The organism is Pedobacter sp. N36a (assembly GCF_014472395.1).
Lineage (GTDB): Bacteria > Bacteroidota > Bacteroidia > Sphingobacteriales > Sphingobacteriaceae > Pedobacter.
Map to the genome: position 1 here is coordinate 115,344 of NZ_JACSZW010000011.1, position 57,671 is coordinate 173,014.

Genomic DNA, 57,671 nt, shown 5'->3' on the forward strand with positions numbered 1-57,671 from the left:
TTACTTTAACCGCAGCTTCATTGAGCACCACACTGTTTGAATCCACAAAGCTTCTTGAAAAGTCCCTTCCACCCAGCATACTTCCACCCAGTGTAGCTGCAAAATCATCATAGGCAAACCTAAAGTTAAACAGGACATTTTCATTCGGATTTTTACCGGACCAGGCGATAGAAGTGGTATTATTTCCTCCCTCAGTTAAACTCCGGCTAAAAGTACTGACATGGCTAACTACACCAGCTTTTAACAGCCTATCGCGAAATAACATCGCTTTTGAAGCCTCTTTCAAAACTCCTTCTATGGGAATTTCAATCAAACCATCTCTTTGATATCCAATTGGTTTATCCTTGATAAACATCAGCTGCTGATAAATCACAGCGGTACAAATGATCAGACAGGAAGCAAATACAAATTGAAATACCACCAATACCTTCCTGATGGATAAAGAAGTTCCACCACTTCTGCTGAATCCCTTTAATACCTTCACCGGTTCAAAAGAAGACAGATAAAAAGCGGGGTAACTACCGGCAATAAAACCAGTAAAAAATGTCAATGCAAATAATACTGACCAAAATTTCCAATCGGAATAATTGATCGTTAAAGTCACATGCAGCAGGTTATTGAAATAAGGAAGACTAACTTCTATGAGTATAAAGGCAACGATCATCCCCAGGAAGGCCAGTAACATTGATTCCAGAATAAACTGGCCAATCAATGATTTTCTTGCTGCGCCGATGGCCTTTCTCACCCCTACTTCTTTTGCTCTCTTCTCAGACCTTGCCGTAGAGAGATTCATGAAATTAATACAGGCGATCAAGAGAATACAAAAAGCAAGAATAAAGAAAATCCTAAGCATATCAATTTTACCTCCAATAGATTTCCCCTGCTCAAAATGATCATACAAATGCCATTTAGCAATGGGGTGAATAATAGCATCATTGTCATTATCTTGTTGGTTTCTGCCATACACACCATAGATCGCCTTGCTTACTTTTTCAAAAGCACTATTGTCGCGTAATTGCAGCAAGGTTAAGCAGTGATTGCTGCCCCAACCAGCCCTTTTCACCCAAGGATTCAATTTTTGATAAAGTTCCCAGGAAAGCAGATAATCAAACTGAATACTGCTGGTTACGGGTACATCTTGGATCACCCCTTCCACAGTCAGCAATTCTACACCGGAAAACTTCAGCGTTTTATTCAAAGGATCTTCCGCTCCAAATAAAATTTTGGCCAGCCGCTCGCTGAGAATGATCCCATTTGGAGATTTCAATGCCTGATCCTTGTTTCCCTTCACAAACTTATAGTCAAAGATTTTAAGAAAGGCAGGATCAGTGAATATCCCCTTCTTCTTGTAGGATTTGTCCTGGTTACTAATTAGGAACTCAGCAGGATAAGTGGAATGGGAGGCATAAGCAAGCTCTGGTACCGTTTCTTTCAAAGTTTCTGCCATCACACCAGGTGTCCAGGCATAACTTACAATGCCATCGGCATTCTTCTGATTACTATATACTACATAAGTACGATCGTAACCCGATGTGTGTTTATCGTAACTCCATTCGTAAGCGACATACAATAACAAAAGCATACAGCTCGCCAAGCCAATAGCCAGGCCACCTACATTGATGAGGGTATAGCCTTTGTTTTTCCAAAGGTTACGCAGGGCGATTTTAAAGTTTAGTCTGAACATATCGTTTTATCTGAGTAGTTTATTCGTATTTAAGTGCATCTACCGGTTTCGCATTGGCGGTTTTATACGTCTGCAGGCTGACCGTTAACACCGTCACCAATACCGAAACGAACGTTGCGGCAAGGAATGGCCAAATGGTGATGGTACTGCGATAGGCAAATCCCGACAACCAGGTACTGGCTAAAATATAAGCGATCGGAATCGCAATTAGATTGGCGACCAGCACCAGGATCAGGAAAGTGCTATTGATCATTTTCAGGATATCAGAGGTTTCTGCACCCAGCACTTTTCTTACGCCAATTTCTTTGGTTCGTTCCTGCACAGTAAAGGAGGCCAGTGCAAATAAGCCTAATATGGCAAGCGCTAATGTGACGTAGGTGAATACATTGAAAATCTTATCAAGCCTGATGTACTGCATATATACATTGGCAAAACTCTGGTCTAGCCAAGTATATTGAAATGGGAAAGGCTCTACAGATTGCCAAATGTTTTTAATTCCGTTTATCGTTTCTTGTGTATGCTTTCCATTCACTTTCACAACGACCTGATCAGCCGCATTTGAATTTTTAGTCTCCACCATAAAAACCGTAGGTTCAGCAGCAAACTCCATCCCTCTTTGAACATGATCTTTTAGAACCCCCACAATGACCTGATCATTGATCCATTTTTTTCCGATCAGTTCCTTCAATCCATATTTCTTAACCGAAGCCTCATTGACCATCACGGCAGTACTATCTGTCTTAAATTTACTGGAAATCAACCTTCCTGCTATCGCAGGCATCCCCATGACGTCAAAATAATCAAAATCAGTAGTCACCACGCTTAGGTTATCTACGTACTGACCGTTGAACTCACGCCCAATGACCTGGATCGCTTTAACGCCCGGATAATAATTTACCCTGCTTACCCCAGTTACCCCATCAATTTTCAATAAGCGATCTTTTACTTGCTGAAAATTACTCCTGGTTTCTCCTTTTCTAATCTTAAATACCAATACATGGTCTTTTTTAAAACCAACATCCTGATTTTTAATATAATTGACCTGCTGCTTAATAATCATCAATGACACAATAAATACGATGGCCACTATAAATTGTACAGAGATCAATGCCTTACGCATCCACATGCTTCCATTCCCTCTGGAAAAATTCCCTTTCAGCACTTTTACAGGCTCGTAGCTGGATAGGAAGAAGGCTGCATATCCTCCAGAAAGGACAATCACCAATAACATCACTGATCCTAATTGAAGGCCCAACCGCCAAGGATTACTATAGGTTAATAAAGACAAATTCAGATCCATCAAGCGATTCATGACGGGTAGCGCTACTTCTGCAAACACTAGGGCCAACAGCAGCGCTACTAAACACTGAATCGTGGTTTCTGTTAAAAAGTAGCTGATCAGGTGACGTTTTGCAGCGCCTAATACTTTACGAATTCCGGTTTCCTTCGCTCTTTTTACCGATTGAGCGATCGCTAGATTCGTAAAATTGATGCAGGCAATAATGAGTAATAAAGAAGAGAATAATACCAAAATAGTGACCATTGCTGGATTTCCTCTTTTAACAGGGTCCTGCAGACTTGTGGCATGCAGATAAACATCAGTGACTGGCAGCGTGATCAATTGAACCTTCTGCATATTCGTATCTTTTCTTACCATCGGTAATTTCTGAAATGCGGCATTTAGCTTTTGACTCAATATTTTTCCGTCTGTTCCAGGTTTAGCTTTTAGGTAGGTATAAAAATTACCATTGCCCCAACCGTCTCCTTTTGAAGATTTCTTTATAAAGCCCTCTACTTCTATATGTTCGGGTGTATTTGGCAATTCATAAACGCCGCTTACCGTATAACGCTTATCGGCATTGACTACTAAAGATTGTCCTACAGGATTCGTTTTCCCAAAGAACTTTTCACTTACCGGCTGGCTCAGGACAATCTGATTATTCGATAAGATGGAGGATTTTGCATCTCCGTAAATGAATTTATAAGGGAATAGGTTAAACCAGTTACTGTCTACCCCAAGAATATGGTCTACGTACATTTCTCTAGAACCAGCAGTCAGCAATCGCTGATAACTATCCCACACATAATAGCGGCCATAATCCTCAATCTCTGGAATCACTTCCTTTAACGCTGGTGCTAACTCTGCCGGACTTGAAGCATATTCGTCCTGATCCGGTCCGCCTTTAATAGAAACACGGTATACATTTTTTGCCTCCGGATTCCAGGTATCATAACTCCTTTCCAGATTTGCATATAATAGGATAATGATAAATCCTGCAAGACCAATCGATAGCCCGAAGATATTCAACAAGGTGTAGCCTTTGGTTTTCCAGAGGTTGCGCATGGCGATTTTGAGGTTGAGTCGGAACATCAGGACGAGGTATTTTAAATTAATTCTTCAGTACGGGTCTTGTTAATTTTCTCAGAGATCACATGACCATCTTTTAAATTGATGATGCGGTTAGAGAAACTGGCGTCATGAGAAGAGTGGGTCACCATGACAATTGTGGTTCCTGTTTCGTTGAGTTCACAAAGCAATTCCATCACTTCATTACCATGAGAACTGTCCAGGTTACCAGTAGGCTCATCGGCAAGTACCAATTTGGGTTTAGTCACCAACGCTCTGGCTACTGCCACACGCTGCTGCTGTCCACCGGAAAGCTGCTGAGGAAAATGTCCACTCCTATTCACGATATTCATCCTTTCGATGATTTCATTTACCAGTCGCTTGCGCTCTGGAGCGGCTACTTTATTATAAATCAAAGGCAGCTCAATGTTTTCAAAAACAGTCAGTTCATCAATCAGGTTGAAGTTCTGAAACACAAAGCCCATGTTGCGTTTTCTGAAGTTAGAACGTTCTTTATCGTTCATTGTCAGCAGTTCCGTGTCTATAAATTTATAGCTACCGCTTTCTGGTTTATCCAGTAAGCCCATCACATTTAAAAGGGTAGATTTACCGCATCCTGATGGGCCCATAATCGAGACAAATTCCCCTTCTTTCACATGAAGGTTAATTCCATTTAAAGCGGTAGTTTCAATTTCTTCGGTTTTGTAAACTTTCTCCAGGTTTTCAATTTTTATCATGGCTATATTTTTTCTTTCAGGGTTTCTTTTTAGTAGGTAAGCGCCCGGGTCAACGCAAACCACGGGCTAACTAACCTAAATTTATCTTATTTACTCACTTCTACAATATCATATTGATTGAACTGATCATAAGAAGAAGTAATCACATCCTCTCCTTTTTGCAGGCCTTCCAATACTTCATAATATTTATGGTTCTTACGACCAATTTTCACATTTCTTTTAGTTGCTTTACCATCTTTCAGGACAAATACCCAGGTACCTCCTGTACTTTGGAAAAACTGTCCCTGAGCAATCAGTAAGGATTTACTATTGTCAGACAAGGTCAGTTTCACCTGCATAGACAAACCTCTTCTCAGGTCTTCCGGTGCTTTGCCTTCAAACACAAGTTCGACCTGAAACTGTCCGGCAGTTACCTCAGGGATGACTTTCCTAACCACTAACTTATAGGTATTCCCGTTGAACTCCACACTGGCAGTTTGCCCTTCCTTCACTCTGTTCACATAGTATTCGTCTACACTGGCCTGCAATTTATAACCTTGCATGACATCAATCTTGCCCAACATTTCATTAGGGGAGTAAGACTTACCTATAACCGGATCGTAAGAGGAGAGACGACCGGCTACAGGCGCCTTAATAGTCATGTTTTCTATATTTTGTCGGATGGTTTCCAGACTTTCATTCATTCTTCCGATAGAAATGTCAATCTGTTTCAATTGCATTACCCTACCTTCGTTTTCCTGTTTGATCGCTTGCCTTAAAATTCCCCTTCTGCCTTGATAATATTCGTAATCCTGACTGGAAGTATTAAACTCCTCACGGGTAATCACACTTTTCTTGAACAAGGCGCTGTCAATTTTATATTTACGGGTTGCAGTTCTCAAACTGTTTTCGATATCCATCATATCTTGTCCCATTACCCTTTGGTTTTGCTCCAGATCTAATCTTAATTTTCTCAATTGATTGATCTGCTCGGTAATACTGGTTTCGCTGGACGTATAATTAGATAAAGCATTTGGATTGGTGATTCTCAATAGCGGCGTTCCTTTTACTACGGATGCTCCGTTTTCTGTAAAGATCTCCGCAACCGTTCCACCCTCCGGCGAACTCACAATCACAGAAGTCAGCGGAACAACACTGGCATTCAATAATACGACATCCTCGAAATCACCAAAAGTCACCTGGTTGATGGTTATTTTCTCTGCATCTGCTTTGTACACCTTATTTAAGGACAAGCTATATCCGTAAGCCACCAGGCCCACTAAAACAACAGCGCCTACAATAGTTAATATCGTTTTTTTGTTGAACCGTTTCTTCTGTATAATCTTATCCATTTTTATCTTAAGCTTATTGCTGAGCCCTAAGCCAAGGCTGTGCCAATTCCAATAAACACATTTATCCTACTGTATTTCAATAACTTAAATCAACAACATCCAAAAAATCGTTCATAATCGGACAGTAGCTGTACAGCATCGAACAGTTTCTTTTATTTTTGGTTTAAATTCATACCATAATGATAGATGCAAATGTTTTAGTAATTGATGATGATGATGACATCCTACTAAGTGCACGCTTATTCCTGAAGCAGCACTTCAGTCAGGTCATCACCTGTAAATCCCCTAAGGAGATCAATGTATTATTGAGTCACAATGAAGTAGACCTCATATTACTGGACATGAACTATCAAAAAGGGGCTAGTGATGGCCGTGAAGGATTGTACTGGCTAGAGCATATCTTATCTATTGATAAAGACTATGTGGTGATCCTCATGACTGCTTATGGAAATGTGGAGCTGGCCGTCCAGGCGATCAAAAAGGGTGCGACAGACTTTATCCTGAAACCCTGGGAAAATGAAAAATTGTTTGCTACGCTGTCTTCCGCCTCTCGTTTAAGGCAATCCAACAAAAAGGTGAAGAAATTGGAAAAGATTCATTCTTCTCTGCAAAAGGATCAGGCTAGACAATTTGATCATATTGTTGGAAACTCCGAACCGATCAAACATTTACAGAACACACTGATAAAAGTGGCTCCAACCGATGCCAATGTCTTGATATTGGGTGAAAACGGAACAGGAAAACAGGTATTTGCCTACGAATTACACAAGCATTCCCTAAGAAAAAATGCCATCTTCATGCACGTTGATTTGGGTTCCCTCAACGAAAACCTTTTTGAAAGTGAGTTATTTGGTTATGCGAAAGGTGCCTTTACGGATGCAAAAGAAGATAAACCCGGCAGGTTCGAACTGGCTGAGGGCGGAACGATTTTTCTGGATGAGATCGGCAATTTATCTCAGCCGCTGCAAGCTAAATTACTGAGCGTACTGCAGAATAGAACAGTCACCAGATTGGGCGAGAGCAAAGAAAGAAAAGTAAATATCAGGCTGATCACTGCCACGAACATGCCTTTAAATGAAATGGTTGCAAAAGGTACTTTCCGGCAAGATTTGCTATTCCGCATCAATACTGTGGAACTGCTATTACCGGGATTAGCGCAGCGCGGAGAAGACATTACGCTGCTGGCCAATCACTTTCTGCACAGTTTCAGCACTAAATACCATAAAAACCTATATAAATTTGAAGCAAAAGCAGAAATGCTGCTATTGGGTTACCACTGGCCAGGTAATGTACGCGAATTGCAGCACGTCATTGAGCGTGCCGTGATTATGGCCGATGGCATGGAGATCTCTGCACATGACCTGCAGCTGAGTCCGCAGAAATTCGGAGGAGGTACCGTCATCCAGCCAGAAATGGGACTGGAAGAAATGGAGAAGCTAATGGTGCAGAAAGCAATCGATAAACATAAAGGAAATATTTCCAGAGCTGCATTGGAACTGGGCCTTACCCGTGCCGCGCTCTACCGACGCATAGAAAAGTTTGACCTATGATGTTTTATAAACGATTCACCTTCCAGCTCCTTTGTAGGCTGGTTATCATCAATGTAATAGGGATCCTCTTGTATCATCTGATCAAAAGAACAGAGCTCTGGTTTACCATTTCTGGATTGAGTATTCTTTTGATTGCGGCGCTGACCAATTTATATTATTACATCAACCAGATCAGAGAAGATATTAAGCGCTTCATCCTGGCGGTAAAAACCCGCGACAGCACCTTAAACTTTAGAAACAAAGCCAGCAGCGGAAGTTTTCCAGAACTGTATGAGTCTTTTAACGACATCATACAGACGCAAAAAAACATGCAGCTGGAAAAAGATTCCATGTTTCAATTGATCAAGACCATATTAGAGCAGGTGCCTGTAGGTGTCATCGTGGTAAAAGACAATGAGCAGGATTCGAAACAAGCAGAAATCGTATTTTTCAATCAGGCGGCCACCAGTTTACTAGGGATTCCTGCCTATAAATATTGGCACCGACTCGCGCAGCACAGTCCCGCATTTGCCAAAGAAATTGAAGACATTGGCAAAGGAGGAAAGCGCTTTATGGAGCTCAAAATCCAGGATAAGCAGATCCAGCTCTCTACAGAAGTCATCCCTTTAAACTTGTACCTGACAGATTATACCATCATTTCCTTCCAAAACATCAAAGATGAGATAGAGCAAAAGGAATCTGAAGCCTGGAATAGGTTAATTGGCGTGATCTCCCATGAAATATTAAATTCTATTACCCCAATCAGCTCATTATCCGACACCGTAAACAGTATGATTGCGGATAAACAATCCTTAAACCATGAAGACCTGGAAGATTTAAAACCAGCCATTAAAACGATCAAAAGAAGGTCTGAGGGCCTGCTGGACTTCGTAAAAGATTACCGGCTGATTGCAGAATTACCCACCCCAGATCTGGAATACCATACGATAGGAGAAATCCTGCAGCACATCAAAGTACTGATGCAGCCTTTTGCCAGCGGCCGAAACATCATCCTTAAAGTGGAGCAAACCTCCTCTAAGATCACCATTCAAATTGATCTAAAATTGGTAGAACAGGCCTTAATTAACCTGGTGACGAATAGTATTTATGCATTAGAAGGAGTAGCACACCCGGCCATAGCAATCAATTATCGGATGGATCAGAATAAACTTTACCTGGAGGTGAGTGATAATGGAAAAGGAATCGATACAGAATTGATTGAAAAGATCTTTGTGCCCTTTTTTACCACCAGAAAGAACGGCTCTGGAATCGGGCTAACCATCACCAGAAACATCATGAAAATGCACCATGGGAATCTGGAAGTAAATTCCATTCCTTATGAAAAAACGGTATTCTCTTTGATATTCAGGTACCAATAAAAAAGCAGCTGAGGGCATGGCTCCCTAGCAGCTGCTTTTCACAAGCATTCTTTTTCTATTTATTTAAATAATGCCGCATGAATTATGCAGCACATTTTCATTTGCCTGGCTTTAAATCACCATTCCATCAGGAATAATTGCGCCTTTTTTAACGACTACAATACCATCTTTTACCGTATATAAAGGATGGTCGCTATCCGGAAGCTCAGCGCCTCCATTAATCTGTACGTCATTCCCGATCCTGCAATTTTTATCAAGAATCGCATTGGTAATCGTGCAGTTATCGCCGATCCCGATCCATGGTTTTTTATTTTCCAGATCGATCTCTAAATCTTCTAATGTCTGATATTTATCACTGCCCATAATGTAACAGCTATCTATCGTGGTTCCTTTACCAATTCTTGCGCGGATACCAATCACGGAATGCTTGATACATTTGGCGTGCAAAATACAGCCTTCAGCAATAATGGTTTTATCCAGTGTGGTACCTAATATTTTAGAAGGCGGCAGCATACGTGCGCGGGTAAAAATACTATGCTTACTATCAAAAAGATTGAACTTAGGCAGGTCATCGGTAAGTCCTAAGTTGGCTTCAAAGAAGGAAGAAATATTACCGATATCGGTCCAATATCCTTCATATTGATAGCTCAACACACGGTTCGACTGTAATAACCTTGGGATAATTTCTTTTCCGAAGTCTTTCTCTTCTGCATTTTCCGCAAAAATCTTGATCAGCAATTCTCTGCTGAAGATGTAAATGCCCATTGAGGCCAGGTGCTCACGTCCTTCTGCGCGCATCTCTTCTCCGGTATCAGAAGTCCAGTCCTTCAGTAATTCTGCGGCTGGTTTCTCAATAAATGAGGTAATGATATTGTCGGAATTGGTTTTCAGAATCCCGAAATCAGTAGCATCTTTTGCCGTTACCGGAATAGTGGCCAGCGTCAGGTGTACACCACTTGCAATATGTGCATTGACCATTTCATTGAAATCCATCTGATACAGCTGATCCCCAGATAAGATAAGTACATACTCAAACTCATGGTTCAGCAAATGGTGCATCACCTGTCTAACGGCATCGGCAGTTCCCTGGAACCAAGTCGGGTTATCGGGAGTCTGCTCCGCTGCCAGAATATCTACAAAAGCAGCGCTGAAATGGCTGAAATGATAAGTATTCTTGATGTGCTTATTCAGCGATGCGGAATTAAACTGCGTCAGGACAAACATGCGATGTATGCCTGAATTTAAGCAGTTAGAAATAGGAATATCGACCAATCTGTATTTTCCAGCAATAGGAACAGCAGGCTTGGATCGCGTTTGTGTTAGAGGGGAAAGCCTAGATCCCTGGCCACCGCCCAGGATGACGCCTAATACTTTATCAGTCATAAATATTCAGTTTACATTTGGTACAAATCAATATATTGTTGAGCCGCTCTATCCCATGAGTGGTCTAATTGCATCATATACTTTCGGATTTCCTTTAGCTTCGGCTGATCCTGATATAGTTCATATGCCCTACCTATCGCGTGCCCCACATCCCAAACACTAGTCTGATCATGACAAATACCAAAACCCCCATCTCCAATATCTATCACTGTATCTTTTAATCCTCCAATCCTACGGACAATAGGAACGGTTCCATAACGCAGGGCATACATCTGATTCAGTCCACATGGCTCTACTCTGCTTGGCATCAGCAGAAAGTCGGCCCCAGCATAAATCTGGTGTGACAACTGTTCATTGTAACCAATATACGCATTATAATTTCCTGGAAAAGCCTCTTTCAACTGCATCAATCTACCTTCTACCTGAGGATCTCCAGATCCCAAAACCAATACATTAATCGCGCCATTTCCTTTTGACAAGGCATTATAAAAAATCTCAGGCAACAAATCTGCTCCCTTCTCTCCTACCAATCGCCCGATAAAAGTAAATAACGGCTTTTCAGGATCCAGGTTAAACACGCGACATAAAGCCGCTTTATTCGCCTTTTTACCACTATCCAAAGTACGGATCGCATATTTCTTTTCCAGCATAGGATCATGCTGTGGATCCCATACCTCATTGTCAATCCCATTTAAAATGCCTACAGATTTGGAGCGTTCCTGCGCGAGTAAATCTTCCAGGCCATTGGCTTTAAAACTAATTTCTTCCAAATAACTTGGTGATACCGTAGTGACTCTCCATGCGCATTTAATTGCCGCAGCCAATGGATTTATCGATCCTTTCCAGTCCAACTGTCCAGATTTCCATAAATCAAAGGGTGGTAAATAATGTAATTTATCCCAGCCAAACTGCCCCTGATATTGTGCATTATGAATGGTCAATACAGAAGCTACCTGACTTAACTTTTTAAACTGATGTCCGTACGCCATCATAAAAGGGACTAATCCTGTATGGTGATCATGACAATGGACCACGTCTGGCTTATGTTCCCATTGCGCAATCCAATCCAATACGGCAATTTGAAAAGCCAGAAAACGCGCTGTATCGTCGTCATAACCGTAAACATTTGGTCGGTCCATTAGGCCGGAAATATGCACCAGGTATAAGTCAAAACCCAGCTTATTGGTCAATTCTCTAAAAATTCTGACTGGAAAATCATGAAAGCCCAGCTTCCCCCATCCATCATATACCACCTCAAACTCATTTTCCTGCATAAATTTGGTCTGATAAGCTGGCATGACCACTTTAGCAACGTGGCCAAGCTTATTCTGGTATTTTGGCAAAGCGCCAACAACATCGCCCAGACCACCTACTTTAGCAATAGGATAACATTCTGCACTCAGGTGGATAATCTCCATAATTCTCAAGGGGTTAAAAGTATCATAAAATAGGCAATACAAGCTAAAATGGCAATTATTCCTGCAAATAATTTTAATTAAAAATTTAGCTATTCGAGCATGAAATCTTTTGCGCTGAAGGGCGCAAAGTTTTCCAGGTCTCTCCACAGCCTAAATTTTCACAGCAAAATTAACGCCGAATAGTGGTAGAGGGGAAAGGGGAAGGGAAAAGCAAGTATAATTCCTTACTCAATTGATAAAAAAAAAGAAGCGTTCTAAGGAAAAGGTCTAGAAAATTTTGTGCCCTTCAGCGCAAAAGATTTCAACCTTTTCTTAGTAATGCTTCTTTTTTAATCTTGGTAATACTTTTTTAAAATTTATAGGGTACTAATCTGCAACCGCTCTAAACATCAAAGCAGCAACCGTTAAATTCGTTCTGCTGTCGATCAATATCGCTGCACCATTCGCTTTATTATCTGTATAAAGATCAAAAGCCAGCTCATCAGCTGTTTTAATTAAAATCCTGCCAATATCATTCAATTTGAAGTCGGCAGCATCCTGTTTCTCCAAAGTATTGATGTCTACTTTATAAATGATCTCGCTGATCTTCGCTTTTGTGACCTTGCTATTGTGCTGCAATAAGTAAGTGATGCTTTCGTCAAGCGGGCGACTATCCATCCAGCAAACATCTGTTTCAATCAGTTTCGAGTTTTGCGGTAAATGCGCTGCATTGACTAAAACATCGCCCCTGCTGATGTCAATATTATCCTTCAGGTGAAGCGTAACTGATTGTCCGGCATGCACCTCTTCTGGCCTAAGGTCAAAAATTTCGATCCTATCGATGGTGGAACTGCTTCCTGATGGCAATACCGTTACTTTATCATTCAGTTTAAATGAACCACTTAACACCCTGCCTGCATAACCACGGTAATCATGAAGCGCATCAGTTTGAGGCCTCACTACCCATTGCACTGGCATTCTGGCGAGGTGATAACTTTGTTTATCCTCTACATCTACCGTCTCCAGGAAATGCAGGAGACTGCGTCCCTGATACCAAATCATGTTTTGGGACTCATGAACAATGTTATCACCTTTTAAAGCACTCACGGGGATGAACGTTACCGCTTTGAGCTTCAATTCTTCGGCCAGTGTTTTATACTTTTCAGTGATTGCGTGGAACACTGTTTCGCTGTAATCCACCATATCCATTTTATTAATCGCTACCACCACATGTTCGATTCCTAATAAAGAAACCAGGTACGAATGTCTGATCGTTTGTTCTACTACCCCATTTCTGGCATCAATCAAAATAATGGCCAATTTAGCGGTAGAAGCACCTGTAACCATGTTTCTGGTGTATTGAATATGACCAGGGGTGTCAGCGATAATAAACTTACGCTTTTCCGTCTGAAAATATTTATAGGCCACATCGATGGTGATTCCCTGTTCTCTTTCTGCTCTTAATCCATCTGTTAAAATGGCCAGATCGATGGTACCATCGTCATTTTTACGGTTAGATTGCTGTAAGGCCTCCAGTTGATCCGCTAAAATAGAATCTGTATCGTAAAGCAGTCTTCCAATAAGTGTACTCTTTCCGTCGTCTACACTTCCTGCGGTAAAAAATTTCAATAAATTCATTAAAAATACCCTCCTTTTTTGCGGTCTTCCATAGCAGCTTCTGATACCTTATCGTCCATGCGCGCGCCACGTTCACTAATTTTTGATGCACTGATTTCGCTGATGATGTCTTCGATCTGATCGGCTTCCGATTCTACGGCTGCAGTACAGCTCATATCACCAACGGTACGGAAACGAACCATTTTATTTTCTACGATATCATCTGCATCCATGTTCAGGAATGGCGAAGCGGCCATCAGCTGACCATTTCTGGTGATCACATCTCTGCGGTGTGCGAAATAAATGGAAGGAAGATCAATATTTTCTCTTTTGATATAGTTCCAGACATCCAGTTCCGTCCAGTTACTGATTGGGAAAACACGTACATTTTCTCCTTTATGAATCTTACCATTATAGATGTTCCAAAGTTCCGGACGCTGACGCTTAGGATCCCATTGTCCGAATTCATCCCTTACCGAGAAAATTCTTTCTTTGGCCCTTGCTTTTTCTTCATCGCGGCGTGCGCCACCGATACAGGCATCGAAACCATGTTTGGCAATGGTATCCAGTAAAGTTACCGTTTGCAGGGAATTCCTGCTGGCACTTTTTCCAGTTTGTTCTACTACTTTTCCTTGATCAATAGACTCCTGTACATGACCAACGATGAGTTTTTCGCCCAGGCGCTCCACCATTGTATCACGGTAGGCAATGGTTTCTTCGAAGTTATGTCCAGTATCGATGTGTACGAGTGGGAAAGGAAACTTTCCCGGGCGGAATGCTTTTTCGGCAAGTCGTACCAGGGTGATCGAGTCTTTTCCTCCGGAGAATAGCAATGCTGGCTTTTCAAATTGCCCGGCTACTTCACGTAAAATGTGAATGGCTTCGGCTTCCAGTTCGTCTAAATAATCTAAATTATACTTACTCATTTTCTTATCTTTTACTTAGTGGCATGTAAACCACATTCTTTCTTTGATTGATCTTCCCACCACCAGCGTCCGGCTCTGAAATCCTCCCCTTCTTGCACCGCTCTGGTACAGGGAGCACATCCGATGCTCGGAAAACCTTTATCGTGAAGGGTATTATAAACGATGTTATGTTTCTTGATATAGGCCTTTACTTCTTCCAGCGACCAGTGAAATATAGGGTGGAATTTCAGCAGGTTATTTTGCTCATCCCACTCCAGGTTGGTCATATCTGTACGGTTGAGCGATTGCTCGGAACGGATGCCCGTGATCCAACAATCTTTACCGCTAATCGCTCTCTGCAAAGGCGCTAACTTACGAATATGACAACATTCTTTTCTGTTTTCTACCGATTCATAAAAACTATTTGGCCCTTTGGCATTCACCATTTCCTGCAGCGCTTCTGCTTGCGGATAATAGGCCAGGATCGGCTTTTTATAATTCTCTAATGTTCTGTTCCATACGTAATACGTTTCCGGGAAGAGCCTGCCTGTTTCCAGGGTAAACACTTCAATGGGAATATCATTTGCAAAAATCAGGTGTGTAACCACCTGGTCTTCCCAACCGAAACTGGTGGAGAACACTATTTTCCCCGGATAAGCAGCTGCAAAATAACGCAGGGCCTCTACCGGATCTTTATCTTTTATTTGTTCAGCTATTGCTGTTAAATTTTCTTTCATGACTAAAATTCTTTAAGGATAAAATTGATGATGCTGCGTAAGCTGACCAATACTACCAATACACCTACTGACACCATAATTGTTTTTACAGAGATCTTATTCGATACTCTCGCTGCAATCGGCGATGCCAATGCACTGCCAATCACCAAACCACCTACTGCTTCCCAATGTGCGCCATTTAACATGGTAATAAAAGTCAGGGAGCTCATCAGGGCAATAAAGAATCTGGTAATTTTTACCGTTCCTAAAGAGAACCTTGCGTTTCTTCCTCCTGCGATTAAGCTGGATAAAACAATGGATCCCCAGCCACCGCCACCAACAGCATCGATAAAACCACCAAACAAACCTAAAAGACCGATTTTTTTAATTTTACCTTTCGGGTTTTTCAGCCCGCGGTTAATTTGATAGGCTTTGGAAAGAATTACACCACCAAGGATCAGGGTATACACTGATATGATGGGCTTCGTATAATGGTTATAATGTTCTAATGACGACAACAGGTAGGCACCTACTACAGCGCCCACAATTCCTGGAATCAGCAGCATACGGAACAGCTTCCAGTTGACATTTCCGAAACGGTAATGCATCCAGCCGGCAATACCATTGCTCAGAATTTCCGACAGATGGACACCCATACTCGCTGAGGCAGGGGGAACACCCATCGCCAGAGAAAATGAAGTAGAGGTTACCCCATACGACATCCCAATGGCACCGTCAATCATCGCGAACACAAACCCACCTATCAGGAACCAGTAAAACATGGGATCCAATTGCGTCAGGTAAGCCTGAAATTCAGGTTCCTTATGCCAGAAAGCAGTAATGACGATAGCAAAAGAAAGCACGATTGAGGTCCAGATCAGCCATTTGAAGTTTTTCTTAACCTTATCTACGCTCTTTTCAGGAACCGCATCATTTTCAGCCAGCAGAGTTTCATTTGAAACTACATTCGTTCCCGCCGACTGACTTTCCATAGCATTCCCTGTTTCAATTGAAATGGCCTGATCATTTAAAACCTTACTCACTTTTGAAAATCCATTTTTCGCTGAACCTCTTTCAGCCACTAAAATAGAGGTGACTTCATTCAACCTGGTTACCTTCTCCGCAAAATCCCCGCTTAAAGTACTTCTTAAAGCTTCCATGTTTCCTAAAGTATCAATCAATGCTTCCGGCAGGTTTTCATTCAATACTTCTTTTAAGCGTTTCGCAATCGTTGGTGACTTCCCATTGGTAGAAATCGCTATTTTCAGGTCTCCCTTTTTCACGATCGAACCCAGGTAAAAATTACACAGATCCGGCTTGTCCGCAAAGTTCGCCAGCAGATTTCGCTGATCGGCTTCCAGTCTGATCTGTTGGTTTAATACATTGTTATTTGTTGCGGCGACCACCAGATCGGCATGATCCAGATCTCCGGTCATAAATTCCCTTTGCAGAATGATCACCCCTTCATGAGCGGCAGCCAGTTCCCTAAATTCCGGTAAAACCTCGGTTGCAATTACCCGAATGCGGGCTTCAGGACTATTTGATAATATGGCTGCTAATTTCTCCAGTCCAACCGGACCTGCACCAATCAGCACTGTGCGAATGGTGTTCAATTTAATGAAGACAGGAAATAATTGATTGCCTTCCATATTAATTATTGTTCTTCTTTAAGTGCATTGAAAAATTCTTTGATGGGTTGAAAAGAAGGGTGTAAGGACACCACCTCGCCAAAGATCAGCAATGCTGGTGCTTCAATTCCTTTTTCTTCTACTGATTCGACAATCGTATCTACCACACCAATCGCCAGTTTTTCATTTTGTGTCGAACCGCTTTGAATCGCAGCAACCGGTAGTTTTCCTTTTCCTTCATTTTGGAAAAGCTTCACAATCTCTTTCAGTTTTCCCAATCCCATTAATACGACTACTGTAGCTTTAGATCTTGCCGCTTCATACAAATCATTAGAGATTTTTCCGGAAGCGGTGGTCCCTGTCACCACCCAAAAACTTTCGCTTAATCCCCTATGTGTTACCGGAATTTGCTGTAAACCAGGAACAGATATCGAGCTGGATAAGCCTGGAATTACCGTTACCGGAATGCTATAACCCGCAGCAAAGTCCAATTCTTCGTAGCCTCTCCCAAATACAAAAGGATCACCACCTTTTAAGCGGACCACGTGACCGTAGTTCAGGGCATAATCAATCATGAGCTTATTCACGGCATCCTGCGAATAAGAATGTTCTCCAGAACGTTTACCCACATATACTTTGATGGCTTCAGGGTTGGCATAATCCAATACTCCTTCATTCACTAAAGCATCATACAATACCACATCGGCAGATTTCAAGGCATTTGCACCTCTCATCGTGATCAATTCAGGATCACCAGGGCCGGCACCTACCAAAGTAATCTTTGGTTCTTTGTTGTTTATATTTTTAGTGCTCATTAGATTTGCTCCTCTCTTTTTGCATTGATCTGATTAAAAAAGTCGGTGACATCAGCCAGGTAAGCGGCAGCAAATTCTGCTGTAGGCTCATTCTTATTGATTTGTAACACCAATTCATTGAAAGTACTTTTCAGTTTAAACTCTCCTGTTTCCACATAATGGGTGTCAAATTCACGGATCACACCAATTTGTGTGCTGCTGTTTACTGCTTTATCCAGTAACAGTGCTTTTGCAGCGTTTACGAATACTGCATAAGTATGGTAAATGGCATCAGACCATGCTCCTGCTTCGAAGGAAGCCCTTGCCCAACCTAATTTTTCTTCTGCTTCCAATAGCAAAGTAGCTACTAAATCGATCACCACACCTGCACATTCTCCAACACCAATTGCCGTATTAAAGATCTCTTCATGACCCCAGTCTACATATTCTTCCTCTTTCAAGGTAGTCAGATCTGCCAGTGGTTTTAATAGCTGGTAGAAATAATCTTTCCCTTGTCTGTCGTAATAAGCATGGAAGCTTTCTTCCTCCTGGTGATTCGCACTAAAATCGTTTAATAATGTTCTTAACACATCAGTAGCACGCTTAGAAGGCGCTTTAATCACCCTTTCCGCTACCCTGCCAGCACCATCACCAACGGTACCACCACCTAGCATCACCTGTACTGCAGGAACTACTTTTCCATTTGCTTTCACCGAGCTGCCATGAAATCCGATATGCGCCAGACCATGCTGACCACAAGAATTCATACATCCGCTGATTTTTATTTTAATGTCTTTATCGTAAATCAATTCTGGAAACTCTTCATAGATCACTTCTTCAAGCGCTACAGAAAGCGACATACTATTCGAAATCCCAAGGTTACAAGTATCTGTTCCCGGGCAGGTAGTCACATCACCGATGCTGTCAAATCCAGGAGTCGCAAAATCAACTGCTTTTAAGGCTTCATATAAAGCCGGTAAAGCAGCTGCCCTAACAAACTTTAAAAGTAGTCCCTGGTTTTGAGTGATGCGGATTTCATCAGCCACATGAGGACTGATTCCTTCCACCAATTTACGGGCACGATCGGTTTTAATATCTCCTACCGGCACCTTTACATACACGCCATAAAAGCCTGCTTGTTTCTGAGCTACTACGTTTGTAGCGCGCCAATGCTGGTATTCCAAAGTATTTACAACCTCCAATTCCGGATATTCCAGCAAAGCAGGAGGCTCAGGAGAAAGGACTGCATCTCTATCTATTTTAAAGGACTTTGATTTATTGGCGATTCTTTCTTCATCAATAAGTCTCAATAATTCTTCTAATCCTAATTTTTGTACTAAATATTTAAGACGTGCTTTGTTTCTATTGGTACGTTCTCCGTAACGGTCAAACACCCTTAATACGGATTCCGCATAAGGAATGATCTGATCTTCCGGCAGGAAATTATGTACCAAACTGGCCAGGAAAGGCTGTGCACCTAGTCCACCTCCCAACATCACTTTAAAACCACGTTCTCCTTTTTCATTGATTTTTGGAATAAAACCAAGATCATGGATATAGCTGTATGCCGTATCTTTTTCATCCGAAGAGAAAGAAAATTTGATCTTCCTTCCCATTTCCTGACAAATCGGGTTACGCAGGAAGTAGCTGAAAAACGCATGTGCATAAGGAGAAACATCAAACAATTCGTTTGGATTGATTCCTGAATCCGGCGAAGAGGTGACGTTTCTAACCGTATTCCCACAAGCTTCACGGATCGTGACATCATCGCGTTCCAGTTCCTCCCACAATTGAGGAGTTCTGTCTAAACTCACATAGTGAATCTGAATGTCCTGTCTGGTGGTTAAGTGAAGATTTCCACTGCCATACTCATCAGAAACATCGGCGATGCGTAACAGTTGTTTGAAGGTGACTTTTCCAAAAGGCAATTTAATACGCACCATTTGTACGCCAGGCTGTCTTTGTCCATAAACACCACGGGCAAGGCGCAGGCTTCTAAATTTTTCCTCATGGATTTTTCCTTCGCGAAAGGCGCTGATCTTTTTCTCAAGATCTATAATATCCTTTTCAACAACAGGATTTTCTAACTCTGTTCTAAAACTTTGCATAGTACGTTTGGTCTTATTTGAAAAAAGCTTCTTCTGTCGGGGAGACTGAAGAAGCTTTTAAATATTTTTACTCTTTACAGCCGAAATCATTACCCACACATGCAGTGAGTTAACATTAGATTTCCGTTGTAAATTGTTTGGTTCATAAAGCAAATATATAAAGTATATAGGTTTAGTAGTACATAGGTTTGGTAAAATATTTGTAACCTTCTGTATTTCAATTGATTAATTTACTACCAATCCTATGGGATTAATTACAATAAAACCAATACCATTGATTATAAGCGAATTAAAAAACAACTCTTTAAAGGATTCCTTCCAATTCTTAATCATCGGCAAAATGTCAAATTGATCAGGATCAAAACAAAATCCCTTCTGAACACTTACTTTTATCATACTAAGTCTTTTATGAAAAGAAAAATCAATCTTTTACCCTTCGCCATTATCGCCGCTTTTGTATTTTTACTCAACTGGTACGTTCTTTCTGGCATTGAAACTTTAACAAACAGCAGTTGGCTGAGTCCGGTGTTCTGGGGCTTCCTCATTTTCATTCTCGCCTCTCTTGCCTATTCCATTCAGCGTATGCGCGATAATGGCATGGATATCTTTTTCAAGGTCACTACACATACGTTCTTAGTCTTGATTACCAGTGAACTTGTCTTTGTGATTATTTTAATTCTTGGCGACGGTTACAGGGTAATTACCGGTGGTACAAGAAGCGTGTATTGGGTAGAATTCGGATTGGCTTTATTCGCGGTCACGGTGTTCATTTTCCTGTATGGCATAATTAAAGGTAAATACGCTTACCGCGTGATCAAACACACGTTATTCTTCGACGAATTGCCGGAACAATTTCAGGGTTTCCGCATGACACAGATTTCCGATGTACATGCAGGGAGCTTTAAAAATGCGAAAGCAGTACAGAGAGGCATCGACTTAATCAAGGCACAAAATTCAGATCTTTTTGTATTCACCGGCGACCTGGTTAACAATAAAGCAGAGGAAATCGTCCCATGGATGGGCCATTTCTCACAGATAAAAGCACCTTATGGCCAATTTTCTATCCTTGGAAACCATGATTATGGGGATTACATCAAATGGGAAAATGAGACAGAGAAACAGACCAATTTACAAAGTCTGAAAAGGCACCATGCTGAAATGGGCTACCGGTTACTCCTGGATGAACATGTACGGATTGAAAAAAACGGCCAGCATATTGTCCTTGCAGGAGTAGAAAACTGGGGGATTGGTTTTGGGGAGCGCGGCGACCTAAAAAAAGCATTACAAAATGTAAATCCGGATGATTTTAAGGTTTTACTTTCTCATGATCCTACCCATTGGGAGTCTGAGGTAAAAAACTGGCCTTCAACAATACATTTGACCCTATCTGGCCATACCCATGGGATGCAGTTTGGGATCGAAGCTTTTGGCATTAAATGGAGTCCTGTAAAATACCGCTATGCACACTGGGCAGGTGTCACCAGTGCAAATGGCAGGTACCTGAATATCAACAGAGGTTTTGGCTTCCTCGGTTTTTCAGGAAGAGTGGGCATCTGGCCGGAAATTACCGTCATCGAATTGAAGAAAACAAAAAGATAAGCGCTGTTTCTTTAGTACCTATTTATGCTCAGCAAACCTGCATGGTATCAACAACAGTTCATGCACTACAGGTTTGCTAAGAACAAATTACAGGCAAAGCCGCTTTTTCTGCTCCGGCATAACATTTCGCTAACTTTTCAACAGCATAGTCAATTTCCTCTTCGGTATTGTAGCGGCTAAAAGAAAAACGAACGGTAGACCTCCCAAATGGAGCGCCCAAAGCAATAAGTACAGGAGAGCCTGCACCTGAATGACTATTACAGGCACTGCCACCAGAAACTGAAATCTGCTGCTGATCCAGGTAACTTAAAAGTTCCATTCCATTGTGCGGATCAGGCAGGGATACACTCAGTACGCTATTTAAGCTCAGCGTTGTATTTGCAGAATTTCCGTTGAAGGTCACCTCAGCAATCCTATCTTTCAGCTTATAAATCAGACGTTCCTTTAAACGAACCAAATGCTGCTGAGCAACGTCCTGGTTTCTATAACTGATTTCCAATGCTTTTGCCAATCCAACAATGCCCTTCACATTTTCTGTACCTGCCCGCTGCCGCTGTTCCTGAGCACCTCCGTTTATTAAAGGAAAAAGCGTTTGTCTGGTACTTCTGTATAAAAAGCCCACCCCTTTCGGGCCATGGAATTTATGCGCAGAACCCACCAGAAAATCCGCATTCAAATGACGCGTATCGTATCGGTACTGCCCCATCGACTGCACAGTATCCGAATGAAAAACAGCTCCATATCTTTTACAGAGCTCCCCAATTTCGAAAACATCATTTAGGTTACCGATCTCATTATTTCCATGCATTAAAGAAACAAAGGCCTTTTCATTAGTACTCAACAATTTTTCCAGATGCGGCAAAGAAAGATTGCCCTTTGCATCATGTTCCAGGTAAACTACTTTGATTTCTCCATTTTTCTCTAGGGCCTGTAAAGTATGTAATACGGCATGGTGTTCAAAAACGGAAGTAATGGCCAGTCGGATGCCATTGCTGCGGAGCCCCGAAAGGATGGCGGTATTATCGGCCTCAGAACCTCCTGAGGTAAACACAATCTGATCTGGACTGCTATTGAGCAGATCTGCAATGATTCCCCGGGCATGGGAAATGGCCACTTTCGCTCCCCTGCCATGGTGATGCGAAGAAGATGGATTTCCAAAGTTTTCAAAGAAGTAGGGCTCCATTGCCAGGAATACTTCTCTGTTTAAAGGTGTTGTTGCAGCGTTGTCTAAATAAATTCTCATGTGAATTGCTTTAATAGATTTAAAAAAAATCTACTTAATCAGTTTACAAGAAGAAGGCATGGATGAGTTTACCAGAAAATCCAAATACAGGTTTTCTAACAACTTATCTCTTCCGCCAAATGGCGGACAGGAATTAGCACCTTATTAAAATAACAGGTTGCTAAGACATCACAGGGCCTTTCCCTCAGTCTTTCTGGATAAGTAAATAAATGAATGAACTTTACTGCCAGCAAAGATACAATAAAATCTACTAAACCAGTAGTCTTTAATGGATAAATTATTCTTTTTTGTATTTCGGTCATATAAATGCTAATTAAAGCTAAGAAATAACGGAATTTCCCTTCATTTGAAGTTTCAATTCCATATTTTTGCAGCATATTCTATAAGAGTATAATTACACAACCTGAATGGAAGAAAATAAATTGAGAGTAAAGGCGCATCAAGTAACTGGCGACAATAGCATTTTAAAAAGAATTTTCCAGGACAGAAAAAGAACCAATATTTTAAGCGGTATAGAGCAAAGCACAATTTCCTGGCTGGTCAAACGCATCCCTAGTTTCATCAGTTCAGACATGCTGACATTTATCGGCACTGCTGGTTCCGTAATTGTACTATTAGGTTTTATCCTGGGCACTTACATCAGCAGAGATTACCTGTTATTAGGTCCGCTAGGTTTAGCGATCAACTGGTTTGGTGATTCACTGGATGGAAGAATGGCTTATTATAGAAATACGCCACGTAAATGGTACGGTTTTTCATTAGACATCATTATGGACTGGGCAAGTACCGTTCTCATTGGTTTAGGCTACCTGGTTTATGCCCGCAATGAATATGAATTGATTGCCTTTATATTTGTAGCCTTATACGGTTGGGCGATGATCATTTCTCAGCTGCGTTATAAAATCACTGACATTTACAGCATCGATGCGGGGATTGTAGGTCCAACTGAAATCAGGATCATTCTTGCCATCATCATTATTTTAGAAGTCATCTTTGGACATTTAATTGAATATTTTGCGACTGGTATCTGTTTAGTCTTGTTCATCATCAATTTCCTGGACACCAAAAAACTATTGAAACTGGGCGACATCAGAGATAACGCAGAACGTGAAGCAAAACAACAAAAGGCGCGTTAATGAGCATTAAGAAATCTGTATACGTTTTTGCAAAGGCACAGGTTTCCGCTTTTTCAGGTGGCATCATCGACTACCTGATCATGATCGCCTGTACAGAGTTTCTGCACATTCATTATACCATTTCTATTGCTATTGGTGGCGTCATTGGTGCCATTGTCAACTTCTCTATCAACCGTTACTGGACCTTCAATTCGAATAAATCTACGCCATTGCCTGTCGGTAATCAACTGGTTAAATTCGTATTTGTAGTTGCCGGAAGTATTCTCCTAAAATCTTCAGGAACTTATCTTTTCAGCAATCTATTGCGCCTGGACTATAAAATAACCAGGGTCATGGTAGACATCCTTGTCTCTCTGGGTTTCAATTACACCCTGCAAAAATACTGGGTCTTTAAAAAAAGCACTACCGATTCAAAAATACCACAGCCAGCCGACATAAAAGCCTAATATGGCCAATATCCGCTAAACTTATAAGTTAAGATCAGTAAAAAGTACCATTTTATGGAGAATTAGTACCGCTTAAAAATCCAGCTTAAGCAGTATCTTTGTATATGAAGAATGACATCCCTGTTTATGACATCAGTACTTTTGAAGAATACAAAAATGCGGGTATCCTAGTGAGCAGGTTTGGCCATTATTCTAAGCAGTACTTACATTTACATTCGGCACATCGCCACTCCTTTTACCACATGGTCTGCTTCACAAAAGGAAGCGGCAGTCAGACCATAGATTTCAAAAATTACCCGGTATTACCAGGCATGATCTATTTTATGACTCCCGGACAGGTACACAGCTGGGCTTTTGAATCGGAAGTGGACGGATATATCATCAACTTCTCTGAAAATTACTTCAAGTCGTTTTTATACAATCCGCTATACCTGGAGAATTTCAGCTTCTTTGACGAGCATTCCGGTGATGCAGTGTTGGTATTGCCAGAACTGACGATGGAAAAAGTAGTGTCTATTTTTGAAGAGATTCTCCATGAAGGAAAAGAGGCAAGACCATTCGATGCCGATCTGGTAAAGCTATTGATGCTGAATATTTTTATTCAGGTTTCCAGAGGACTGAGTTTGAAGCAGCAGCCGCAAACCAATTCTTACAACCAGACCCTGCTGAAGAGTTTTAAAAGATTAATTGAAACCAATTTTATAGAATTGAGGTTTCCAAAACAGTATGCAGCACTGTTGTACATCACTCCAAATCATCTGAATGCATTGTGCAATGATCTTTTGGGCATCTCTGCAGGTCAGCTCATCCGGGATCGGGTGATTTTAGAAGCTAAGCGTTTACTCATTAATATGGAGCTTTCTATAGCAGAAATATCAGATAAGCTCGCTTTTAGTGACCCCTCTTATTTCATAAAATTCTTTAAAAAACACGTGGGTTCAACCCCAGATAAATTTAGAAAACAAGATAAATAAAACACAAAGATATGAGCAGTACGGACCAGTTAAATCACACACCGCATGTTTCCCAATGGTATGGTATCACCCATTCTAAATGCCCGAGATGTCGCACAGGTAATGTTTTTACAGGCGCTACCTATGGCTTCAAAGTACAGAAAATGAATGAGTTTTGCCCGCACTGCGGTTTAAAATTTGAGCGCGAACCAGGTTATTTCTATGTATCGATGTTTGTGAGTTATGCGATGAACGTAGCGCAGATGATTTCGATGAGTGTTGCAGCTTATGTTTTAGGATTGCCTTTAACTTATGAAAACCTGTGGTACTATGTGGCCATCCTATTGGTGGGTGTACTTTTATTCTCCCCATTCAATTACAGGTACTCCAGAATGGTGCTTTTATACTGGTTGTCGCCGGGATTACATTACGATCCTTCTAAAGTATAAGCAGCGCTTTATTTCCACACGTTATTAATGCCCCCTTTATATAAAGGCTCACAGTATAACACTGATGAGCCTTTCGTTTCTTAAGCGGCCCACCTATTAGGGCACCATCATTTCATGCGGCCGGAGTCCTAGCACCTGCTGAAAGGTATTACTGAAAGTAGATACGCTATCATAGCCGACTTTCATCGAGACCCCTTTTACCGTTTCTCCAGAAATAGACAGCAATTCTACGGCCTTAATCATTTTATACAATTTAAGATATCCGGCTACGGTGATGCCAATATCTTGTTTAAACAGCCTTTCCATTGTCCTCGCGGAAAGGTTAAAATGAGCAGCCACATCAGGAATTCTAAGCTCATTCACTAAAACCCCTCCATTGTCTACACATTCCGTCAGGTAATCTACCATTTTAGCGATCCTTGGGTCTCTGGGTACCGGAAGTACCAATGGCAAAGCTGCATTAAATGTAAGTGGTAAAATACCAACCAGGGCTTTTATAAAATCTTGCTCCAGGGGATCTTCTTCTTCCAATCTGGACCATTGCTCTGTAAATAGGATCATTTCCCGCAGCACCTTTGAAGTATGAAAAATATTCAGTTCCTTAAAAAAGGGACTATCGCTGGTTTTATTTAAAAAGATACAGCGCAGGTATACCTGACTCACGGGACTGGAAGTCCGGTGTACCCATCCGGGAGGAATCCAGGCGCAATGCTGACTGGGCAATAAATAAGTTCTTTCTGCTGTATGGAGGTATTGAACCCCCTTTTCTACAAAAATTAGCTGTCCCATTTGATGGGCATGCCATTCGTCGGAAAACTTCCAATCTGCTTCGTGCCATACGTAGGCTTCCTTTTTTACCGAATCGACGGTTAAGTGACAAAATCTGGCTCTATTCATGTGTCGCAAAATAACATGTTATTGGCAAATATAGATATTTAAAGACAAGCCCCTTTACCGACCTTTGTATGCTTATTAAATCTTTAAATCAATATTCAATGAATTTTATAAATTCAATACGTGTAAAAACAGGTTTGTTAGTTGGATTATGCCTGTTGAGCATCTTATCTCTAAAAGCCCAACGTAAAATGAACACAAAACCTACAGATCTGAAAGTTCTGGTCCTTTTCAATACAGAAAGCGGCGGAACCTATAAAATGGCCAAAGCGATGGCTGCCGGCATAGAAAAATTTCCAGGTGCTACTGCGGTCTTGAAGCAGGTACCAAGAATCAAAGCTCTGGCTCATGAGGATAAACAAGCATTTGCTCAGGTTCCTTATGCGTCGATTGACGAATTACCGGATTATGATGGTATCGCTTTTGGCTCAGCGGTTCATTTTGGAAATATGTCGGCAGATATGCGGTACTTTCTGGACCAGAGTGTTGGCATCTGGACGGCCCGTAAGCTGGAAGGCAAACCTGCAACGGTATTTATGTCGGCAGGCAGTGGTGCTGGACGCGAGGCTGCGATTTTATCGTTCTGGAGTACACTTGCGGTACACGGAATGGTGATCGTTCCTACCGGTATCATGGGAAATCAGGAAATTGACAAAACTCTCCCGCAGGGAAATACCGCCTTTGGGACTACTTCATTAGCAGGTGCAAATGCAGTGACCAGACCTTCAGAAGGCGAATTACACCTGGCAGCACTTCAAGGTTATGCCTTGGCGAAAGCCGCTAAAGGATACCAGGCGACAAAAGACAGTGCCCCAATGGCTCCGCTAACCGCGGCAAAAACCAATTCTACTACGGGTACCATTGCTGCTGGCAGTAGTACTATTGCAGGAGCAGCAACAAGGAGTAAAATTGAAGCGCGCTTGAAAGCATTGAACATCACCTTACCAGATGCCCCTGCTCCCGTTGGAAATTACAAACCTTTCCGCATCTCTGGAAAGCAGGTTTTCATTAACCAGATTGCATTAAATGCAGGAAAAGTAGATCATCCAGGAATGGTGGGCACTGAGGTTACAGAAGAACAGGCCAAACTGGCGACACGACAAACGCTATTAAACGTCCTTGCAGTGTTGAAACAAGCAGCTGGTGGGAATTTAGACCACATCAAACAAGCGGTGCAATTAACCGGATTCTTTTACACTGCAGCAGGATATACCAAACATGCGGTATTAATGAATGAAGCTTCTAATCTACTCGTAGAAATACTGGGAGAGAATGGGATGCACACCAGGGCTACTGTTGGCGCTTCCTCTCTCCCAATGAATTCAGCTGTAGAAATCCAGGCTATTTTTGAACTGGAATAAATACAGGAAACAATTTATTTGGTCAGCAATCGCCTATGGTAATTGATCTGACCGGTATGATAGGCCAAATGAGCCAACAAATGACACAGCATAAAGTCGTTCGTTTGGCCTTCATATACTTCTTTAACTTCAATTGGATAAGGCGCATCAAGGTCTTTCACTTTTTCAATACTTGTCTTTACATCCGCTTTTAAAGTGTATAGTTCTTTTAGTAATTCTTCGTAACTGAACCTGACCGCTTTAAATTCAGCTTCGCGATCACGTACATAAGAAAAATCACCCATTGGCAGGCAGACAAAGGTTCTTAAATTCCCAATCAGGTGCTGTGCCAGGTGCCCGGCAGTATTACTGATCCCTGGAGCTGTTAACCAAATATCTTCTTGCTGGCCATAAGCCTCCATTTCCGTAATCAATCTTTGAAGATCTCTTTCGTAAACATGGATATAATCTTGTTTTGTCATAACGATGAGGTTGGTGTGTCTTCAAAAATCGTGAAAAGCAGAGGATCTATTCTCATTTTAATGAAATAAAACGGCGGAATTTTAGCCTAAAATCATAATCGCCCAGAGGGAAGCACCAGAAATCGCCAGCCATAAGATCAGCCCTTGCAAAAATGGCTTCATTCCAACCATCCGCAGCACTTTAAAGGACAATCCAGAACCAATCAGAAACAGCGTAAGTGTCAATCCGGCTTTCGCAATACTCACTATATAAGGCGATAATACGCTCATAAAAGGCAGATAGGTATTGGCCAGCATCGCCAGGATAAACAAGCCAATAAAATAAGGCAGCTGCACTTTACAGCGGTCACTCTTAAAGAGAAATGCAGTTCCAAATGCCAGTGGAACGATCCATAGCGCACGGGCTAATTTGACTGTGGTCGCAATTCTTAATGCTTCTTCTCCATATTTACTGGCTGCCCCCACCACTGAACTGGTATCATGAATGGCAATGGCGCACCACATTCCAAACTGGCTTTGCGTTAAATCAAGCGCATGTCCAATCATTGGAAAAAGGAATAAGGCCACCGAATTCAGGATAAAGACAATTCCTAAAGAAACAGAAATGTCTTTTTCTTCTGCCTTCATAACTGGTGACAATGCGGCAATGGCGCTTCCACCACAGATTGCGGTTCCGGCAGAGATCAGGTAAGCGGTTTTACGTTCAATTTTGAAAACTTTGCCCAGGATATAGCCCAGAATCAGCACCCCTGCGATGGAGGCAATGGTAAACAATACCCCTTCTTTTCCAGCTTTCATGGCCGCAAATACGTTCATTCCAAAACCCAGGCCGACCACAGATACTTTCAATAAGAGATTGGTTGCTTTATGGTTGAGCTCCTGATACGGATGTTTCATCAGCTGCGCCATGGCCAAACCTAATAATAGGGCCAATGGGGCAGACATAAATGGCAGCAGACAAAACAATGCTGCTGTGATAAAAATAACCTTCCGTTTTCGCTCGCTCAATTTCATAATTACTCCTTTTTTGTAGTACAAAATTGAGAAGAATGAAAGGGCCGATCAAATTCAAAAGCCTGATCTGATATTACTTTAAGTTATAAACAAATTTAACATGGCGTAAGAATACTTCAGATAAACCATCGAGTTTCCCCTGAAGGTGAATAAAATAGAAATAGCGTTCGATGCTCAAACCGGTCACATCAATTACCGTCAGACTGCCATTCTGCAGCTCTTTACCGAGGGCATGAATAGAGATAAAGGCCAGACAAGAAGAATTCATTAAATAAGATTTCATGCTTTCTGTGCTTCCTAGCTGAATTTCGACTTTCAGGTCGGACATTTTTAAGCCTATAGATTTTAGGGCATGGCTGAGCACTTCTCTGGTTCCAGATCCCTGCTCCCGCAGCACAAAAGCATAATCTTTCAGTGTTTCCGGACTCAGCTGATCTTTCTTTGCCAGGGGATGATCTTTCCCGCAAACCAGCACAATTTCATCTTTGATAAACTCAGTATAACTGATTTCCTGATTTTTAGACTTCCCTTCTACAATGCCCAGATCAATTTCTTTATCAATTAAAGCTTTTTCAATCTGCTCTGTATTGCCATTGATCAGGTTCAGGCGAATGTCGGGAAACTTCTTTCTGAAACCAGCAAGCAGTGGGGCGGCTACATAATGCGCAATTGTGGTACTGGCGCCCAGATTTAAAAGCCCTTCTTTCTTGTCTACCAAGGCATTCATTTCAAAATCAATGTTTCTATAAATCGCAAATAATTTTTCTGCATGCTGCAATAACAATTCACCGGCGGCTGTGAGCTCAATCCGATTCCCCTTACGGACAAATAACTTATTATTATACTGCTGCTCCAATTCATGAATATGTTTTGTCACGGCCGGCTGGGTAATGAATAAGCTTTCTGCGGCTTTTGTAAAGCTAAGACGTTTGGCTACGGTATAGAATACTTCTAGGCGAAAATCTGACATGGAATCCGGGGATCTGTTTGGTTAAACATTCAAACTTAAAAAAAGCGATTCATTATACTTAAAACAGTATCATATTGTTACCCTTTTTTTTACCGTAATCTCCATTTTCTTTAAACACTGATTTCTAAAAATCGCCAAGAAATTGATGATACCATACCTCATCAGACTTCCTTCATCTTACATTTGGTTTATTTGGTATTTCAGCAACTTATTCCAGTAAAGGGCATTCCCTCTCTAAGCGCAAACAAAAAAAGCTGAAGGATGACCTTCAGCTTTTCATAAAATAATTATGATGAGCGTCTCTATTAAGGGAGATTTAACTAAAAATAGCTAATAATCAGCTAATTCTCTCCATTCAATTCATTCATTATATTACTAAAAACTATAAAAATCGATCAAAAACTTCTTAAAACGTCATCAAAATTCCCTGAAACGATTAAAAACCGGCATTTACCTGGAGCTGGTAATGACCTGGTGTCATGCCCACTAGCTTTTTAAATGCCCGTATAAAATAATTTGCGTCACTAAACCCAAGCTCATAACTAACGGCCGCTACTTTCGCTTTCGGATTACTCAACAACTGCTTTGCTTTTGCAATTTTCTCAGAAAGGATAAATTCATTAGGGCTTAATCCAAGTTCGCGCTTAAATAAGCGATAAAACGTGGCTTTACTCATACATGCCTTATCCGACAAACTATTGATATTGATTTTTTCATTCAGATTGGTTTTGATATAATAGAGTACATAAGCCAATGGATTGCGGTTCTGCTCCGATGCATCTGCTCCCAGAATTTTCAAATGCTGTTTTTGCATGATACGTACCAGCAATTCTTTTAAAGTTAAATCAGCCAGAATATCAGTGGCTCCAGAGCGTTCTGAGCAAATTCTGACCACTTTATTAATCAAGCCTGCAATATCTTCGCTGTTCTGAAAATGACATTCTTCAAAATTCAAATGCCATAAACTTGCTCCAGCTTGCTTAGGATAAAATTCATTGAGGTAAGTGATTGTTTTTTTGATCTGATCGGGATCAATCGCCAATGCAATACATTGCGTTGGATTTTCATTTGTTGCTTCGGGGAAATCGATGTTCATGCACAATGCTGGCGGCACAATTACGGTTTGTCCGGGATAATAATCAAATTCAGATTTTCCAGACAAGTGCATCACCTTCTTGCCCCTCAACATACTGGTGATCACCAAATCATTAAATACAAGGGGCACATGATAAGATTCTGTATAGGTCTCAAAGACATTTAACTCGCAGTTCTTCAAGGTGTATGCGGTTCTATTTTCTACAAGTGTCTTTAAACTTTCTGCTCTGCTGAGTCCGAATGGATTTAATTTGTGCTGCATGTCAAAAATATAATTTGGTTAATACAATGAGACCATAGTGCTATAACATGAAACGATTCTCCTACCTCTGCCCGCGCTATTGCCCTAGGTTTGTAATAGCGGGTGCTTGCCCTTTCAAGTTCAATTTACTTTAAAAATCATTAAAAAGACGATATATTCATGGAAAATCTAGTAAAAAGACCGTCATTTAAATCGCATTACGACAATTTCATTGGCGGCAAATTTGTAGCTCCTGTCAAAGGCGTTTATTTTGACAACATCTCTCCGATAGATGGAAAAGTCTTTACAAAGGCTGCCAGGTCGAGTAAAGAAGACGTAGAACTGGCATTGGATGCAGCGCATGAGGCTTTCAAAACCTGGAGCAAAAGTTCGGCAACGTATAGAAGCAATATCTTATTAAAGGTTGCACAAAAAATCGAAGATAATTTAGAATACCTCGCTACCGTAGAAACCATAGACAATGGAAAAGCGATCCGGGAAACACTAGCCGCAGATCTACCTTTGGTAGTAGACCATTTCAGGTATTTTGCCGGAGTGATCAGAGCTGATGAAGGTTCGATTGCAGAACATGACGAGCATACCGTAAGTATTGCCCTTCATGAGCCAATCGGAGTAGTTGCCCAGATCATTCCATGGAACTTCCCGTTATTAATGGCGACCTGGAAAATCGCGCCGGCACTGGCTGCAGGTTGTTGTACGGTAGTGAAACCTGCTGAACAAACCCCGGTTTCTATCATCATTCTGATGGAACTAATTGGTGACATTCTGCCTCCGGGTGTACTAAATATTGTGAACGGATACGGGATTGAAGTGGGTAAACCATTGGCTACCTCATCGAGAATCTCGAAAGTTGCTTTTACCGGCAGTACTACTTCCGGCCGTTTAATCATGCAGTATGCGGCAGAAAACATCATCCCTTCTACAATGGAACTGGGTGGGAAATCGCCGAACATCTTCTTTGAATCGGTCGCAGATAAAGACGATGCCTTTTTTGATAAAGCGGTAGAAGGTGCTGTGATGTTTGCTTTAAACCAGGGAGAGATCTGTACCTGTCCATCGCGCCTGCTGATTCAGGAAAGCATTTACGACAAATTTATCGCCCGAGTGATTGAGCGTACCAAAGCGATCAAGATCAGCCATCCATTGGATAAAACCAGTATGATGGGCGCACAGACTTCAAATGAGCAGTATCAAAAGATCCTTTCTTACCTGAACATTGGTAAAGAAGAAGGTGCAGAACTGCTGATTGGCGGTACAGCGAATAAGCTGGAAGGAGAATTAGAAACTGGTTATTACATCGAGCCTACCATTTTAAAAGGACACAATAAAATGCGCATTTTCCAGGAAGAGATTTTTGGCCCTGTGCTTTGTGTGACCACATTTAAAACAGTAGAAGAAGCGATAGAAATTGCAAACGACACCTTATACGGATTGGGCGCAGGCGTCTGGACCCGTGATGCGCATGAATTATATCAGGTGCCACGCGCGATTCAGGCAGGAAGAATCTGGGTAAACCAGTACCATGCCTACCCTGCACATGCCCCTTTCGGAGGTTATAAAAAATCAGGCTTCGGAAGAGAAAACCATAAAATGATGCTGGATCATTACCGCAGCACCAAAAATATGCTGATCTCTTACGATAAAAACAAATTAGGATTCTTTTAATAGTTGATGATTCAATCCCGGACAGCACGAAGTTTTCCGGGATTTTTTTTTTATTCTCATTTATTCCCCCATATTATGCTCCCTAAAACCATGAAAGCCGCAGTGATTTCTGAATTCGGAAAACCATTGCAGATTGAAGAAGTAGAAGTTAAAAGACCAGGCAGAAATCAGATTCTGGTGAAAGTAATTGCCAGTGGCGTATGCCATACAGATTTACATGCCGTATCTGGAGATTGGCCGGTAAAACCGAAAATGCCTTTAATTCCTGGCCATGAGGGCGTAGGTTATGTAGTAGCCCTTGGCCCTGAGGTGAATAATGTTAAAGAAGGCGACCTGGTAGGCGTACCCTGGCTTTACAGTGCCTGCGGCGGATGCGACCACTGCATTACCGGATGGGAAACCTTATGTGAAAGCCAGCAGAATGGCGGTTACAGTGTAGACGGTAGTTTTGCGGAGTACGTAATTGCTGATGCCCGCTATGTAGGACATTTACCTGCGAATTCCAATTTACTGGAAATGGCGCCAATTTTATGTGCAGGGGTAACCGTCTATAAAGGATTAAAAGAAACAGAAGTAAAACCTGGGGAATGGGTCGCTATTTCTGGAATTGGTGGATTGGGTCATGTTGCCGTCCAGTATGCGAAAGCAATGGGCATGCATGTGGCCGCAATTGATATTGCCGATGATAAGCTGGAGCTGGCCACAAAACTTGGCGCAGATTTAGTAGTAAATGCCATGAAACAGAATCCAGGAGAATTCCTGAAGAAAGAAACTGGCGGAATGCATGGTGCATTGGTTACTGCTGTTTCTCCAATTGCCTTTAAACAGGGATTGGAAACGCTGAGACGAAAAGGAACCATGGCTTTAAACGGACTTCCTCCGGGAAATTTCGACCTTTCTATTTTCGATACTGTATTGAACAGGATCACCATCCGTGGCTCCATTGTAGGTACCCGAAAAGATTTACAGGAAGCCATCGAATTTGCCGCAGAAGGAAAAGTAAAAGCAACAGTAACTGCTGCAAAACTAGAAGACATCAACGAAGTTTTCGATCAGATGAAAGCAGGAAAGATCGATGGAAGGATCGTCTTACAGATTGCGGATCAATAAATCATAAGAAAATGGGAATCAAGAGAATTGAGGCAACAGCAGCAGCCAAAGACGTCATTGCAAAATTAAAGGCAGAATACGGAGAACTCATGTTTCACCAAAGCGGGGGATGCTGCGAAGGCTCCTATCCCCATTGTTTTGAGAAAGGGGGTTTTCTTGTCGGCTCCAATGATGTTTGCATTGGCGAAATTGAAGGCTGTAAATTTTACATGGCCGGAGATCAGTTCGAGTATTGGAAACATACGAAGCTGATACTGGATGTCATCCCTGGAAGAGCAGCAAGCTTTTCTCTTGAATCCACCCTGGACATGGGCTTTTTAATCCATTCCAGGTTATTTAGCGAAGAAGAATTGAAAGACCTGGAACCGGTGATACCTGCGGATTAGTACCGCAGGTATCACCTTCTTTAGTTTTCTATTTGTAAAACTGATGCCAGCTTCCCTGGTAATGCTCATCAAAGTTTTCTTTATTATCAAATACAATCGGTAAGTTCTCCAGATTGAAATAATTAAACTCATCATAAGGTTTCAGCAGTTTCAGGTATTCGGCTCTGATTTCCGACTGAAGTCCGCTGTCTTTACTCTGCAGCATCTGCTCTTTGGTTAAAAAGAAAAAGGTGGTATAGGCACCAAATCGGGAAATCTCCCAAAGGCTTTGATCCGCATACTTTACTTTAAAAGCCTCTACTTCTTCTTTAGGAATCCCCTCATTACAAGCAGCCTGCTCCGCCGGTTCAAACTCCTGAAAAATCACCCAGATGTCCGAATTATCGGAAACACCACTGTTTTCATTGGCAAAAGTCTTAAACTTATCAACAACAGCCTTTCTCTTTTTTTCATCATAACCACTGCCATCATGAAAAACTGAGGCCTGTCCCTGAAGTTCAAAAATCAGGCTAAGTTTAGGCCGATCATTCGGATCAATTTTATCGTAAATAATATTGATAGGCCGCCATCCAAACTCTTCTAGAACCCAGTCTGCAAATTTGGAAAAGGAACTATCCAATTCCTTCTCTCCCCTTTTAATCAATTTTGTTGAATGATAATCTCTTTCAGAAGTATACATCATATACCCATCATTTTATATGGCCTTAACGGCCGGATTTTACCCGTCTCCCCTCTGTTTCGGAACTACTTGAGCGCTGACGGGCCCCCTTAACATCTTTACTTCCGAAACGATAGGTACAAGTTAGGCGAAATACCTGACTTTCCCATCTTTCATTCACTACATAATTTTGATCAGCCAAAGCACTGGTAATCTTGCTCTTTTGTAATTTAAACACATCATTGGCCGCGAATTTAATATTCAGCTTATTGTCCATAAAGGACTTACTCGCGCCCAGATCTATTCCATACTGCGCCGCAATCAACAGCGTTCCATAGACTTGTTTCGACTGTAAATAACCGGACCATTCAAATTTTGTAGTCGGATTTAAGATCAGCGTTTGTGTCGTATTCAGATTATAAGCCAATCGACCGCTTTTATAAGGGTTTCCCAAAATATCAGGAGTTTGAAAACGGTTGTAATAGGTAGTTAAATTATTGTTTGTGCTCCACCATTCTGTAATGGCAACCGGATAGCTCAGATTCAGGTTATAAGAATCTTGTTTAGCCAGATTTTGTACGGAGATAAAAATCGTTTTTCTTGCGGTATCGGTGAGTAATACATCTGTCATCACATCACTGGTATGGCTATAGCCGATGGTCGCATTTAAGGTCTTTTTGAAGGAATAAGAGAACTCAAATGAATTGGTGAACTGTGGCTTTAAGAAAGGATTCCCTTGTCTGTAAGAATATAAATCCAGGTAATCAATAAATGGATTTAAAGAACTGTAGTCCGGGCGATCGATCCTGCGGCTATAAGACAGCCCTACTTCATGGTCTTTTGACAGTTCATGGTTGATAAATACGCTGGGAAATAAATTGAGATAATCTCTTTTCACTACCTTCTTTTCCGTGATCGAATTGCCTTTAGAATTGGTTTGCTCCGCCCTTAAGCCCAGCTGAATCGTGGTGTTCTTAAATTTAGTTTTAAAATTGGCATAGGCCGCATTGATGTTCTCATCGTATAGGAACTGATTACTTTTTACCCCATCAGTCTGCCATTGATCCTGAACAAAGTTCTCAAAAAGGAAGCTATTGTCTGTACTCACAAAGCTGGATTTTGCCCCCAGATCTAACTTTATCGTTTTATTGATCGGATAGGTATAATCCACTTTCGCTCCCCATATTTTCACCAGCGAAGGAGTCGAATTTCTAAAAATATAAGATGGTTTTAAAGGCGTTCCATTCGCATTCTTAAATTGATTGTTGAAAATATTGTCTTCATCGCCGTTGTAACGGGAATAATCAACATCCATACTGATCTCCTGCCCCAAGGTATCCAATGTTCCCTTATAGTTTAAATTATAGGTAATTCCAGTATACTTTCCAATGCTGGTATTTGGCGCCACTACCGAAGAATCCGTCTTACCTGGCTGATCGCCTATTAAAGTCAGTACATGGGCATTAGATTTTCTGTTGCTATGGTAACCATTTACAAAAAAACCGATGGTATGATTGTCGTTGATAAAATAGTCCATTCCTGCTTTAAAGTTCCGGTTTCTGCGTCTGGCGTCGGTATGGCCAGTCTGGTCAAAATAAGTCTGATCGGTAGCCGTATTGTTGACCCTCCTAATGTCAGTTTCCTGAAAACGATTGTTCAGCCCGAAATCTACATTTCCAAAAACATTGAACTTTTTCTCTCTATGGTTCAGGTTGAGGCCAGTATTAAATTTATAATTTGTGCCATAACCAACTCCTGCCGACAAAGAGCCATTCGTACCATAATTACGGTTTTTCTTTAGTTTAATATTGATGATTCCTGAGTTACCGGCAGCATCGTATTTAGCGGAAGGATTGGTAATTAATTCAATGGACTGAATGGCACTACCTTCTGTGGAACGCAGTAAATTAGCCAGCTGCTCAGCAGAAAGGTAGGTCGGTTTCCCGTCTAACATCACCGTAACCCCTTGTTTCCCCCTCAAGGCAATTTTTCCATCCTTATCTACCGTCACGCCTGGAGATTTCTGTAAAATCTCTAAGGCAGTATTGCCTGTCGCCAGGATACTGTTTTCTATGTTCAGGACTGTTTTATCGATTTGTCTTTCTATTAATGGTTTTTGTTTCACAATATTGACCCCTGTCAGCTGCTGTGCGTCAACCACCATTTGAACCTGTCCTACGGTATGTAAACGCTGATCTGCTCCAATCTGATAAGGGCCTTTTACTATTTTCCGGTAACCTACCACATCAACTGAAACCAGGTATTTACCGGGATGAATATTTTTAAACTCATAGTTTCCATTGTCGTTAGTTAAAGTTCCCCGCAGGGAACTGGAGTCTTTGGCATTCAATAAACTGATACTGGCATAAGGAAATGCTTTTTGTGATTCATCAAGGACTTTCCCTGAGATCTCTCCCGAAATGACAACTGCATTTTGTGCTTGTGCTCCACTGAAAATAAATAACAAAAGACTGAACAACAAGGGAAAGAAGTGGTATATTTTCGTTTTCATATAGACATAGTTATTCCACCTACGCTTTTAAGCATATCATCAGGTAAGGTGAATGGTTTTGGTGATGGTGTTTTCTAGGTATAAGATGTATCTAATCGACTGAAGGTTACATAAAATTGAAAATATTTCACAAACATGCGCGTATTTTTACAGAAGCTACTCACAGAACGGATCATTAAGCTGGCTAACAGATACAGTTCCAGACCAGCGCCTAAACGCGTGCATGAGGCTCTCAGCGCTTTATTTAAGCACATTTTGAATGACCAGGGGAAGCAGGGTTTAATTCTTGATTTCCATTCAGACCAGCAGCTCATCATATTTTCAGATCAGCACAAAGGGAACCGTAATCCTGGTGATGATTTCGCCTTATCGGAAAAAAACTACCTCGCTGCATTACAATATTACAATGAGGAGCAATTTCTATTCTGCAGCTTAGGAGATAGTGAAGAGTTCTGGAAATACCCGGTATGGAGTGTCCTTAAACACAACAAAGCTACTTTTGAACAGGAGGCTCAGTTTTTAAAACGAGAGGCTTTCTTTAAGATCTTTGGAAATCATGATTTATACTGGGACAATGACCCTTTGGCCGGATACCATCTGGAAAAAATATATGGCAGCAAAGTAAAAATTCATGAGGGCATGGTACTGCGCATTCGGCTGGGATCCAGAATGCTGATGATCTTTTTAACCCATGGCCATCAGGGCGACCTGCAAAGTGACGGCAATTGGTTCAGCAAGTGGTTTGTCTCTAATGTATGGGCTCCTTTCCAGGCCTATCTCCGCATTAATCCGAATACACCTGCCTTCGACAACCATTTAAAATCTGCGCACAATGCGATCATGTACGACTGGACTGCCCTGCAAAATAACATGGCCTTAATCACCGGGCATACGCATCAGCCGGTATTTAACTCCCTCAGCCACCTGGAAAGAACTTACATCCGATTGGATGAAGCCAGAAAAAATGGGCAGCAGGACCTTGTTCAAAAACTAGAGGCGGAATTGATTGCCGGAAAGATTAGCGGTGATACCAGTCCGCGGCAAACCTATTCTAAGAATACGTATTTCAATACTGGCTGCTGTTGTTTTAATGATGGTGACATCACCGGAATAGAGATCGGGGATGGAAAGATCCGACTGATCAAATGGAAATTTATTAAAAATCAAGGTGCCAAACGTTTTGTACTCGAAGAGACGGAGCTAGTCAATTTGTTAGATCCAGCTGAATTAAAATAAGGAGGCTACCCTGGGGCTAAGATTTTAATAAAAACTAAATGTGCCAGCACTTGTTTTTAAAATACAACAATAGAAAGGAATCATCATGAACAAAGAACAGCATCCCAAAAACACTGGCGCAAGCCAAGGGAATCCGACCTCAGATCGCATTCACCATAATGTTAAAGACGACAAAAAAAAAGTAGGTATCACCAATGGCGGTGGACAACGATCTGATCAGACTTCCAACAAAGACAACGATAGAAAGAGAACGCATAAATAATATCCCTTAAACCTTCTCTAAGAAATTAAAAACAACACAGCCCTTGTAGAAAACTCTACAAGGGCTGCTTTTTTTGTCAGGATTTCTTTCCTGATTTTTGGATGCAAAATGAAAAGCCAAATTCCTACTCCATTCCCTTAAAAACAGTTAAAAAAAATCATTTTTAAATCCTGTGTTATTAAATCAATAAAAATATAATTCTTTTATTTTCCAATCTATTGTTTTAAAATTCTTAATTTGACTCAAAATTTCGACTAATTCTAGATCAGAATAATAGTAAAAAAACAAATAAAACATCCTTTAATGGGGAGAAATGGGCAATATGCAGCCATTTCTCTAATAAAACACAAGAAAATCATAACATACAAAAACAATAAAAAGTATAACTGAACTAGAATTACACTCATAATATGGAGAAAAGTAAGTTGATTGTAGATGAGGAAATGCTTGTTCGATTAAAAACTGGAGACAGTAGTGCTTTTGATTTCTTTTATAAGAAATATAGGGGCCGCATTTATGCGAATATTTTAAAAATGGTCAAGTCTTCGGAGTTGGCTTCCGACCTCCTTCAGGAAACCTTTGTGACCATTTGGCACAACAGGGATTACATCAATCCCAAACAACCTATTGAACATTATATTTTCCGTATTGCTCAGAATAAAGTCTACGATTTTTTCAGAAGAGCGAGCCGTGATAAAAAACTGGAAGAACAGCTGATGGCCTTGACCATCGGAGAGGAATACAACCCCATTGAAGAAGCCTTTCACCTGAAAGAAAACTTTAACCTGCTCGAACAGCAGATCGAGCAATTGCCTCCTAAATGCCGTACCGTTTTTAAACTTTGTAAAATTGATGGCAAAAGTTACAATGAAGTAGGTCTGCTGTTAAATATCTCCCCTGCTACCGTAAATAACCACATTGTTAAGGCTACGAGCATCCTTAAAAAGAACCTTTCAAATATAGATTTTATACTGTTTATGACTTATTTAACATTTTTTTACTAAAAATAACAAATGGAGTAGTTGCTTTTCTTTTTTCAAGCGTATTACCTTAAAAGAGGAATACAATGAAACCAGTCTCTCAGCTATTTAAACTTTACTTAAGTAATCAATGCAGTCCTGAAGAAGTGAAAGCATTGCTCAACCATTTTGGCAAAATCCAGGAAGATCCAGAATTAAAATCGTTGATTCTGGAGGAGCTAGCTAAAGCAGCACCCGATGATTTCGAATCACAGCCAGAGGTGATTGCCGTATTTCAGCAAACAGACCAATACCTGAAAAACAAGCTCTTCCCTGAAAAAGAAACCAACAAATTCTTCCTATACCGTTATAAAAAATATCTGGTTGCAGCAGCGATGACCGGTTTAATGCTGGGCATAGTTTACCTATTTTTCCAGGAGCATCAAAAAGGCATCATCAATGATGCCGTAGCAGTGGTTCATGATGTACAGCCGGGCAGCAGTAAAGCTACCCTTGTACTGGAAGACGGTTCTACGATTGCATTGACTGCTAACGACAGCGATACCGTGCTGAATCAAGAAGGAATCACCATCAGCAAAACCAAAGATGGCCTGCTTGTTTATGAAGTAGACAGCAAAAACGTGTCCTCTGAAGCCCCTGCTTATAATGAATTGAGAACGCCTAAAGGTGCGAAATATGAAGTCTTACTTCCAGACGGCACCCGGGTATGGCTAAATACCTCTTCTTCCTTAAGGTATCCTTTGAAATTCGCAAAAAATGAGCGACGTGTCTCTTTAAGTGGAGAAGGGTATTTTGAAGTTGAGAAAGTAACTGTAGATGGAAAACGCCTGCCATTTTTTGTAGAAACTTCCAAACAAGTCGTTCAGGTATTAGGTACTGAGTTCAACATCAGTGCTTACGAAGACGACCAATTGATAAAAACCACCTTAATGTCTGGAATAGTCAATGTGAGTGGCAAAACAAGCAATAACAGCAAAACACTTAGCCCTGGTGAGCAGTCTATCCTGAACTCCGATCATGAGCTCTCTGTCCTGAAAGTAAATCCAGAAAGTGCCCGTGCCTGGAAGAATGGTAATTTCCTATTTGAGGATGTGCATTTAAAAGAAATTCTAAAGCAATTCGCCAGATGGTACAATGTAGAAGTCGACTACAATGACATTCCGAACACCCGATTTAACATCCTGGTATCCCGCAATGAAACGCTCTTAAAAGTGCTTCAAATGTTAGAAAAAACAGGGAATCTCAAATTTCAAATTATAAATAACACCATCAAAATAAACCACTAAAACCAATGCTTATGTAAAAGTCTACTAAAGAAAAAAGCCGATTGCACTGCAATGCAACCGGCGATGATTCAGGCAACCGAAAACAATTAATTAACCAATTACCTTACAACTAAACAAATCTATGAATTTAAATGTTCAGCGCAAGCTATTGCTCTGCCTAAGGCAGAATATAATCCTTGCGAAAAACCTAACCACCAAACTTTCACTAACCATGAAATTGACAGCATTTTTAATGGTCATTGCCAGTCTGCAGATTTCAGCTAAAACTTTCTCTCAAAAGATAACCTTATCGGTAAAAAATACACCACTAAGAGAAGTATTACAGGAAATCAGAAAACAAAGTGGCTACAAACTGGTATACAACACAGACCTCTTGCAAAAATCAAGACCGGTAAGTATTTCAGTAAAAGACGCTACTATTAATGAAACACTTTATCAGGCGATGAGCAATCAGCCTTTTCAATTTGAAATTGAAGGCAATATCATTCTGATCAATCCTTTGTCGCCAAAAGCGGAACAGGCTTTCCTAATTCGTGCTCAGCAGCAAGTGATTACAGGTAAGGTATCCGACGCAACCGGTCCATTAGTTGGAGCCAGTGTAACGGAAAAAGATACTAAAAACGTAGTCCGTACCAATGCCAAAGGAGCATATTCGATTAAACTGGAAAACCAGGGTTCCACCTTGATCTTCAGCTATATCGGCTACATGACCCAAGCTAAAGCAGTAGGCAGCCAAACAGTAATGAATGTAACGCTGAAAGAAGATGAAAATCTTTTATCTGGCGTAGTCGTTACCGGTATGGAAACCATTAAACGCAAGCTATTTACAGGTGCTACACAGACCTTAAAAATGGATCAGATCAAACTGGACGGAGCTACAGACATTACCGGCATGCTTCAAGGTCGTGCTGCCGGGGTAAACGTTCAGAATATCTCGGGTACTTTTGGTACTGCACCAAAGATCAGCATCAGGGGTGGTTCCTCGATCAAAGGTCAGACTGCACCATTATGGGTGATTGACGGGGTAGTAAGGGAAGATATTGTAGAACAAACTACAAATGACCTGACTTCAGGAAATGCGGAAACCTTAATCGGTTCTACCGTAGCCGGTATCAACACGAATGACATTGAGAGTATTGACATCCTTAGAGATGCTTCTGCAACCTCACTATATGGTGCAAGAGCTATGAATGGGGTGATTGTAATCACCACAAAAAAAGGAAGAAGAGATACTCCTACTTCTGTGACTTACACCGGAGAATTCTCTGTGCGTCAAACCCCAAGTTACAACCAGTTTGACATCCTGAACTCTTATGAGAACATGGGTATTTTAACGGAATTAAAATCTAAGGGATTCCTGAACCAGAGCAATTTGGCTGGGCTAAGTAATTCTGGTGTTTATGGAATGGCTTATGACAAAATGAACACTTATGACCCCATCACGAAAACCTTCCAATTGGGCAATACAGACCAGGACCTGAACCGTTTCCTTCAGAAATATGAGATGGCCAATACCGACTGGTTTAATACCTTATTCAGACCATCACTGATGAACAACCATACCCTTACCTTTGCTGGTGGTGGTGCTAAAAATGGTTACTACGCTTCCGTAGGTTACCTGAATGATCCAGGATGGACAAAAGCGGACAAAGTAGATCAGCTGGCGATCAACTTCAAAAACACCTTCTATTTTTCAGATAAAGTGAACCTGACCTTATCGACCTTAAGTTCGATCAGAAAGCAAAAAGCGCCAGGAACATTAAACTCCTCTCCTGACTCCTATTTCGGTACGGTAACCAGAGATTTCGACATCAATCCGTTCAGCTACGCCTTATCTACCAGTCGTGTGTTAAGACCGTATGACGAAAATGGCAATCTGGAATATTACCGCAAAAACTTTGCTCCTTTTAACATCCTGAATGAAATTGAGAACAATTACATGGACATCAATGTAAAAGATTTTCAATTCCAGGCAGATTTCAAATACAAAATTACCGATAAAATCGATTTCTCTTCAATTGGTTCTGCACGTTTCGTGAACTCAGAAAGAGAAGTTTTTGCTTTGGAAAAATCAAACAGAGTTGGCGCCTACCGATCAGCTTCTACTGCTTTAATCAGAGAAAATAACAGGTTCTTATACAGAGATCCGGATGTAGTCGGTTATATTCCAACTGTAGCCATTCCAAACGGTGGTATTTACTCCAAATACGACAACTCCCTGACCAATTATTACCTGAGAAACACCCTACACTACTACGATAAATTTAATGGAAAACATGATTTAGACATTCTTGCTGCTCAGGAAATGCGTTACATTGACCGTGGTGGAAGTTCATTTACTGGTTTCGGGATGCAGTTTGATGACGGATATGTACCCTACACAGACATTTCAATCTTGAAAAAAGCATTCCATGAAGGGATCAATTATTTCGAAGTGCCAGCATTCAGAGAGCGTTCTGTGGCCTTCCTTGGTAAGGCAACTTACGGATTCCTGGACAAGTATGTAATTTCTGCTTCAGGAAGATATGATGGTTCCAACAGACAGGGAGAGGCTTCATCTGCAAGATGGTTACCTACCTGGACTGTGAGTGGTAAATGGGACTTATATGCAGAAAAATTCATGCAGGATTTCAATAAAACCATTGACCTCAGCGCTTTACAGTTCCGTGCTTCCTATGGTTTAACGGCAAACACCGGCCCTGCAACGAATGCTTATACCATTTACAAAAACAACGTCAGCATTAACCGAGTGAATGGTGCAGACAGAGAATCAGTGATCAATATCAGTGAACTGGCCAACAGGTATCTGACCTGGGAGAAACAATATTCTGCCAACCTTGGTCTGGACTTAGGTTTCCTAAACAATAGAATCACGGTATCCACCGATGTTTATCAGAAAAAATCTTTTGATTTGATCGATGATCTTCAGGCCAGCGGTATCGGGGGTGAGCTGTTGAAAACAGCAAATAATGCGGATATGACCACAAGAGGTATAGAGGTCGCCATCCAGACCACCAATATTACCAATGGTGATTTCAGCTGGCAGACTACCCTTAACTTTGACCATTTCAAACAAAAAATCACACAGCTGGAAGTAAGATCTTCTGTATTTGACCTGGTTCAGCAAAATGGCGGTAATAGCATTGGCTACCCAAGAGGATCGCTATTCTCTTTGAATTTCGTAGGATTAAATGATAAAGGATTACCTCAATTCAAAGTTAAAGATGCCCAGGGCGACTTAATCACAGTAAGTGATGTGAACATGCAAGACCGTAATAACGTGTTGAGCTACCTGATCAATGAAGGTTCGGTAGATCCAAACATGACCATGGGTCTATCCAATAACTTTAAATACAAAAACTGGGGATTCAGCTTCTTCTTATACGGTTCAACAGGAAATAAAATCCGTAAAACACCTATTTTCTCTTCTAGTTACACTGAAGGTTTTGTCCCTACAAAAGACTTTGCCAACAGATGGCTGTTAGCCGGTGATGAACTGCGTACCAATGTGCCTGTAATTGCGGATCAGCGCTTACTGGCAGAGGATGGAAACCTGGCAAGAGCCTATAACTCTTACAATTTCTCAACTGCACAAGTTGCTGATGGTACCTTCCTGCGCCTTAGAAACGTGGCCGTATCTTATAAATTAAATGAAACCTTAGTGAGAAGAATTGGCTTGAACAATGTTTCTGTGCGTCTTGCTGCAACCAACCCATGGTTAATCTATTCGGATAAAAAACTTAACGGTGCAGATCCTGAATTTTATAACGTTGGTGGGGTAGCTCAACCCGTTTCTAAACAATACATCCTATCCTTGAACATTGGTATTTAATCCCTGAAATTATCATGAAAAATAAGAACTTACTATATACACTAGCTGTCTTAGCGATTTGCATCACCGGATCGGGCTGCAAAAAGTATTTGTCAGAAATGCCAGATAACAGAACGACCATCAATTCTAAAGAAAAGGTGGATAAATTATTGGCAGGCGCTTATGATGGTCCTGCGCATTTCGCCTTCACCGAAACCATGTCAGACAACGTCTTAGATGGTGGAAAAGTGACTGCATTCAATCAGGTAAACGATTTTTCTTACCGCTGGAAAACCAATGATATTGATGAGGACGGATCCAGCCCGATCGGCTATTGGCTGGCTTGTTATAAATCTATTGCGGTAGCCAATCAGGCCCTGGCCAGCATCGAGAAACTGCAAGGCGCAACTGATATTGCCGCCTCAAAAGGAGAAGCTTTATTAATCAGAGCTTATTACCATTTTATGCTGGTTAACCTTTGGGCTAAACACTACAATCCTGCTACTGCAGCAACAGATCTTGGTGTTCCTTATGTTGAGGAAGTGGAAGATGAGCCTTTCAAACGTTACAAACGTGCTTCGGTTCAAGAAGTATACGACCTGATAGAGAGAGATATGCTGGAAGGAATGGCACTCATTCAAACCAATTCAACTGCCCCTAAATTTAAGTTCTCTCCAGAGGCAGCCAAAGCTTTTGCTTCCAGATTTTACCTGTATAAAGGAAATTGGGATAAAGTAATTCAGTATTCTTCAGATATCCTGAAAAACCCGAGTACCTTGCTAAGAGACTGGGCCGTAAAATACAGAGCACTTGGACCTGACAATGTACTGCCACTTTATTCTTCTACTGAAGAACCTGCAAATGTGATGGTAGCTAGTGGTAACTGCAGTCAGTACTGGTATTTTTGCATCTTCAACCGTTTCTCATTGACGCTTAGACTGGGACAAACGGTGATTCTTCCTCCAACCACCAATCCATTAGGACTTTCATGGGCTTACGGTTATTCGCAGTATGAAGTGGGTGGAAATATTGTGATCAGAAAATTCAGAAACAATTTCGTGTATACCAATGCTGAAGCTGGAGTTGGAAATGATTACATGGCTTATGTGGCCCTGACTTACGATGAGGTGTTAATGAACCGTGCAGAAGCTTATGCCATGAAAGGTGACAATGCCAATGCCCTCGCAGATCTGACCCTGCTTTACACTAAAAAACTGCTGAGTTATAACCCTGCTACTAGACCCTTGACAGAAGCCAGAATATTGACGACTTACCCTAATGCAAAAACCCTGCTGACGCCATCTTACCCATTCACTTCAGATATCCAGGCGAGTTTAGTACAGGCAGTAGCGGAACTCAAAAGAAGAGAATTCACTTTTGAAGGCATGAGATGGTTCGACAATAGAAGGTTCAATATGGAAGTAACCCACACTTTAACCGGATTACAAAATATTGTATTGACTAAAAATGACCCAAGAAAACAACTTCAAATCCCACAAGTGGCTTTGGAATTTGGCTTAGAACCTAACAACAGATAATCATGAAAAGAATAATTCCCTTTTTCGCCCTATATATATTCATCCTCACTTCCTGCGCTAAAAAGGAAGTGCTGCTTAAACAAAGCCAGCTGGACGTTAGTGATCCCGTTAAAACAGCTTTTGACGAATGGATTACCAGCAATTATACCAGCCCTTACAACATCAAAGTGAAATACAAATGGGATGAAGGCGACATGAGCGACTTCGGAAGATACAACATCCCACCTGAGCCGCAAAAAGTAAGACTTTTGCTGGAATTACTTCAAAACACCTGGATTGAGTCTTATTCGGAGATTGCAGGTCCTGATTTTGTAAAGAAGATTGCCCCAAGAGAACTGATTTTCAGAGGTGGTGATGACTTGACCACAAATGGTGGTAATGGTGCATGGGGACAAGCCTCAGGAGGAAAAACCATTACGCTTTTCAGCATCAATGAGATTACCGCACAGCGTTTGAAAACCCCAGGTGTCTATAACGGTTACAGTGGCTTAATTCACCATGAGTACGCCCATATTTTGAACCAGATCAGAAATTTTGACGAGGCTGCCTATAAGCAGATTACCCCTGCAGGTTATACCGCCAACTGGCAGAATTTTGAAGACTGGGAATCCAATCTGGAAGGCTTTGTATCAAGTTATGCAAGGATGAATGTGGGTGAAGATTTTGCTGAAATGGTAAAATTTATGTTAACGATGACCCGCCAGGAATGGGACGATTATATCGATAGCATAGAGGATTTCGAGGGATCTACTACGGCTACTAAAGCCAAAGAAGACCTGAGAAGAAAAGAAGGCTTGGTAGTGAGTTATTTCACTAAAGTTTATGGCATTGACATCTATAAATTGCAGGAAAAAACAGCGCAGAAAAGAGCCGCTTATTTGAGTAGACCTTAATTGTGCAGCCCGGAAAACCGGGAAGAACCATCACTCAAAAAATTGTTTAATAGAAAATGAAACTTACAAAGATGAAGACCACTTCTAAAATAAAATTTACTACCACGGCTATGGCATTAGTCATCCTCATGGGCTCCTGCAGTAAAAAAGATGATAAAAAATTCGAGGAAAGCTCGACGATCAGACTGGAAACCGCCAAGCAGGAATTGCGCACAGATTTAAAATCCTCACCGGAAGGATGGAAGCTGGTTTATTTCCCAATGTCTACTGAGGTACTATCAGTGGTACCTGGCGCAAATAAAAGCTATTCTTTCTTATTCAAATTCACTGACGATACACATGTACAGATGAAGTCTACTTTAGACCTAACCAGACTGGAGACCAGCGAGTACGCGCTTAAACTAGGATCTACCCTGAAATTAGAATTCAGCACTTACAGCATCCTTCATGACCTGGCAGATGCTTCTTTCGCAGAACCAGGGATGGGTGGTAGAGCCAGAGGCGGAGAGTTTGAGTTTTTAAGTTATGGCAGAGCCGACGGAGACCTGATTTTCCAAACCAACAGAAAGCATGTAGAACTCAGGTTTGAAAGAGCAACAAAAGAAGATTGGGTAGATATGAATGCTACAATTACCAAAATTATGGCCAATGATTTTATAGCACCAGGTTATGTGTTCAGTGCTTCACGTGAGGGTACGAAACTAAAAGATTCTATCTTAACTTTGACGAAGACCGGTACTAAAACTGTGGCTTTATATACAAAAACAACCCATCCAACTACTGGAGTGGTAACCAAAGTATTGACCAGAAGAGCAGGTTTAGGTTATGGAACCAAAGGCATTTACATCATGCCAGGAATTAAATTTGAAGGCAAGACTTTTTACTTCTTTCAATGGGATGCCGCCAGTAAAAAGTTCGTTTCTAAAATTGATGACATCACTGCAGAAATCGCAGGAACCTCTGATCCGAAATTCCTCTAATACCCTAATAAAAATTAGCTACAGCTAATGGAACACCGTCTGTATTTTCTCCCCCCTGAAAGTACGGGCGGTTGTTTTTTTTGTCAAAACTGCCAGAATAAATTCCATAAACTTTTATCTTTCCCTATTGTCACTAACTTTACGGAATGAATAAAGAAATTGCAGTCATATTTGACATGGATGGCGTTATCTGCCATACCAATCCTTATCATTCTCTTGCCTTCCGTGATTTCTTTGCACTTAGAAACCTGGCCCCTACCGAAGCTGAATTTGCCCAGCACATGTATGGAAAAAGCAATAGTTATATCTTCAGCCACTTTTTTAACAGACCGATTACTGGGGCTGAGCTCCTGGAGCTGGAAGCAGAAAAAGAAGGTTTGTTCCGCAAAATTTACAAAGACCATATTGAGCCAATTACCGGAATTGTGGAGTTCATCTCTGATCTGGAAAGCCATGGTGTAAAGCTGGGTGTGGCCACCTCTGCTCCTTATGCGAACCTGGAGCTGATCCTGAGTAAAGTAGACATCAGCGCTAAACTCGGCTCGATCCTGGCCAGTGAAGATGTAAAAAAACACAAACCAGACCCTGAAGTGTACTTAACTTCCGCAAGAAATTTAGGCGTTACACCGGAACAATGTCTGGTATTCGAAGATTCTTATTCGGGGATTTCGGCTGCTTTAAATGCAGGAATGAGGGTAGTAGGTGTTTTAACTTCACATACCATTCAAGAATTACCAAAATGTGATTTATATATCAACGATTACCAGGAGCTGTCTTACCGCAAGGTGATCGAACTACTCAAATAACCCATACTGGTTTCATAAAAAAATCCGGATAACCGCTTCAAGCAATTGTCCGGATTTCTCATTTATCAATCAATTGATATTATTTTCGCATGCTTCTCATTTCCATTTTCAGCTGCTGAATTTCTTCCTGTGTATGTTTGTTTTCCAGGTAATAATAAATCGCAAAGGCCAGGAATATCTTGCCCAATACAAATACTGCAGCAAAAACCCATCGCCAGGCCTTACGAATGCGCATGTGACCGTTTTCCCCTTCAATCTCTATAAACTGCTCGCTTTTACGCGATCTTGGTTGACTTCTTCCTACCGGTTCATCGCCAATCAGGTACTCCATTTTCGGATTTTCCATCTTAGGTGTTTTAACCAATTCATTCATACTCGCTTCAATCCTATTCCATGTATTTGGCGGCGGCGCGATGGCCATGTGTTCCGCAATACGTTCCAGATCTGCTTCCAGGATAGCCAGCGCTTCTTCAATCTGGGGATGACGGGATTTTAGGGCTAATAATTCTTCAATTTCAGCTGCTGTGGCGACACCTAATACATAGGACTCCAGTGCTCCGCTTTCCAGGTATTCGTCTATTTTAACCATCGCTTCTCATCATTAGTAAAGCCTCTTTTAAAGTCTTTCTAGTTAAATCCTCGGTTGTATTTAGTGCGGTCGAAAGTGCTGAAATCGTTTTTCCATGATGGTAAACTCCACAGAAAACACTTCTTTGCAATTCATTTAACCGGTCAAGGTAAGTATTGGCCGACGAGGCAAATGTCACTCCTGTATGGACAGGAGCCGTTTCGTATGGATTAACCGCTTGGAATAACTGCAATTTTGCCTTTGCAAATTTCAGCAGGCTGCACCAGGTATTGACCTGTTCCTGATCCAAGACCACATCCCTAAGAGAAAGGGCAGAAAATATTTTGACTAAATAATCTTCGGCTAATTTTCGGTCTTTTACCACTTCAAATATATAGCCTAATAACATTCCCGCATGCTGATCATAAAGATAGCGGATGCTGTGGGAGGGGTGATCTATAATCACCTGAGAGGTAGATTTGGGCATGATTACCTCTAAATTAACTAAAGTTTAGGAAAATCAAAAATAAAATCAACCTATGCCGCCACACTGTCGGGTTGTTTCTTATTCATTTTAAAGATAAAAAACATAATGATAATAGACAATAGTATCAGGATGAGATAACTGTAACTTAGGTTTCTTTCGTCATGCGCAGGTACAATACTCACAATACCATAGCTTAAAAATGAAACAATGACGTAAGTGAATCCTCCGGTAAGTCCGCCGGCAATTCCTGCATTCTTAGGGAATTGACTCAGACAGAAAGTGAAATAATTGTTGAAAGTATAACCTGCACCCACATGAATAATAAATGCAAACAAGATCAGAGAATATAAGTTCGTGATGAAGTTAAGGCTCAAAATCATGACTGCAACGAATGCCAGCTGCAAGGCCACATTCCAGACCAATCTACTGAAGAAGGGCTTATTGATCGTTGCTTTTCCGATAAAGCCTCCTACCATCCAGGCAAATCCCAGCACCAATGAACTATAACCGGCAATTATTGGAGAGAAATGAAGCTCATGTTCAATGATAAAAGGACCGGTCATGTTGTACACCATGACCATGCAATATGCCAATCCCAGCATCACAATCCCCAGGGTAAAACTTGCAGTTTTGATCATCTCCAGGTAAATATTCACAATCTTCCTGAAGTTAAACTCTGTGACATGAACCAGTGTTTCCCCGCTGTAAATCAGTTCGAGAACTGCAAAAACTACAGCAAAGCCTGCCAAAAAATAAAAATTAGATTCCCAGCCAAATGCAGCCTGCAGATAGCCGCCTACAAAAGGGGCAACAATAGGACCGGTAGACCAGATAATAGAAAACAAACTGAGGTAATGTTTCAATTCATCACCTTTGAATACATCTACAAAATAGGCTCTTTTCGCGACTACGATCGCCCCTACAGTAAGCCCATGGATCACCCGCATCACATAAATCAGGTAAATATTATGGGTCAGGGCAATCACCAGACTCGCTCCTGCAAAGATCAGCAGTGAAACCAAACAAACTTTATACCTGCCAAAACTGTCGAGTACACTCCCGATAAACAATTGAGAAACCCCATAACTGATCAAGAAAATACTTAAAGTCAGCTGTACCTGGATACTGGAAACATTCAAAACGCCAGCCATTGTAGGCAGCGAAGGTATATAAATATCGGTAGCAAAGCCCGATAAAGGAAGTAAAGCAAAAGCAAGGCAGGTAGCGATTTGCTGATGGTTTTCTTTTATTATTTTTGTTTTAGAAAGACTTGTCATCATAGATGCGGCAAAATTAACAATTTACCAGCATAGAGAATTATGAGAATCAAACATGCGATTATACAATTCACGTAAACCAAACAAGAAACCAGCCTAAAAACGCATCAAAAGCAATAAAAAAGCTAAATCACCCTATGATTCAAAAACAAAAATTACACAATTCAAACAAAGATTATTAGTCATTCCTTTTCAATGCAAGAAAAAAGGTAGTCCCTGCTCCCAATGCACTCCGGGCATAAATTTTCGCATTCATGATACTGGCCATCTCATAAGAAATACTCAGGGCGAGTCCGGCACCATGATTTTGATTCTCCTCCCCATCACAGGCCGCTAACGTAAAAAGATGGTCTATTTTTTCCTGGCTCATCCCCACGCCCTGGTCATTAATACTCAGAATAATTTCGTCAGCTTTCAGCTCCAGTGCAACAGTAATCCTGCCGCCAACCGGCGAAAACTTAGTGGCATTGTTCAGCATATTACGGAGAATAAAAAGCAGCATCTGCTTGTGCGCACATACACTAACTTCTTCCTCAACATCCAATTCCAGACGGATCATTTTCTTCTCCTGCACCATCTGAAAGAACGTATTTGCCTCATAAATGAGTGCTTTGAGCATCAGCTTGTCAGGATGGTACTCAAAACCATTTTTCTTCGATTTAATCCATTCCAGCAGCCCATCCATAAAGGACAGACTTTTCTGTGCGGTCCCATTGAGCTCCCGCATGATTTCCAGTTTTTCCGCTTCACCCAGCAAATCAACCTCTTCATTAAAAATGCTGGAAAGCATCACGACCGTACTAAATGGCTGTCGGACATCATGTGCAATTACAGAAATCAGCATGGTATTAAAATGATTCGTCTGCTGCAATGCTGTGTTCTGGCGCAAAGTCAATTCGTGCAGTTTTCGCTGGGCTTCGGCATGTTCCTTTTTTACACGGAGCGAGCGATATACAAAAAATAGCAGAGCCACACTGAGCGCAAACAAACAGGCGAGTAAGGCGATCATTCTAAACCTGGAATCTGCTTTATCCTTAAGCTCGATGTTTTCATTTTCCCGCAGGGCGAAATTCAGATAGTTATAGCCAGATTGATCTGCAGCCTTCGCAATTTGATCTCTTTTCGCCAATAAAAGTGAAACATAGTAATAGGCTTTCTCCGGCTGATCATGTGATTTATAATACCGATATAATTTCTCAGCGAAGGTGGTGTAAAATTCCGCATAACCGAATTCTTCAGATGCTTCCAATCCATTGGTCAGGTAATTGATGCCCAGCTGATCCTTTTTCTGATCCAGCATCATATCACTGAGTGCGGCATAAGTCCAGACTTTCACGCTTTCAAAACCCATCAGATCAGCTTGTTTCAAGGCTTTCAGCAGCGTGTCCAGCCCAGCCTGCTTTTGCCCCTCCTCATATAGTGTAACACCAGCGGTCGCATTGTAAAAAATGATCATGCGGTGATCCTGGTACTTTTTAGCAATGGCATATCCTTCGTCAAAAAGCGCTTTGAAACGTGATTTACTGACGCTCGTATCGATGTTCAGGTATTTACTGATGAGAATGGAACGGATAGAATCCTTTTTCAGAGACTTGCTCTTTTCGTAGGCTTCCTGAATATACTGAAGCGCATTACCCCCCGATTTGTTTACCGAAATCAGCGTGGCCATATTCATCTTCACCAGACAAATGCCTTCCAGATCATCCATTTTTTGATAAATCTGAAGTGCATCATTAAAATATTTGGCGGAGAGGTAGTTATTAATGGCGATATAATAAATGCCCTGACAGTTTAAAGCGTCCGACACTCCTTTATCATAATTGTGTCTGAGCGCAATGCCTTCTGCTTTTTGCGCATAATAGAGGCAGGAATCCCGGTATTGCAGATGGGAGAGCATGCCAATACGATTGAGCACATCTACATAGCGGATACTGTCTTTAACTTTCGGCAGTATAGATTCCAGTTTTCTAACCTCTGCGATTTGAGAAAAACCTTTGGTGCTACCGAACGATAAAGTCAGCACCAGCACAGCAAACAACAATTGTTTAGGATTGGAGAGAGCAGATTGATCAGGCATAATTGGCTATGGAGAGGGCGTTTGTATGCATCGTATTAATTTCCTTAAAAATAAGCAATAATTCTACAGCTAAGTTATTTTTATATATTTATAAATAGGTTCAATTGCCCAATCATTTCACACTCCCAAAAGGAGTGTGGCTCTTAAGACAGCTACTCTTATGAAAATAATGCCTCCAACTTTCAGCAGGTTCAGTCGATTAGCCATGCTGATCTCTTTTCTTTTTTTCAGTCTGAACGGCAGTTCACAACCCAGCGTGCTATGGAAGTTCAAAACCGATACAGCAGTATACAGCACAGCCGCTATTCACAATGAACTGGTTTATTTCGGGAGCGGCGACCACAGTTTTTATGCATTAAACAAACTTTCTGGCAAGATCCATTGGAAATTTAAAACCAATGGTGCCATACATTCTGATCCATTGATCCATGGCAATAAGGTGATCTTTTCGAGTGCTGATGGAAAAGTATACGCATTGGACCACCAAAATGGGAAATTGATCTGGAGCTTTGCCACTAAAGGAGAGCAGCAGTACGATGCCTGGGATTATTATCTTTCCTCTCCTGTTGAGGCTGAAAACATGATTTATTTTGGCAGTGGAGATAGCAGTATCTACGCGCTTGATGCAGCCAGCGGAAAACAGCACTGGTCTTTTAAAACCGGAGGCATTGTTCATGCGAGTCCGCTGATCAAAGACAACAAAGTAATGGTAGGCAGTTATGACGGCTTATTTTATGCTCTGGACAGTAAATCCGGCCAACTCATATGGAAATTTAAAACTGTAGGCGACCTGTATTTCCCAAAAGGAGAAATACAAAAGGCAGCATCGGCAAACGAAAATGATGTCCTGTTTGGCAGCAGGGATTTCAATATGTATTCGCTAAACTTAAAAACCGGAACCGGGCAGTGGAACAGGAAAGAAAGTGGCAGCTGGATCATTGCTACTCCCCTGCTAGATCAGGACAGGCTGTATGTGGGTACTTCGGATACCCATCGCTTTTATAGTATGGGCAGCACGTATGGCGATATAAAATGGACCCTGCCCCTCAACATGAGGGTATATGGTGCTGCTGCCTTTATCGAGAAGGAATTGGTTTTTGGCTGCTTCAATGGCCGTCTCTATTTTGTTGATCCCGAATCCGGAAAGATCAATGCGAGTTTTCAAACGGAGGAAAGCAAAAAGCATTATGCGGCATTATTCGATGATAAGGACGCAGTACGAAAAGATATCGATCCGGATGGAAAGAACTATTTAGAAGTAGAAAAACGAATCCTTTCTTTAGGAGCAATCCTCAGTACGCCAATCGTAGAGAAAGATCTGGTTTATTTTGGCGACTCCAATGGTTATTTCTATGCCTTAAAAAGATAAGCGCTATACTGCCAGCTCTTTTACTTTCTTTAAAGCCTGTAGCCATGTATTCACCACATCATGCATAAAATCTTAGACAGGATCTATAAAAAATCCCCTGCAACAGCTGTTGCAGGGGATTTTTTATAGATATTTTATCCGCTTATTTAGCGTCAATTAACTTCACTGTAAAGTCTAGTACTGAATTTTTAGGAATTGCACCTGATGGAGAAGAATTTCCATAAGCCAGGCGAGAAGGGATCAATAAACGGATTTCGCCGCCTTTTTGAATTTTAGGAATTCCGATCTGCCATCCTGGAATCACACCACCCAGTTTGAAATCAATGGTTTCACCTCTTCCATCGTCAAATACACTACCATTCAACAATCTTCCTACATACTTCGCCGAAATCGAAGTATTAGCAGAATAAATTACAGTGCCAGCACCGCGGTCAATAATTTGGTAGAAAACCCCTGATTGATCTTCTTTTACATCGGAAATGTTTTGGTCAGCAATAAACTTTTTAATCAGCTCTGCATCTTGTTTAGCTTGTTTATCCTGATCAAAATCTTTGGAACAACCTGCAAAGCATGCCGCTGTGCAAACCAGTAGAAATAAGTGTTTTATCGTTTTCATTGTCGCAAATATATCATTTAATTGATTTTTAAAGGTCGATCCTCCAGATTTTATTGTTAAGTTTAAAGTAACAGGAGGCCTAGGAAATCATTAACACAAAGAATTCCAATGCTTGATGCTGAACGCAAAGGCATCGGATATCAGCGAGCTATTGCCTTTAAAAAAAACAAATCAGCCGGACTACTTAAAATGTAATCCGGCTGATGATATGATTTCGAACGCTGACCTATAATTCCCAGTGCCGGGCTATCCTGTGTCCGATATACTTTCGGATCATCAAGACCAGCTGCTTTAAATACCTTTCGTTAAAATAGCTGCAGCATCCTGATCTTCATAATTTGCGATCTGCACATCCAGTTCCTTTTTCATTTGATCAGTAATCTTTTCATAACCTTTCTGACCATATAAATTATTCAGCTCATTAGGATCTTTCTGTAAGTCAAAAAGCTCCCAACTGTTCACACGTTTATAGAAACGGATCAGCTTATATCTGCTGTTTCGAATGCCAAAATGTGGCGATACCGAATGTTCTCCATTTTCATAATAATGGTAAAACATCACCTTTCTGCCGCCCGTTTTACTGTCTTTTAACTGAGGAAGCATTGATTTTCCTTGTACATCTTTAGGAATGGCAATTCCTGCGGCGTCCAGCATCGTTGGCGCAATGTCCAGGTTCATCACAAAATCTTTAGAAACTGAACCCGGTTTAATCACACCAGGATAACGCATGACCATTGGCGTACGGAAAGACTCTTCATAAATGAATCTTTTGTCGAACCAACCATGCTCACCCAGGTAAAAACCCTGATCAGACATATAAATGACGATGGTATTTTTAGTCAGCCCTTTTTTATCCAGGTAATCCAGTGTTCTGCCGATATTGCGGTCTAAAGAGGCTGCCGTACTCAGGTAATCCTGCATATAATGCTGAAATTTCCATTCCGTTAATGCCTTTCCAGTTAAATTCCTGGCTTTTAGATCTGCTGCAATTGGCTCATAGTAAGCATTAAATTTCGCTCTTTGCGCAGGGTTCATTCTTTTCACGGAACCTTCTCTGTCTGCTTCAGCTTCTGAACCAAACATCTTCAAATCATACCCCATCACCATCGTTTTAGCGATGCTCATGTCCTGAATTTTTGCCGCTTCACGCGTTTTATAGTCGTCATAGAAATTATGCGGCAAAGGAAATTTTACTTTATCGAACATCCCCATGTCTGCGGTATCTGGTAACCACACGCGGTGTGTTGCTTTATGACCGATCACCAGACAGAAAGGCTTCGACTGATCCCGTTGATCCAGCCAGTCTTCGGCTACATCCTCTACCACATTGGTTACATAACCTTCGTATCTTTTCTTTGTTCCATCCTGCATCAGGAAATCCGGATTATAATATTGTCCCTGATCCGGCAGTACCTGCCAATGGTCAAATCCTTGCGGCGTAGTTTCCAAATGCCATTTTCCAATCCATGCGGTTTGGTAGCCGCCACTCCTCAATTGCTTCACAAAAGAATCCTGACTGCCATCAAATTTGGAATTTTCATTGTCTTTAAAGCCATTTTTATGGCTGTATTTACCGGTTAAAATGACCGCCCGGCTTGGGCCGCAAATAGAATTGGTCACATATCCTTTGTCAAAACGAACCCCTTCTTTCGCAATTCTATCAATAGATGGTGTTTTCATCAGTTTACTGCCATAGGCACCAATAGATTGAAAAGC

Annotated in this window: 47 protein-coding genes and 1 riboswitch (2 of these 48 cut by a window edge); of the genes, 21 read left to right on the forward strand and 26 right to left on the reverse strand. The window is 41.3% G+C overall.

Going from position 1 to position 57,671, the window contains the following annotated elements; all coding sequences use genetic code 11:
- The 4 genes from H9X96_RS19390 to H9X96_RS19405 form a co-directional block, all read right to left on the reverse strand.
- Window positions 1-1,684, reverse strand: the 5' portion of a protein-coding gene (locus H9X96_RS19390) for an ABC transporter permease (protein ID WP_187667859.1). Its footprint begins 680 nt before the window's first position; 1,684 of the gene's 2,364 nt are visible here — the first part of the coding sequence; it begins with the start codon at window positions 1,682-1,684; its stop codon lies off the left edge, out of view.
- Window positions 1,685-1,703: 19 nt separating this feature from the next.
- Window positions 1,704-4,055 (reverse strand): ABC transporter permease, encoded by a 2,352-nt coding sequence (locus tag H9X96_RS19395; protein WP_187667860.1) that lies wholly within the window; start codon window positions 4,053-4,055, stop codon window positions 1,704-1,706.
- A gap of 14 nt (window positions 4,056-4,069) precedes the next feature.
- Complete coding sequence (locus tag H9X96_RS19400) at window positions 4,070-4,768, reverse strand: ABC transporter ATP-binding protein (protein ID WP_187667861.1); 699 nt, start codon at window positions 4,766-4,768, stop codon at window positions 4,070-4,072.
- 86 nt (window positions 4,769-4,854) lie between these two features.
- Complete coding sequence (locus tag H9X96_RS19405; RefSeq protein WP_187667862.1) at window positions 4,855-6,099, reverse strand: efflux RND transporter periplasmic adaptor subunit; 1,245 nt, start codon at window positions 6,097-6,099, stop codon at window positions 4,855-4,857.
- Between the two features lie 179 nt (window positions 6,100-6,278).
- Here H9X96_RS19405 and H9X96_RS19410 point away from each other — a divergent pair, with 179 nt between their 5' ends.
- Together H9X96_RS19410 and H9X96_RS19415 are read left to right on the forward strand one after the other, a co-directional pair.
- Window positions 6,279-7,649 carry a sigma-54 dependent transcriptional regulator gene (locus H9X96_RS19410; RefSeq protein WP_187667863.1) on the forward strand — a complete coding sequence of 457 codons (1,371 nt, stop codon included), beginning with the start codon at window positions 6,279-6,281 and terminating at the stop codon, window positions 7,647-7,649.
- Complete coding sequence (locus tag H9X96_RS19415; protein WP_255431175.1) at window positions 7,646-9,007, forward strand: PAS domain-containing sensor histidine kinase; 1,362 nt, start codon at window positions 7,646-7,648, stop codon at window positions 9,005-9,007. The genes H9X96_RS19410 and H9X96_RS19415 overlap by 4 nt, the downstream gene beginning before the upstream one ends.
- Before the next feature lie 111 nt (window positions 9,008-9,118).
- Here H9X96_RS19415 and H9X96_RS19420 read toward each other — a convergent pair whose 3' ends face one another.
- The 8 genes from H9X96_RS19420 to H9X96_RS19455 all read right to left on the reverse strand — a co-directional run bounded on the left by H9X96_RS19420 (window position 9,119) and on the right by H9X96_RS19455 (window position 19,555).
- Window positions 9,119-10,390 (reverse strand): glucose-1-phosphate adenylyltransferase, encoded by a 1,272-nt coding sequence (locus H9X96_RS19420; protein WP_187667864.1) that lies wholly within the window; start codon window positions 10,388-10,390, stop codon window positions 9,119-9,121.
- Window positions 10,391-10,401: 11 nt separating this feature from the next.
- Complete coding sequence (locus H9X96_RS19425) at window positions 10,402-11,808, reverse strand: glycogen synthase (protein ID WP_187667865.1); 1,407 nt, start codon at window positions 11,806-11,808, stop codon at window positions 10,402-10,404.
- A 366-nt stretch (window positions 11,809-12,174) separates the two neighbouring features.
- The gene (locus H9X96_RS19430) at window positions 12,175-13,425 is read right to left on the reverse strand and encodes a sulfate adenylyltransferase subunit 1 (RefSeq protein WP_187667866.1); all 1,251 of its coding nucleotides are present in this window, start codon (window positions 13,423-13,425) and stop codon (window positions 12,175-12,177) included.
- Window positions 13,425-14,330 (reverse strand): sulfate adenylyltransferase subunit CysD, encoded by a 906-nt coding sequence (cysD, locus tag H9X96_RS19435; protein ID WP_187667867.1) that lies wholly within the window; start codon window positions 14,328-14,330, stop codon window positions 13,425-13,427. Before cysD ends, H9X96_RS19430 begins: the two co-directional genes overlap by 1 nt.
- 11 nt (window positions 14,331-14,341) lie before the next feature.
- The gene (locus H9X96_RS19440) at window positions 14,342-15,046 is read right to left on the reverse strand and encodes a phosphoadenylyl-sulfate reductase (protein ID WP_187667868.1); all 705 of its coding nucleotides are present in this window, start codon (window positions 15,044-15,046) and stop codon (window positions 14,342-14,344) included.
- A 2-nt stretch (window positions 15,047-15,048) separates the two neighbouring features.
- Window positions 15,049-16,674, reverse strand: a complete 1,626-nt coding sequence (locus H9X96_RS19445; RefSeq protein ID WP_187667869.1) for a TSUP family transporter — start codon at window positions 16,672-16,674, stop codon at window positions 15,049-15,051.
- Window positions 16,675-16,679: 5 nt separating this feature from the next.
- A complete protein-coding gene (gene cobA / locus H9X96_RS19450) occupies window positions 16,680-17,468 on the reverse strand; it encodes a uroporphyrinogen-III C-methyltransferase (RefSeq protein WP_187667870.1) in 789 nt (262 codons plus the stop codon).
- Window positions 17,468-19,555 (reverse strand): HEPN domain-containing protein, encoded by a 2,088-nt coding sequence (locus tag H9X96_RS19455; RefSeq protein ID WP_187667871.1) that lies wholly within the window; start codon window positions 19,553-19,555, stop codon window positions 17,468-17,470. The genes cobA and H9X96_RS19455 overlap by 1 nt, the downstream gene beginning before the upstream one ends.
- A 408-nt stretch (window positions 19,556-19,963) precedes the next feature.
- On the opposite strand from H9X96_RS19455, the gene H9X96_RS19460 reads away from it, so the two are divergent.
- Window positions 19,964-21,154, forward strand: coding sequence for a metallophosphoesterase (locus H9X96_RS19460; protein WP_187667872.1), 1,191 nt, complete (start codon window positions 19,964-19,966; stop codon window positions 21,152-21,154).
- 76 nt (window positions 21,155-21,230) lie between these two features.
- Here H9X96_RS19460 and H9X96_RS19465 read toward each other — a convergent pair whose 3' ends face one another.
- A complete protein-coding gene (locus H9X96_RS19465) occupies window positions 21,231-22,397 on the reverse strand; it encodes a cysteine desulfurase family protein (RefSeq protein ID WP_187667873.1) in 1,167 nt (388 codons plus the stop codon).
- A 100-nt stretch (window positions 22,398-22,497) separates the two neighbouring features.
- Window positions 22,498-22,601, reverse strand: a riboswitch (SAM riboswitch).
- 203 nt (window positions 22,602-22,804) lie between these two features.
- Between H9X96_RS19465 and H9X96_RS19470 the strand changes: the two genes are divergently transcribed.
- The 4 genes from H9X96_RS19470 to H9X96_RS19485 all read left to right on the forward strand — a co-directional run bounded on the left by H9X96_RS19470 (window position 22,805) and on the right by H9X96_RS19485 (window position 25,381).
- Window positions 22,805-23,533 carry a CDP-alcohol phosphatidyltransferase family protein gene (locus H9X96_RS19470; RefSeq protein WP_187667874.1) on the forward strand — a complete coding sequence of 243 codons (729 nt, stop codon included), beginning with the start codon at window positions 22,805-22,807 and terminating at the stop codon, window positions 23,531-23,533.
- Window positions 23,533-23,979, forward strand: coding sequence for a GtrA family protein (locus H9X96_RS19475; protein WP_187667875.1), 447 nt, complete (start codon window positions 23,533-23,535; stop codon window positions 23,977-23,979). The genes H9X96_RS19470 and H9X96_RS19475 overlap by 1 nt, the downstream gene beginning before the upstream one ends.
- Window positions 23,980-24,083: 104 nt before the next feature.
- A complete protein-coding gene (locus H9X96_RS19480) occupies window positions 24,084-24,953 on the forward strand; it encodes a helix-turn-helix transcriptional regulator (RefSeq protein WP_187667876.1) in 870 nt (289 codons plus the stop codon).
- Window positions 24,954-24,964: 11 nt separating this feature from the next.
- Complete coding sequence (locus H9X96_RS19485; RefSeq protein ID WP_187667877.1) at window positions 24,965-25,381, forward strand: DUF983 domain-containing protein; 417 nt, start codon at window positions 24,965-24,967, stop codon at window positions 25,379-25,381.
- Window positions 25,382-25,477: 96 nt separating this feature from the next.
- Here H9X96_RS19485 and H9X96_RS19490 read toward each other — a convergent pair whose 3' ends face one another.
- Window positions 25,478-26,278 carry an AraC family transcriptional regulator gene (locus H9X96_RS19490; RefSeq protein WP_187667878.1) on the reverse strand — a complete coding sequence of 267 codons (801 nt, stop codon included), beginning with the start codon at window positions 26,276-26,278 and terminating at the stop codon, window positions 25,478-25,480.
- 98 nt (window positions 26,279-26,376) lie between these two features.
- Between H9X96_RS19490 and wrbA the strand changes: the two genes are divergently transcribed.
- Window positions 26,377-27,636: an NAD(P)H:quinone oxidoreductase gene (wrbA, locus tag H9X96_RS19495; RefSeq protein ID WP_187667879.1), complete on the forward strand. Its 1,260-nt coding sequence runs from the start codon at window positions 26,377-26,379 to the stop codon at window positions 27,634-27,636.
- A gap of 14 nt (window positions 27,637-27,650) precedes the next feature.
- On the opposite strand, the gene H9X96_RS19500 is transcribed toward wrbA, so the two are convergent.
- From H9X96_RS19500 to H9X96_RS19515, 4 genes are all read right to left on the reverse strand, one after another.
- Window positions 27,651-28,097, reverse strand: a complete 447-nt coding sequence (locus H9X96_RS19500) for a DinB family protein (RefSeq protein ID WP_187667880.1) — start codon at window positions 28,095-28,097, stop codon at window positions 27,651-27,653.
- Window positions 28,098-28,178: 81 nt separating this feature from the next.
- On the reverse strand, window positions 28,179-29,111 hold the full coding sequence (locus H9X96_RS19505) for a YeiH family protein (protein ID WP_187667881.1): 933 nt from the start codon (window positions 29,109-29,111) through the stop codon (window positions 28,179-28,181).
- A 73-nt stretch (window positions 29,112-29,184) separates the two neighbouring features.
- Window positions 29,185-30,081, reverse strand: coding sequence for a LysR family transcriptional regulator (locus H9X96_RS19510; RefSeq protein WP_187667882.1), 897 nt, complete (start codon window positions 30,079-30,081; stop codon window positions 29,185-29,187).
- A gap of 436 nt (window positions 30,082-30,517) precedes the next feature.
- The gene (locus tag H9X96_RS19515) at window positions 30,518-31,438 is read right to left on the reverse strand and encodes an AraC family transcriptional regulator (RefSeq protein ID WP_187667883.1); all 921 of its coding nucleotides are present in this window, start codon (window positions 31,436-31,438) and stop codon (window positions 30,518-30,520) included.
- Between the two features lie 159 nt (window positions 31,439-31,597).
- Here H9X96_RS19515 and H9X96_RS19520 point away from each other — a divergent pair, with 159 nt between their 5' ends.
- From H9X96_RS19520 to H9X96_RS19530, 3 genes are all read left to right on the forward strand, one after another.
- Complete coding sequence (locus tag H9X96_RS19520; protein ID WP_187667884.1) at window positions 31,598-33,103, forward strand: aldehyde dehydrogenase family protein; 1,506 nt, start codon at window positions 31,598-31,600, stop codon at window positions 33,101-33,103.
- Between the two features lie 75 nt (window positions 33,104-33,178).
- Window positions 33,179-34,213, forward strand: coding sequence for an alcohol dehydrogenase AdhP (adhP, locus tag H9X96_RS19525; protein WP_187667885.1), 1,035 nt, complete (start codon window positions 33,179-33,181; stop codon window positions 34,211-34,213).
- An 11-nt stretch (window positions 34,214-34,224) separates the two neighbouring features.
- A complete protein-coding gene (locus H9X96_RS19530) occupies window positions 34,225-34,599 on the forward strand; it encodes a DUF779 domain-containing protein (protein ID WP_187667886.1) in 375 nt (124 codons plus the stop codon).
- A 28-nt stretch (window positions 34,600-34,627) separates the two neighbouring features.
- Here the strand turns inward: H9X96_RS19530 and H9X96_RS19535 are convergent, their stop codons facing one another.
- Both H9X96_RS19535 and H9X96_RS19540 read right to left on the reverse strand, forming a co-directional pair.
- Complete coding sequence (locus tag H9X96_RS19535; RefSeq protein WP_187667887.1) at window positions 34,628-35,281, reverse strand: hypothetical protein; 654 nt, start codon at window positions 35,279-35,281, stop codon at window positions 34,628-34,630.
- 22 nt (window positions 35,282-35,303) lie between these two features.
- Window positions 35,304-37,769, reverse strand: a complete 2,466-nt coding sequence (locus tag H9X96_RS19540) for an outer membrane beta-barrel protein (RefSeq protein ID WP_187667888.1) — start codon at window positions 37,767-37,769, stop codon at window positions 35,304-35,306.
- A gap of 135 nt (window positions 37,770-37,904) precedes the next feature.
- Here H9X96_RS19540 and H9X96_RS19545 point away from each other — a divergent pair, with 135 nt between their 5' ends.
- From H9X96_RS19545 to H9X96_RS19585, 9 genes are all read left to right on the forward strand, one after another.
- On the forward strand, window positions 37,905-39,005 hold the full coding sequence (locus H9X96_RS19545; RefSeq protein ID WP_187667889.1) for a metallophosphoesterase: 1,101 nt from the start codon (window positions 37,905-37,907) through the stop codon (window positions 39,003-39,005).
- An 85-nt stretch (window positions 39,006-39,090) separates the two neighbouring features.
- Window positions 39,091-39,267: a hypothetical protein gene (locus H9X96_RS19550; protein WP_187667890.1), complete on the forward strand. Its 177-nt coding sequence runs from the start codon at window positions 39,091-39,093 to the stop codon at window positions 39,265-39,267.
- Between the two features lie 410 nt (window positions 39,268-39,677).
- Window positions 39,678-40,271: an RNA polymerase sigma factor gene (locus H9X96_RS19555; RefSeq protein WP_187667891.1), complete on the forward strand. Its 594-nt coding sequence runs from the start codon at window positions 39,678-39,680 to the stop codon at window positions 40,269-40,271.
- A gap of 62 nt (window positions 40,272-40,333) precedes the next feature.
- Window positions 40,334-41,533 carry a FecR family protein gene (locus tag H9X96_RS19560; RefSeq protein ID WP_187667892.1) on the forward strand — a complete coding sequence of 400 codons (1,200 nt, stop codon included), beginning with the start codon at window positions 40,334-40,336 and terminating at the stop codon, window positions 41,531-41,533.
- A gap of 211 nt (window positions 41,534-41,744) precedes the next feature.
- Complete coding sequence (locus H9X96_RS19565) at window positions 41,745-45,365, forward strand: SusC/RagA family TonB-linked outer membrane protein (protein WP_222943935.1); 3,621 nt, start codon at window positions 41,745-41,747, stop codon at window positions 45,363-45,365.
- 14 nt (window positions 45,366-45,379) lie between these two features.
- On the forward strand, window positions 45,380-46,882 hold the full coding sequence (locus H9X96_RS19570; protein ID WP_187667893.1) for a RagB/SusD family nutrient uptake outer membrane protein: 1,503 nt from the start codon (window positions 45,380-45,382) through the stop codon (window positions 46,880-46,882).
- 2 nt (window positions 46,883-46,884) lie between these two features.
- Window positions 46,885-47,775 carry a substrate import-associated zinc metallohydrolase lipoprotein gene (locus H9X96_RS19575; RefSeq protein WP_187667894.1) on the forward strand — a complete coding sequence of 297 codons (891 nt, stop codon included), beginning with the start codon at window positions 46,885-46,887 and terminating at the stop codon, window positions 47,773-47,775.
- A 56-nt stretch (window positions 47,776-47,831) separates the two neighbouring features.
- Window positions 47,832-48,755, forward strand: coding sequence for a DUF4302 domain-containing protein (locus H9X96_RS19580; RefSeq protein ID WP_187667895.1), 924 nt, complete (start codon window positions 47,832-47,834; stop codon window positions 48,753-48,755).
- A gap of 146 nt (window positions 48,756-48,901) precedes the next feature.
- A complete protein-coding gene (locus H9X96_RS19585; RefSeq protein ID WP_187667896.1) occupies window positions 48,902-49,561 on the forward strand; it encodes an HAD family phosphatase in 660 nt (219 codons plus the stop codon).
- A 79-nt stretch (window positions 49,562-49,640) separates the two neighbouring features.
- On the opposite strand, the gene H9X96_RS19590 is transcribed toward H9X96_RS19585, so the two are convergent.
- The 4 genes from H9X96_RS19590 to H9X96_RS19605 form a co-directional block, all read right to left on the reverse strand.
- On the reverse strand, window positions 49,641-50,150 hold the full coding sequence (locus tag H9X96_RS19590) for a hypothetical protein (RefSeq protein WP_187667897.1): 510 nt from the start codon (window positions 50,148-50,150) through the stop codon (window positions 49,641-49,643).
- On the reverse strand, window positions 50,143-50,616 hold the full coding sequence (locus H9X96_RS19595; protein ID WP_187667898.1) for a sigma-70 family RNA polymerase sigma factor: 474 nt from the start codon (window positions 50,614-50,616) through the stop codon (window positions 50,143-50,145). Before H9X96_RS19595 ends, H9X96_RS19590 begins: the two co-directional genes overlap by 8 nt.
- A gap of 50 nt (window positions 50,617-50,666) precedes the next feature.
- Window positions 50,667-51,917, reverse strand: a complete 1,251-nt coding sequence (locus H9X96_RS19600; protein WP_370576760.1) for an MFS transporter — start codon at window positions 51,915-51,917, stop codon at window positions 50,667-50,669.
- A 154-nt stretch (window positions 51,918-52,071) separates the two neighbouring features.
- Window positions 52,072-53,970, reverse strand: coding sequence for a sensor histidine kinase KdpD (locus H9X96_RS19605; RefSeq protein ID WP_187667900.1), 1,899 nt, complete (start codon window positions 53,968-53,970; stop codon window positions 52,072-52,074).
- 160 nt (window positions 53,971-54,130) lie between these two features.
- Between H9X96_RS19605 and H9X96_RS19610 the strand changes: the two genes are divergently transcribed.
- The gene (locus H9X96_RS19610) at window positions 54,131-55,339 is read left to right on the forward strand and encodes a PQQ-binding-like beta-propeller repeat protein (protein ID WP_187667901.1); all 1,209 of its coding nucleotides are present in this window, start codon (window positions 54,131-54,133) and stop codon (window positions 55,337-55,339) included.
- 142 nt (window positions 55,340-55,481) lie between these two features.
- Here the strand turns inward: H9X96_RS19610 and H9X96_RS19615 are convergent, their stop codons facing one another.
- Together H9X96_RS19615 and H9X96_RS19620 are read right to left on the reverse strand one after the other, a co-directional pair.
- Window positions 55,482-55,955: an FKBP-type peptidyl-prolyl cis-trans isomerase gene (locus tag H9X96_RS19615; RefSeq protein ID WP_187667902.1), complete on the reverse strand. Its 474-nt coding sequence runs from the start codon at window positions 55,953-55,955 to the stop codon at window positions 55,482-55,484.
- A 291-nt stretch (window positions 55,956-56,246) separates the two neighbouring features.
- Window positions 56,247-57,671, reverse strand: the 3' portion of a protein-coding gene (locus H9X96_RS19620) for a sulfatase (RefSeq protein ID WP_187667903.1). It continues 96 nt past the right edge of the window; the window shows 1,425 of its 1,521 coding nt (coding positions 97-1,521); its start codon lies off the right edge, out of view — the gene reads right to left on this strand; the stop codon is at window positions 56,247-56,249.

Excerpts from the sequence above, each read along its gene's own strand:
- H9X96_RS19395 (WP_187667860.1), bottom strand. The coding sequence starts at position 4,055 with ATGTTCCGACTCAACCTCAAAATCGCCATGCGCAACCTCTGGAAAACC.
- H9X96_RS19400 (WP_187667861.1), bottom strand. The coding sequence starts at position 4,768 with ATGATAAAAATTGAAAACCTGGAGAAAGTTTACAAAACCGAAGAAATT.
- H9X96_RS19405 (WP_187667862.1), bottom strand. The coding sequence starts at position 6,099 with ATGGATAAGATTATACAGAAGAAACGGTTCAACAAAAAAACGATATTA.
- H9X96_RS19410 (WP_187667863.1), top strand. The coding sequence starts at position 6,279 with ATGATAGATGCAAATGTTTTAGTAATTGATGATGATGATGACATCCTA.
- H9X96_RS19415 (WP_255431175.1), top strand. The coding sequence starts at position 7,646 with ATGATGTTTTATAAACGATTCACCTTCCAGCTCCTTTGTAGGCTGGTT.
- H9X96_RS19420 (WP_187667864.1), bottom strand. The coding sequence starts at position 10,390 with ATGACTGATAAAGTATTAGGCGTCATCCTGGGCGGTGGCCAGGGATCT.
- H9X96_RS19425 (WP_187667865.1), bottom strand. The coding sequence starts at position 11,808 with ATGGAGATTATCCACCTGAGTGCAGAATGTTATCCTATTGCTAAAGTA.
- H9X96_RS19430 (WP_187667866.1), bottom strand. The coding sequence starts at position 13,425 with ATGAATTTATTGAAATTTTTTACCGCAGGAAGTGTAGACGACGGAAAG.
- cysD (WP_187667867.1), bottom strand. The coding sequence starts at position 14,330 with ATGAGTAAGTATAATTTAGATTATTTAGACGAACTGGAAGCCGAAGCC.
- H9X96_RS19440 (WP_187667868.1), bottom strand. The coding sequence starts at position 15,046 with ATGAAAGAAAATTTAACAGCAATAGCTGAACAAATAAAAGATAAAGAT.
- H9X96_RS19445 (WP_187667869.1), bottom strand. The coding sequence starts at position 16,674 with ATGGAAGGCAATCAATTATTTCCTGTCTTCATTAAATTGAACACCATT.
- cobA (WP_187667870.1), bottom strand. The coding sequence starts at position 17,468 with ATGAGCACTAAAAATATAAACAACAAAGAACCAAAGATTACTTTGGTA.
- H9X96_RS19455 (WP_187667871.1), bottom strand. The coding sequence starts at position 19,555 with ATGCAAAGTTTTAGAACAGAGTTAGAAAATCCTGTTGTTGAAAAGGAT.
- H9X96_RS19460 (WP_187667872.1), top strand. The coding sequence starts at position 19,964 with ATGAAAAGAAAAATCAATCTTTTACCCTTCGCCATTATCGCCGCTTTT.
- H9X96_RS19465 (WP_187667873.1), bottom strand. The coding sequence starts at position 22,397 with ATGAGAATTTATTTAGACAACGCTGCAACAACACCTTTAAACAGAGAA.
- H9X96_RS19470 (WP_187667874.1), top strand. The coding sequence starts at position 22,805 with ATGGAAGAAAATAAATTGAGAGTAAAGGCGCATCAAGTAACTGGCGAC.
- H9X96_RS19475 (WP_187667875.1), top strand. The coding sequence starts at position 23,533 with ATGAGCATTAAGAAATCTGTATACGTTTTTGCAAAGGCACAGGTTTCC.
- H9X96_RS19480 (WP_187667876.1), top strand. The coding sequence starts at position 24,084 with ATGAAGAATGACATCCCTGTTTATGACATCAGTACTTTTGAAGAATAC.
- H9X96_RS19485 (WP_187667877.1), top strand. The coding sequence starts at position 24,965 with ATGAGCAGTACGGACCAGTTAAATCACACACCGCATGTTTCCCAATGG.
- H9X96_RS19490 (WP_187667878.1), bottom strand. The coding sequence starts at position 26,278 with ATGAATAGAGCCAGATTTTGTCACTTAACCGTCGATTCGGTAAAAAAG.
- wrbA (WP_187667879.1), top strand. The coding sequence starts at position 26,377 with ATGAATTTTATAAATTCAATACGTGTAAAAACAGGTTTGTTAGTTGGA.
- H9X96_RS19500 (WP_187667880.1), bottom strand. The coding sequence starts at position 28,097 with ATGACAAAACAAGATTATATCCATGTTTACGAAAGAGATCTTCAAAGA.
- H9X96_RS19505 (WP_187667881.1), bottom strand. The coding sequence starts at position 29,111 with ATGAAATTGAGCGAGCGAAAACGGAAGGTTATTTTTATCACAGCAGCA.
- H9X96_RS19510 (WP_187667882.1), bottom strand. The coding sequence starts at position 30,081 with ATGTCAGATTTTCGCCTAGAAGTATTCTATACCGTAGCCAAACGTCTT.
- H9X96_RS19515 (WP_187667883.1), bottom strand. The coding sequence starts at position 31,438 with ATGCAGCACAAATTAAATCCATTCGGACTCAGCAGAGCAGAAAGTTTA.
- H9X96_RS19520 (WP_187667884.1), top strand. The coding sequence starts at position 31,598 with ATGGAAAATCTAGTAAAAAGACCGTCATTTAAATCGCATTACGACAAT.
- adhP (WP_187667885.1), top strand. The coding sequence starts at position 33,179 with ATGCTCCCTAAAACCATGAAAGCCGCAGTGATTTCTGAATTCGGAAAA.
- H9X96_RS19530 (WP_187667886.1), top strand. The coding sequence starts at position 34,225 with ATGGGAATCAAGAGAATTGAGGCAACAGCAGCAGCCAAAGACGTCATT.
- H9X96_RS19535 (WP_187667887.1), bottom strand. The coding sequence starts at position 35,281 with ATGATGTATACTTCTGAAAGAGATTATCATTCAACAAAATTGATTAAA.
- H9X96_RS19540 (WP_187667888.1), bottom strand. The coding sequence starts at position 37,769 with ATGAAAACGAAAATATACCACTTCTTTCCCTTGTTGTTCAGTCTTTTG.
- H9X96_RS19545 (WP_187667889.1), top strand. The coding sequence starts at position 37,905 with ATGCGCGTATTTTTACAGAAGCTACTCACAGAACGGATCATTAAGCTG.
- H9X96_RS19550 (WP_187667890.1), top strand. The coding sequence starts at position 39,091 with ATGAACAAAGAACAGCATCCCAAAAACACTGGCGCAAGCCAAGGGAAT.
- H9X96_RS19555 (WP_187667891.1), top strand. The coding sequence starts at position 39,678 with ATGGAGAAAAGTAAGTTGATTGTAGATGAGGAAATGCTTGTTCGATTA.
- H9X96_RS19560 (WP_187667892.1), top strand. The coding sequence starts at position 40,334 with ATGAAACCAGTCTCTCAGCTATTTAAACTTTACTTAAGTAATCAATGC.
- H9X96_RS19565 (WP_222943935.1), top strand. The coding sequence starts at position 41,745 with ATGAAATTGACAGCATTTTTAATGGTCATTGCCAGTCTGCAGATTTCA.
- H9X96_RS19570 (WP_187667893.1), top strand. The coding sequence starts at position 45,380 with ATGAAAAATAAGAACTTACTATATACACTAGCTGTCTTAGCGATTTGC.
- H9X96_RS19575 (WP_187667894.1), top strand. The coding sequence starts at position 46,885 with ATGAAAAGAATAATTCCCTTTTTCGCCCTATATATATTCATCCTCACT.
- H9X96_RS19580 (WP_187667895.1), top strand. The coding sequence starts at position 47,832 with ATGAAACTTACAAAGATGAAGACCACTTCTAAAATAAAATTTACTACC.
- H9X96_RS19585 (WP_187667896.1), top strand. The coding sequence starts at position 48,902 with ATGAATAAAGAAATTGCAGTCATATTTGACATGGATGGCGTTATCTGC.
- H9X96_RS19590 (WP_187667897.1), bottom strand. The coding sequence starts at position 50,150 with ATGGTTAAAATAGACGAATACCTGGAAAGCGGAGCACTGGAGTCCTAT.
- H9X96_RS19595 (WP_187667898.1), bottom strand. The coding sequence starts at position 50,616 with ATGCCCAAATCTACCTCTCAGGTGATTATAGATCACCCCTCCCACAGC.
- H9X96_RS19605 (WP_187667900.1), bottom strand. The coding sequence starts at position 53,970 with ATGCCTGATCAATCTGCTCTCTCCAATCCTAAACAATTGTTGTTTGCT.
- H9X96_RS19610 (WP_187667901.1), top strand. The coding sequence starts at position 54,131 with ATGAAAATAATGCCTCCAACTTTCAGCAGGTTCAGTCGATTAGCCATG.
- H9X96_RS19615 (WP_187667902.1), bottom strand. The coding sequence starts at position 55,955 with ATGAAAACGATAAAACACTTATTTCTACTGGTTTGCACAGCGGCATGC.